The organism is Corallococcus terminator, assembly GCF_003611635.1.
Taxonomy (GTDB): Bacteria; Myxococcota; Myxococcia; order Myxococcales; family Myxococcaceae; genus Corallococcus; species Corallococcus terminator.
In genome coordinates this window covers 1-51,145 of record NZ_RAVZ01000020.1, presented here as the reverse complement: position 1 = coordinate 51,145, position 51,145 = coordinate 1, and the positions used below count along the sequence as shown (strand labels likewise).

Sequence of the window (51,145 nt, the reverse complement as noted above, 5' to 3'; positions counted from 1 at the left end):
CTGCTAAAGCCTTCGGGATGGCGCCGGCTGGAGGATTCTTGCGACCCCCCCTCGTCCACCTGCTCGTCGAGCAACACGCGGCCGAACATCCCTCCCAGGTCGCGATAAGCCAGGGGGGCGAGTCCCTCACCTACGCCGCGCTCGATGCTCAGGCGAACCGCCTGGCCCATGCGCTGCTCGCCCGGGGCGCGGGACCGGACCGCGTCATCGGCATCTGCCTTCCGCGAAGCACGCGGCTCGTGGTGTCCCTCCTGGCGGTGCTCAAGACAGGAGCAGCCTGGCTGCCGCTGGACCCGTCCTCCCCGCCCGAGCGCCTGCGTCACATGGCGACCTCCGCGGGGGCGATGGCTGTCATTGGCGAGGGAGTGGCCGCGGAGCGGCTCGCGGCGTCGGGCCTCCAGGTCCTCTTGCTTCCGGAGCGGGAACTCGCGTCGTTTCCGGACGTGAACCCGGAGGTCCGCGTCCTGCCGGACCAGCTCGCCTATGTCATCCACACCTCGGGCTCCACGGGGTTGCCCAAGGGGGTGATGATCAGCCACCGCGCGCTGGCGGCGTTCACAGCGCACCACCGCGCCACTTTCGCGCTGTCACCGGCGGACCGCGTGGGCGTGGTGGCCTCGCTGGGCTTCGACGCGCTGGTCATGTCCATCCTGCCCTCGCTGGCCTCGGGCGCGCGGCTGGAGCTGCCGGAGGACGAGGAGACCCGGCTGTCACCCCGGAAGTTGCAGGAGTGGCTGCTGGCCCGGGACATCACCTTCGCCTTCCTGCCCACCCCTCTCGCCGAACGCGTGCTCGCGCTCCCCTGGCCGGAGACCTGTGCCCTGCGCCTGCTGCTCACCGGCGGCGACCGGCTGCACGTGCGTCCCAGGCCGGGAATGCCCTTCCAGTTCGTGAATGGCTATGGCCCCGCCGAGTGCACCATCTACTGCACGTCGAATGTCGTCCCGCCGGCCAGGGCGTCGCACGAGGAGCGCCTGCCGTCCATTGGTCGTCCCATCGACGGCGCGGAGATCCACCTGCTCGACCCGGCGCTGCGGCCCGTGGCCGAGGCAGAGACAGGGGAGATCTTCATCGGAGGGACGGGCCTGGCTCGCGGGTACGTGGAGGCGCCGGGGCTCACCGCCGAGCGCTTCATCCCCCATCCCTTCTCCCCCACCGGCGGCGAGCGCCTGTACCGCACAGGAGACCTCGGTCGCAGGGCGCCAGATGGCTCGCTGGAGTTCCTGGGCCGCGTCGATTCGCAGGTGAAGGTGCGTGGCATCCGCATCGAACCCGCGGAGATCACCGCCGCGCTCCAGACCCATCCACATGTGGGGGCCGCGCACGTCATGGCGCGAAGCACCGGAGCCCTGACGCCTGACGGAGACGTCTTCTTCGTGGCGTGGTTCACGCCTCGCGACGCCCGGGCCGTCCCCGGAACGGAGCAACTGCGCGAGCACCTGCGGGCCTGGCTTCCCGAGGCCATGATGCCCCGGACGTTCGTGGTGGTGGACGCGCTGCCGCTCGGCCCCAACGGCAAGGTGGACGTCCAGGCGCTCCCCGTTCCAGCCCTCCACGCGCCCCGGAGCCGTGAGTATGTCGCGCCCCGCACGGAGCTGGAGCAGGGGCTCGCGCGGGTGTGGCAGGAGGAGCTGCGGCTGGAGCAGGTCGGTCTCCAGGACGACTTCTTCGAGCTGGGCGGCCACTCCCTGCTCGCCACGCGGATCACCTCCCGGATCGAAGACACACTGGGCCTTTGCGTTTCACTGGCGCAGCTCTTCGCCCACCCTCGCATCGCCCTGCTCGCGGAGCTGCTGGAGTCGCGAGGGGCCGCTCTCGCGAAGGACGTGCTGCCGCCCGTGGTGCGCGCCGCCGACCCTTCGCGCGCGCCGCTCTCCGTGCAACAGGAGCAGGTCTGGTTCCTCCAGAAGCTGTCGCCCGACAGCATCTCCTATCAGGCGCAGACCACCCTTCGCGTGATGGGCGGGCTGGACCTGCCAGTGCTCGAACGCGCCCTGACGGAGCTCACCCGGCGCCACGAGCTGCTGCGCACGACCTATGAAGAGGTCGATGGACGGCCGTGGCAGTGCGTCCAGCCGGTGACGCCGGTGCGGGTTCCCCTGCTCGACCTGAGCGCACTGCCCGAGGACGTACGGGAGCGTCGGCGGGAGGAGGCCATCCGGGAGGAGCTGCGCCGTCCCCTCTCCCTCTTCGCGCTGCCGCTGGCCCGCTGGAGCGCCCTCCGCCTGGCTCCGGACGAACACGAGATCGTGCTCGTCGAGCATCACGTCGTCCACGACGGGGTGTCCTTCTCCGTGCTGATGCGGGAGCTGGACGCGCTCTACAACGCCTACCTGCGGGGCGAAGACTCACCGTTGCCGGAGCCGGCGGTGCAGTACCGCGACTTCGCCGTCTGGCAGCGTGCGGCGCTCGAAGCCCCGGGCATGAAGGCCCAGCTCGCCTACTGGCGCGAGCGATTGGCGGGAGCCCCGGAGGTGCTGCCGCTGCGCACCGACCGCCCGCGCCCGCCCGTGCAGGGCTTCAACGGCGACCTCCTCCGGTTGGAGCTGCCACCGGCCCTGCCGGGCGCCTTGCGCACCTTCTGCCAGCGCGAGGGCGTCACCCTCTTCCATGCCCTCTTCTCCGCGTTCGCCACGCTGCTTCACCGCTACACCGGGGAGCAGGACCTGTGCATCGGCTCGGCGTTCGCCGCCAGGGCTGGCATCCGCAACATCGAGAACCTCATCGGCATGTTCGTCAATGCCGTGGTCCTGCGCTGCGATGTCTCCGGCGCGCCGTCGTTCCGGCAACTGGTCCACCAGGTCAAGGACATCACCTCGGCGGCGGCGGAACACCAGACGTATCCCTTCCTCAAGCTCGTCGAAGCCCTGGGCGTGAAGCGCGACCCCAGCCGCAATCCGCTCATCCAGGCCATGTTCAGCTTCCACGACTCGGCCGTGCCCAGTCCCAGGTTGGGCAGCGCCTCCTGCACCATCTTCGAGCGGGGCAATGGCTCCTCGAAGGTGGACCTGGATGTCGTCGCCATTCCCCATGCCGGACGGCACCTGGGGGATGCCTCGCGCGGAGATGACCGCATCTCGCTCATCTGGGAATACAACCGCGACCTCTTCGACCGCGCGACGATGGAGCGGATGTCCGCCCACTTCCTGCGGCTGCTCGAGGTCGCGGTGCGAAGCCCCGACACCGCGGTGTCGCGCCTGCCGATGCTCACCGACGCGGAACAACATGCCCTCCTCAGTGAGCGCAACGGCCCCGAGGTGTCCACGGCCGAGCCCCCGGTGCAGCTCCAGGTCCTGGAGCAGGCCCGGAGGACACCCGGCGCGGTGGCGGTGCGCGATGAGGCGGGCGCGCTCACCTACGCGGAGCTGATCCGCCGCGCGACGCTGCTGGCCGAACACCTGCGCCGACAGGGCACGGCTGCGTCGTCGCTCATTGGCATCTGCGCGCCCCGGGGCGCCGAGCTGGTGACGGCCGAGCTGGGCGTGCTGCTCGCCGGAGCGGCCTACCTGCCGCTGGATCCGGAGCACCCCGCCGAGCGGCTCGCGCTCCTCCTCGCCGATGGTGGCGTCCGTCAGGTGGTGACCACCGGCGCGCTCCGCGAACGGCTCCCCGCCACGCTGGAGCAGGTGTGCGTCGAGGACTTCCACGCCCCCGGCACACCGCGCGGCCAACCCTCCGCCGATGCGCGGCCGGGACAATTGGCCTACGTCATGTACACCTCAGGCTCCACGGGCACGCCCAAGGGGGTGATGGTGGAGCACGGCTCGCTGTCGAACCTCGTCGGGTGGCACCGGCGCGCCTTCGGCCTGGATGCGAACAGCCGCGCCACGCTGCTCTACTCCCCCGCGTTCGACCCCTCCGCCGCGGAAATCTGGCCGGCGCTGACGGCGGGCGCGACGCTGCATGTCCCCGGACAGGACGTGCGCCTGTCCCCTGAGCGACTCCAGGCGTGGCTTCTGTCCGAGCGCATCACCTTCACGGACCTGCCCACCACGCTCGTCGAGCGGCTGCTAGCCCTTGCCTGGCCTGACGCGTGCGAGCTGCGCACGGTGCTCGCGGGCGGAGACCGGCTCCTGTCGCGTCCCAGGCCCGGTATGCCCTGGCGTCTGTTCAACCAGTACGGCCCCACGGAGACCACCGTGACGGCCACCTCCAGCGAGGTCCTTGCCTCGGGCCCGGAGGCGTCCCTGCCCGCCATCGGTCGCCCCATCGCGGGGACCACTGCGTATGTGTTGGATGCGGAGCTGCAACCCGTTCCGCTGGGTGCGGGGGGAGCGCTGTACCTTGGCGGCGCCGGGGTGGCGCGGGGCTATCTGAACCGCCCGGACCTCACCGCTTCGAGCTTCATCCCCGACCCCTTCTCATCACGCCCGGGTGCGCGCCTGTACCGCACGGGAGACCACGTCCGCATCCGACCCGACGGTGAGCTTGAGTTCCTGGGCCGCATGGACGCGCAGCTCAAGCTTCGCGGCTTCCGCGTGGAGCCAGCGGAGATCTCCGCGCGACTGCGCACGTGTCCGGGAATCGCTGAAGCCCACGTCCGCGCCTGGAGCGCCCCGGGCGCGGAGCCGAGGCTGGTTGGTTATCTCGTCCCTCGCGCCGGGCACGCCGTGCCTTCGCCTGCGCGGCTGCGCGAACACCTGGCCCGCGAGCTGCCGGCCTACATGATCCCCTCCGCCTATGTGGAGCTGGGAGCGCTGCCGCTCACCCACGGCGGCAAGGTGGATGAACGGGCCCTGCCCGCGCCCACCGTGACGCAAGCGTCCCAGGTGCCACTCGCGAATGAGCTGGAGCGTCAGCTCGCCGGCCTCTGGTGCGAGACCTTGCGGTTGGAGCGGGTGGGCGCAGAGGACAACTTCTTCGACCTGGGCGGACACTCCCTGCTGTTGGGACAGGTGCAGCACCTGTTGAAGAGCCGCCTGGGCCATGACGTGCCCATGGTGAAGCTGTTCGAGTTCCCCACCGTTCGCGCACTCGCCGGGCACCTCCAGGGACAGGGGGATGGCGGAGCAGCAGCCGTCGCGCGCGAGCAGCGCCAGGAACAGCGACAGAGCGGACTCGCACGCATGATGGGCCGTGCGGAGACCGCTGGCGGCGGACAGCACGCCGGAGGAGCAGGAACGGGTTCCTCCGTGACTCCGTGGGAGGACCGCTCCGCGCACATCGCGGTGGTGGGGCTGGCGTGTCGGTTCCCCGGTGCCACCAACGCGGAGGCGTTCTGGGCCAACCTGGCTGGCGGCGTCGAATCCATCACCTTCTTCGGCCCGGATGGACACCCCCGCGAGCAGCCGCCCGGGGAGGCCGCCGTGGGCGAAGAGGTGCCTGCATTCGGGCTGGTGGCGGACGCCGACAGGTTCGATGCGGCGGCCTTTGGCTGCTCGCCCCAGGAAGCCCTGATGCTGGATCCACAGCAGCGGGTGTTCCTGGAGTGCGCGAGAGAGGCATTGGAAGACGCCGGGTATGATCCGGCGCGCTACCCCGGCGCCATCGGGCTGTATGCCGGAGGCAGTGAGACTTCCTACCTGTCCGCGCTCCGAGCCCGGCGGGAGCTGCTCGCGGGTGCGAGTGATTGGCAATTGCGGCTGGCGACGGGCATGGACTTCCTCACCAGCCGGGTGGCCTACAAGCTGGGGCTGCGCGGTCCCGCCGTCACCGTGCAGACGGCCTGCTCCACGTCCCTGGTCGCCATCCATCTGGCCGCCCAGGCACTGCTCGCGGGGGACTGCGACATCGCGCTGGCCGGCGGCGCGTCCGTGCATGCGCCGCCCCGGTTCGGCCACTACAGCGAGGGTGGGCCGCTGTCTCCGGATGGTCGCTGCCGTGCGTTCGACGCGAAGGCGCAGGGCACCGTGGGCAGCAATGGCGCCGGGCTGGTGGTGCTCAAGCGACTCGCGGACGCCCTGGCGGACGGAGACACCATCCGCGCGGTCCTCCGGGGCTCCGCCATCAACAACGACGCTGCTGGGAAGATTGGCTTCACCGCTCCGAGCGTGGAGGGGCAGGCCAGCGTCATCGAGACCGCGTTGCGCGTCGCCGGGGTGACGTCCGAGAGCATCACCGCCATCGAGGCCCACGGCACCGGCACGCGGCTGGGAGATCCCATCGAACTCGCCGCGCTGACGAAGGCGTTCGACACCCGCCAACGACAGTTCTGCTGGATTGGATCGGTGAAGACAAACATCGGTCACACGGACGCGGCGGCGGGCGTGGCGGGCTTCATCAAGACGGTCCTCGCGCTGGAGCACCGGAAGCTGCCCCCCAGCCTGAACTTCGAACAGCCCAACCCGGAGATCGACTTCGAACACAGCCCCTTCCGGGTGAACACCCAGCTCCGGGACTGGGACACCGGCGGCCTTCCACGGCGGGCCGGCGTCAGCTCCCTGGGCATCGGCGGGACCAATGCCCACGTCGTGCTGGAAGAAGCGCCTGCGTCGTCTGAGTCTCAACGCACGCGCACGCCGCAGTTGCTGGTGCTGTCGGCCCACGGCCCCGCCGCGCTGGCCCGGGCCGTGGACCGGCTCGGCGGCCACCTGCGCGCGCACCCGGACATTCCCCTGGGCGACGTGGCCTGGACGCTCCAGGTGGGGCGCACCGTGCTCGCGCACCGCGCCTTCGCCGTGGGCCAGGACACCGCCGATGTCCTCCGCGCGCTGGAGGAACAGCAGGGCCCCGCGAGCGACGCACGGCCGGAGCCCGGGCCACGCCCGGTGGTGTTCATGTTCCCCGGCCACGGCGGACAACACGTGGGCATGGGCCGGGAGCTGTACGCCGCACAGCCGGCCTTTCGCGAGGCCGTGGACGCGTGCCGCGCACACCTCACGCCCGTGCTGGGATTCGACCTGGGGACGGTGCTGCATCCGGACCCTTCGGACGCCGTCGCATGCGAGCGGGCCTCCGCCCGGATGGGCGAGTTCGTCACGGGCCAGCTCTGCGTCTTCGTCATCGAGTACGCGGTGGCGCGGCTGTGGGAGCGCTGGGGCGTGAAGCCCGCGGCGGTGGTGGGTCACAGCCTGGGGGCCTATGCCGCTGCCACGGTGGCCGGTGTGTTCTGCCTGGAGGATGCCCTGCGACTGGTCCTGGAGCGCTCGCGCATCCTCGCGAGCCTGCCCTCGGGCGCCATGCTGGCCGTGCCCCTGCCCGAGTCCGAGCTGCGCCCCCTGCTCCATGCCGGGCTCTCGCTGGCGGCCGTGAACGGGCCGGCGCAGTGCGTGGTGTCCGGTCCGGTGGCGGACATCGAAGCCCTCCAGGCGCGGCTGACCGCGAGCGGAGTGGAGTCACGCCTGCTGCGCATTCCGGGCGCCGGACACTCGCACCTCGTCGAACCGTCGCTGGCCGCGTTCACCGACTGCGTCCAGCGCATCGAACGGCATCCCCCCACGCTGCCGTGGATCTCCGACCTCACCGGCGCCGCCGTCACCGCCGAGCAGGCCGTGGATCCCGCGTACTGGGCCGCGCACCTGCGCCACACCGTCCGCTTTGGCGATGCGCTGGGAACGCTGCTCGCGGGCCCGGCCAGCCTCTTCCTGGAAGTGGGTCCAGGACGGACGCTGGCGACCCTGGCGCGCCAGCATCCCGACGCAGGCACGCACCTCACCGTGGCCACCCTCCCCCACCCCGCGGACAACACCTCCGACCTGGTGAGCGCGCTCACCGCGGCCGGGCGCCTGTGGACGGCGGGCGTGCCACTCTCCTGGCAGGAACTTCACGCAGGTGTTCGACCCCAGCGGGTGCCGCTGCCCACGTATCCATTCGAGCGTCAGCGCTACCTCGTCGAGGCTCCAAACCCAGCCACTCCCGTGACGAGGCTGGCCGAGGCCGAAGCGATCCCGCCCGTGCACGCTGCTTCGGCCATCACCGCCGGGCAGGAGCAGCCTGAAGCTGGGGACGATGCGACGGTGCGCCGCATCGCCACCGCCTTCGCGGAGGTCCTGGGGTTGCCCCGGGTCGGACTCCACGACAACTTCTTCGAGCTGGGAGGCGACTCGTTGATGGCGGCGCAGCTCATCGCGCGGCTGCGCCCGCATGTCTCCACGCCCCTGCGGGTGAAGGCCATCTTCCGCAGCCCTACCGTTGCCCGGTTGGCCCGCTTCCTCGAAGAGGCAGCGTCCACCGCCAGCCCGCCCACGGGTTCCTCTTCGCAATGACCTTCAATCCCTCTCCCTGGCTGGCCTGCCGGCTGCGGCGTCCAGAGGCCGGCATGCGCCTCTTCTGCTTCCCCCACAGTGGCGGCTCCGTGGGCGAATACGTGCGCTGGGCGGACCTCATCCCAGACATCGAGGTGTGGGGCGTGCAGCTCCCCGGCCGTGGCTCGCGGGCGGAAGAAGCTCCCTTCACGCGGATCCGCGAGCTGGTGGACGCCCTGGTGGCCGCGGTGGACTTCGGGACGCGCTTCGCATTCTTCGGGCACAGCCTGGGAGCGCTCGTGGCCTTCGAGACAGCCCAGCGCTTGAAGGAACTGGGCCGCGCAATGCCAGACGCGCTGTTCCTCTCCGCGGCTCCCGCCCCGCAGCTTCCTCCGCGTGCCATCCCGTCGAGCCACCTGGACGAGGCAGGATTGCTCACCGCGCTCGAACCCACCTACGGCGAGCTGATCCAGGAGCTGCGGGAAGACGCCGAGCTGCGCGAGCTGCTCCTGCCAGGCTTGCGCGCCGACCTGTCGCTCGTGGAGTCCTACCCGTACGAAGCCCGCGCCCCCCTGCCCTGCGCGATGACCGTCACGGGCGGCGCGCAGGACGACCTGACGCGCGAGGAACTGGAGGCGTGGCGCGTCCACACCACCGGGCCTTTCGAACTCCACCTGCTCCCGGGCGGCCACTTCTACCTGCGGGAGCAGAAGGCCGCGCTCCTGCGCATCCTGGGTGAGACCCTGCTTCGGAGCCGTTCCCCCACCGTTTCCACCAAGGACCTGAAGCCATGAGCGAGCCCCTGCATCCCGCCACCCGCGCCCGCGAAGGCTTCCTGGGCCAGCTCTTCGCGGGGACGCTCCGCTGGGACCTCATCCGCCAGTTCCCCGAACAGGCGCCCGAGGAACGCCAACAGGGCGATGCCGTCATCGCGGAGGTCGAACAGTTCCTGAAGGAGCACGTCGACCCGGACGAGGTGGAGCGCACGGGGCGCATCTCCCCGGAGCTGCGCGAAGCCCTGCGCGCGAGGGGCTATTACAAACTGCCGGTGGAGCGCGAGCTGGGGGGCCGAGGGCTCTCCATGCTGAACACCTTCCGCGTCATCGAAGCGGTGATGAGCCGGTGTCTCCCGGTGGGCTACACGCTGGCCATCCACAGTGGCCTGGGCGCGGGTGCCATCATCGAGGCGGTCCAGGACGGTCCGCTGAAGGACTACGTCCGCGCCCGGATGGCCGAAGGAGCCATCTCCGGCTGGGCCGACACCGAGCCCACTGGAGCCTCCGCGCGGCGAGCCTCCACGACCGCCACGCCCTCCGAAGATGGGAGGGCCTATGTCCTGAACGGGGAGAAGGTCTACATCGGGAACGGCTCCATCGCGGACGTCCTGAACGTCACCGCCACGCTCTGCGAAGGCGGCAGGGAGCAGATCAGCCTCTTCGTGGTGGAGACGACGAGCCCCGGCTTCCACGTGCGGGCCGAGCACGGCCTGATGGGCCTGCGCGGACTGCCCATCTCCGCGTTGGGTTTCGACAACGTGCGGGTGCCGAAGGGGCGGATGCTGGCGATGTCTCAGGAGCACTGGCGCAACACGCCGCTGCTGGAGCCCCTCAGCGCCCTGGGCCGCATGTACATCATCGTGGCGGCGTCCCTGGCGCTCTCCAAGAAGTGCCTCCAGTGGTCGCGCGAGTTCCTCCACCGGCGCCTCGCCCAGGGACGTGCGCTCGGCGAGTTCGACGAAATCCAGCGACAGGTCTCCACCACCGCGGCGGAGGTCTTCGCCCTGGAGAGCGTGGCCCGTTGGAGCCTCACGGGCGTGACGGCGGAGAACCTGCCCGTGCGCTGGTTCGAACAGGTGGCGGCCAAGAACATCGCCTCCCTGGCGTGCGCGCGCATCGTGGACCGGACCGTGTCGCTGCTCGCCGCCGAGGGCTACGAGACCTCCGAGAGCAAGGCGGCACGGGGCGCGGTGCCAGCGCCGGTGGAGCGCGCCCTGCGTGACGCCCGGGCCTTCCGCGTGGCGGGCGGCGTGGACTTCCTCGTGGACCACAAGGCCGCGCGCGAGGGGCTCCTGTCCCTCTACTACGCGTCACCCGAGCATGCCGCGCGGCTCGAAGCTCCTCCCGCGCCGCTCCCGGTGGAGGAGCACCTGTCCGCCCGCAACCGGGAGCACCTCCAGTTCACGGCCCGGGAGGTCCACCGGCTGGCCCGCAGGTGCGTGGAGCTGACGCGCCACCATCCGGAAGCGAGCGTGCTCCACGCGCGGCAGCGGACGCTCATCCTGTTGAACCAGCTCTGCAACGAGCTGTTCACGATGTCCGTCACGCTGGCCCACGCGTCGGCCCTGGCCTCCCGGGGCCAGCCCCACGCCGACGCGCTGGCGGACATCTTCTGCACCGCCGCGCGCCACCGCCTGGAGGACCTCTGGCGACAGAGCGACGCCGGGTTGGAACCCGACTTCGCGACGGTGAGCGCCCAATGGCTGTCCGGAAGCGAGCTCGACTTCCTGCTGTGCGACGTGCTGCTCCGACCGTGAGGCCGGATTTCAGCGCGGAGCGGGGATGGAGGGCGCCGCTTCGTTGCGGTGGATGACGCCGTCCTTCATCACGAAGAAGACCTTCTCCGTGGCGCGGATGTCCTGGAGGGGGTTGCCGGGAACGGCGACGACGTCCGCCAGCTTCCCCGGCTCCAGCGTCCCCAGCCGGTCGGACACCCCGAGCAGCTCCGCCGCGTGCACCGTGGCGGTGCGCAGCGCTTCCGCGGGCGTCATACCGAACGACACCAGCGCCGCGAACTCCTCCGCGTTGCGCCCATGGGCGAACACGCCCGCGTCCGTGCCGAAGGCGATGCGCACCCCGATGGCAATCGCCTTGCGCAGCACCTGTTCGCGCCGCACGGCCACCGTCTGGAGCTTGACGACGGTCGCCGGCGGCAGCTTGCCCTGGGCCGCCAGCTCCTGGATGCCATTGAAGGCGAACGCCGTGGGCACGTACCAGGTGCCCTTGCGCTTCATCAGCTCCAGCCCCTCGTCGTCCATCAGGGTGCCGTGCTCGATGGAGTCCACGCCCGCGCGGATGGCGCGCTTCGCCCCTTCCGCGCCATGGGCATGCGCGGCCACCTTGCGTCGACGCGAGTGGGCCTCGTCCACCACCGCCTCCAGCTCCGCCTGGGTGAACTGCGGCGCGTCGGCATCCCCGTTGAGGCTCATCACGCCCCCCGTGGCGCACACCTTGATGAGGTCGGCGCCGTACTTGAAGTTCTCGCGCACGCGGGCCCGCAGCGCATCCGGCCCGTCCGCCACGCCGGGGCTGGAGTCCTCGGCCAGCAGTCCCTTGCGCCACGAGTTGCCGTAGTCACAGTGCCCGCCGGTGGAGCTCACGCTGGAGGTCGCCGCGAGGATGCGCGGACCCACCACGGTGCCGCGCGCGATGGAGTTGCGCAGGCCCACGTCGATGAAGTGCTCCGCGCCCAGGTTGCGCACCGTGGTGAAGCCCGCCATCAGCGTCGTGCGGGCCCAGGGCAACGCGTCCAGCGTGAGTTCGGGGATGGTGCGCTGGAAGCTGTCGACGACGTCCTTGCGCCAGTCCGGCCCGGGCGCGACGGTCAGGTGCGTGTGCGCATCCATGAAGCCCGGCAGCAGCGTGGCGTCCCCCAACTCCACCACCGTCGCGCCTTCCGGCACGGGGGCCTTCGGTCCCACGCCCACCACCTTTCCCTCCGCCACCACCACCACGCCCGGGGTCACGACCTTCCCCGTCTTCGCGTCGAAGAGGCGCGCGGCCTTGAGGACCTGGGCGCGAGCGGGCTCGGCGGCAGGGACGGACTGGGACAGCAGGAGGGTGCCAAGGAGAAGGACGTGTCGCATGGTGATTCATTGAGACCGTCCCCCCCTTCGAGTCAAGGCCCCCCATGCGGTCCGTGCGTCCCCACCCCCTCATGGAGTGCTGCCTTCTGATAGCCTGGGGATTCAAGCCTCACCCCGGAATTCTCATGAAACCCCATCCCATCCTGCTCATGGCCCTGATCACAACGACCCCGGCGTGCGACGAAAAAGAGAAGCCCAAGGCGGACGGCAGCGGCAGCGCGGCGGCGTCAGCCCCGGCCGTGCCCCAGGTGGCTCCAAACGGGAAGCTCATCGCGCACAAGATGTTCGACGACAAGTTCCAGGAGATGGGGAACATGCCGCTGCCCGACAACTGGGTCCTGAACAATGGCAAGGCGGCCATGAGCGGTCCGGGCAACGTCAATGTCTACATGCTCCCGCTCAAGACGTTCATGTATTCCAATGACCCGATGATGCAGGAGTGGTCACGCAGGTCCGGCAACAAGATGCGGTTCTTCAACTCCATCGACGCCGTCATCCAGGAGGATCTGGTGCCGGTCGCGCAGCGGGATGGCGCGAAGCTGGTGAAGCAGTACGACGTTCCGCAGGTCGCCGCCGCCAACAAGGGCTTCTCCGACCTGCTCTACAAGGTCGGCCCGATGCGGCAGCTCTTCCTCGCCCGGGTCACGGAGTGGACGGACAAGAAGGGCAACCCCTACATGATTGTCATGCACCTGAACGCGACGGACATGGGCAACATGGTCAATTGGAACTATTACTGTCACGCGCTGGATGCCCCTCCGGAGCGCTACGAGGAGAGCAAGAAGGTCGTCCTCAACGCCCTGTCCAACACCCACTACAATCCCGAGTACGTCCAGGCCTACAACCAGAACGAGATGGCCCGGGAGCGCTCGAGCTGGGCGGCGCACAACCAGCGCATGCAGGCCAACAAGTCTGCCTTCGAAGCCCAGCAGCGGGCCTTCCATGAGAAGAACGACGCCATCAATGCCCAGATCGCGGCCAATTACGCGGACCGCGACGCCGCCTCGGACCGCAACCACCACCGGTTCCTGAACTACATCAAGGACGAGGAGACGGTCCGCAGCCCCGAGAGTGGCAAGCGCCATCAGGTGCAGACGGGCGCCCGCGAGTACTGGATGAATGGCAACGGGCAATACGTGCCGTCGAACGACCCGAACTACGACCCGAACCGGGATCCCGCGCTCAACGGCCAGCGGTGGCACAAGACGACGATCGAGGATTGAGGGGTGGGCGGGGCGGCCCTCGCGGCCCGTTCACACCCCACACTCGGAGTGATAGCCTCCAGGCGGAGCCCTGCCAGGAGGTTTCATGGGAGACGGACATCTCGCCGACGTCGAGCTCGAAGACCTGCACAAGCAGCATCGTCAGAAGAGCACGACCGAGGGCGGCGCGTGCCTGACAGGGCACGAGGCCTCGTTCCGGAAGAAGCAGGGCAAGAGCACCTGCAACTACCGCTATCAGGCGTACGAGCAGGCGGGGTCGGAGGCGAAGATCAAGGAGCGGCTCCATGACTACGCCAGCCGCACGACACCAGTGGGGACCTCGCACTACGAGACGAATGCCGGGGGCTGGGCGCCCTCCTACTACGCACTTGAAATACCGGCGCCCAGGCCCGGGGATTGGAACGTTGGGGGCCCGTTGACATCAATCAAGCGGGAGAACTTCAAGGGGCAGCCCATCAAGGTTCCTGCGGGGATGAACTTCACCCAGGACACCTGGCCCTATTGGAACAACGCCCACCACCTCATCCCCAAAGGCCTCCTCAACACGCTCATTTCCAAGCAGCCCGACAATGTACCAAACGTGATGCGCAAGTCGTTGATGATGGCGAAATACAACGTCAACCACAAGATCAACATGTTCATACTTCCGCAGGACAAGGAAGTCGCGCACATCCTTGGCCTCGCCAGACATATGCAACTCAAGGAGAGAGATGGCGCCCCGGAAGCTTGCACTGATCATCCCATCTACAACCGCCTTGTCCGGGATACCCTGACCGAGATCTGCAAGGAATACAAGGCGATCTGTGACGGCGCGAAGCCGGAAGGACACAAGATTCCGGACGCGAAGCTGGACAAGAAGAAGCTCGAAAACCTCTCCGAGCACCTGATGAACCAGATCATCGAATGGGGCCAGATTGGACCCGGTGCGTCGCTCGACACGCACGCGGACAGGCTTCAATCCCAGGTCAAGACCGAGTCAAGCGACTTCTAGAAACCTCCCAAGGAGTGGATGTGAAATACTATTTATTCAAGACGCTCGCACAGACCCGGCCAGAGTTCTGCGTCCTCCTCGACTTCCCCGAGGCAATGGGCGTCAAGAGCTGGAAGCTGGGCGATGGCGTCGAACTCCAGGAGGGCGAGTATCCCCAGGACGCGAAGATCTTCATGTCGGATGAAGAGCCCGGCATCGAAATCCCGGACCTTGTTCCCAATACCGTTCGCCTGCTCATTGTCAGCAAGCCCTTGAAGGACGGAATGGAAGCGGTCAACCGGGGGCCCGTGCAATACCTGCCGCTCTCCATCTACAACCACAAGAAGCGATTGGCCTCCAGCGACTACTTCATCGTCAACCCGCTGGGGACGGTGGATGTGCTCGACACCTCCGCCTCCGAGATTGAATACCTTGACGGGCAGGTCGTGCGGGTCCTGAAGCACGTCCTGGACCGGAAGAAGATCGCCCATGCACCGGACCTCTTCCGCCTCAAGGAGGCACCGGACTCATATGTCGTGAGCGAGCGCGTCCTGGATGAGTGGCGGAAGATCGCCCCGAAGCCCACGAACATCACGTTCTTCGTCCTGGACGTCCCTGCTACTTGATTTCCCGAGGCGGCTCCATGCCCCCCACGTTCGTGCCTCTTGCTGGAAAGAATGCCGCGGTGACGCTCGAGGAACTGCTCCCGCAGATCCTCCAGGCGCCACCGCGCCAGCAGCACTACTTGAGGGTTTCGACGCTGTATCGGCGGATGGCCATCGCGGGACTGCTGAGCACGGCGGATCCGAGCACCTTCTTCCCGAACCTCTTCAAGAGCGGTCGCGCGTTCCTGCACTTCCTCCAGAGCGCACCTGACTCGGAGAAGCTGACGTCCAGGTCCGAGCCCTTCTTCGATGCGATCGCCTGCCGCGATGACGCTGGCGCGGCGGAGCTGGCGAAGCACTCTCGGAGGACGCTCGCGACGGGCAAGGAGTACGAAGAGGACTTCTTCTATGTCCGCTTCCTCATGGACCGGTTCTTCGTGGAATCCTCTGAAGATTCGGCCCAGCACTGGCTGGACGCGTGGGCCGCGCTGGCTCCGGATGACTTCCGTCTCGCGGTCTGTACGGCTCTGGACGGCCGCGACCCGCGCGCATTCGAGAGCGCCCTTGCGACAGCCATCGCGGAACTCCAAGCTCGCACCGAAGCCCTCCGTGCTCGGGACGCCCTGAGCGCCGACGACGCCGCGACGTTCGCGCATGTGTCCACGGAGGTCCTGGCCTGGCTGGAGCTCGCGGAGCGCGTGGGTCTGCCCGTGGAGCGGGACTCGCCGCTGGCCCCCGGCCTCGCGAGACAATTCCGGGAGATGCGACTTCCCTCCCCCGACTCCTGGAGGACCGTCGAACCCGCCCGGGCGTTCGAGAAGCCACCGGTGCGCCCATGAGAGAGGTGATCTCCTCCCTCGGACTGGTGACCACCGTCGGGTACGACGTCATCTCCTCCGCCGCGGCGTTGCGCGCGGGCATCGTCCGGGTCCGCCCCATCGCGGGGCCTACCGTCTACGGGGACGGAGAAGAAGCTCCGCTCATGGGCTCACCGGTGTGGCCCCTCACCGAGGGGTTCATCCAGACCGCCGCATGGCTCCGGCTCGCCCAGGTCGCCGTGGAGGATGTCATCCGGTTTGGCCAGCTTCCGCCGGCCGAGGACGCGTTCTGGGGCGAGACAGGCCTCGTGTGGGCCCTTCCGGAACTCGGGGAACGGCGTTTCGGGTGGCCTGAGCCTGAGACAGCCACGGCGCTCCAGCGCTCGTGCGGAGACCTGCTTCGCAAGCTCACGGGACTTGCGCGAGGCGCGGTAGGCGACGAGTTCATCCTGGGGGGCCATGCAGCCACGGCACTGGGACTCCAGCGCGCGTCGCGACTCCTGTCGGAGCGCCGATGCGCCCGCGTGCTCCTCATCGCGGTGGATTCCTGGCTCGACGCCATCAGCCTCCAGTGGCTCTCTGATGATCGCCGGTTGCATTCGGAGGAATTCCCGACCGGGCTCCGTCCGGGTGAGGCCGCCGCATGTCTCCTGGTGGAGGAGGAGTCGGCCGCCTGGCGAAGGAACGGGACCGTGGCCGCGCGACTCGCGGGAGTCGAAGTGGCCAGGCCCTCCACGGCAATCGATCCCGACGATGCAATCCGTTGGCGGACCGGAGCCGTGCCAGAGGTGGCGGGCCACCTCGACGCCACGGTCCGCTCCGCCGTCGGACGCATGACGACAGGTGGGACGTTCTCTGGCGACCTGGTGGTCGACTTGAACGGAGAGGTGTGGCGAGCCAACACCTGGGGACATGCGCGAGTGCGACTGACACCTGTCCTGGAGTCCATTCGCGAGGTGGTTCCGGCGACCTCGCTCGGGGACGTGGGGGCCGCGAGCGGAGCACTCGGCGTCTGCATCGCGGCAAGGTCGTGGGCACGCGGCCATGCCCTGACGAATCACGCCCTGGTCTGCAGCACGTCCGACAGTGGAGTCGTGGGGACGATCGCCCTGGGCGCACCCGGGCGGTGACCGGGACGGCCCCCTCACTCGACCGGGGCGGCTTCGAAGCCCACATCCACTTCGTGGATGCGGAGCCTGCAATCAAACCAGCCCGTCTTGAGGCGCGCCTCCCAGCACACCTGATGGCCTGGGGACGAGGAGACGTCGATGATGGTCTCCTGGGTCCCGGGGGCCGTCACGGGATGCCATGTGGGCTTGGGATTGAAGGAACAGTGCGTGCCATCACAGACCTGACAGTCGGTGGCCACCGCGTAGGCGAAAGAAGCCGAGTCATCACAGCCAGGGCCCATGGAATCCACCTTGCGAAAGCGCACGCGGGAGATGGCACACGCAGGGTCAGCGACGCTCAGCACCTTCGAACGCAGGTAGCTGAACCGCCCCTCCGTGTTGACCCGGAAGACGACATCGTTGAAGTCCCGGTCACCTCCGCCATTGCTGTCCTCGAACCCCATCAACCAGCGGCCCTGGTTCGGGCCCACCGTGCGCATCATCAGGTGCGGCATGTTGCCGTTGCCCGAGGGGGCGACGCTCTCCGCGTCCTGGGGAAGGACGATGTTCCCGTACGCGGGCGTGTCGAGGCGCGCGAGCGTGACCGGGTCCAGCCACCCGCACAGCTTCTGGTTCGTCCCCGCCACGGTGCAGGCCGACGGAGACGACGGGCTCTGACACGCTTCCTGGTAGGTGCACCCGATGTTGCGGTGGGCCACGGGCGTCCGGCCCAGGGGGTCCTGGTCCAGGTTCCACTTCGCCTTGGAGAAGAACACCGACACGGGTGTCTTCAGATGCAGGGCGCACCGCCCACTGGCCTGCTTGCGCAGACAGGGATAGGCCCTGTTCGAGGCAGGGTCGTGCTCCTCCTCCTGCACGACCACCAGGAAGAAGACCAGCTCCCGCCCGCCCTGGATGACGCCCAGGTCCACGGTCCGATCCAGCGCGCTGATGCCCGGATCCGGATTGACGGCGCGTGGGGCGCCGCTGGAGTCATAGGCGGAGACGTCGTAGTCGGGAATGCCGTCGCTGGCCGCCGACACATCGGAGACAGCACCGAGCTGCTGAAAGGTGCTCCTGTCCGCGTCGTCATCCGCCAGGAGGAAGGCCAGGTGCCCCAGCCCCTGGAACCGGTTCAGCTCGTGCGCGGGCTCCAGCAGGTTGGGGATGCGGGCGAAGAGTCCCCTGTCCGAATAGCCCTGACCGGGTGTCTGGGGGGCGTTGCTGCCCACGACGTCGACGTCGATGAGCGGATGGAGCCCTGGACGCGCATCCTCCAGACGCGCGCTGGACTGGAAGGCCGGGGTGCAATTCGCGTTGAGGGCCAGCTCAGGCTGGCTGTACGTGAAGCCCCCCGACGTGAATTGCGCCGGACAGCGGGGAACCGCCCCGATGTACCGACGCGCCTGGAGCCCCGTCCTCGGCGCCAGGTTGTAGAGGTCCTCGTGCAGGTCCGCGATGCCATTGCCATTGCGGTCCGCCAACGTGTCGTCCGACGAGTCCTCGTACGTGTCATGCACGTCCAGGTAGCCGAGCCTCAGAAGGTCGTCGTAGTACAGGAACCCGAGCGCGCTGCTCGCGTGTGAGCCTTCGGACACGTAGGTGACGGAGACCCGCTGGTCGACATCCAGCCGGATGCGCTCCGCGGGAATGTGCACCCGGAGGTCCTCCGCCTCGATCATCGACGGCGAGTAGAACCCCACGCCCTCGGTCTGCTCGAAGCCCCAGGACGTGAAGGGCGGCTGGTGATCCACCGACAGGTCCCGCGCGACGCTGAAATCGAAGCTCGCCGTGGCGGACAGGCCATGGCCATTGGTGACGGTCGCCATGACGGGGGCGCTGCCCTCCGCCAGGCACGTGGGCGCGGTCCAGTACAGGCGGCTGGTGGTCGCGTTGCCCAGCGGAGAGGTCAGGCTGCCCGCGGTGGCGCTCCAGGAGAAAGTGAGCGGACTGCCCTGCGGATCCAACGCCTGGACCCCCAACCGCGAGCTGCCACCCGCCTCCAGGGACACGGCGGTCTGCGTGACGGTGGTGATGCGGGGCGGCTCGGCGGCATGAGCCGGGACGGCGAAGGACAGGGCGCTCCCGGCCAGGAAGGCCTGGAGCCAGACGGGATTCGGAGACACGGGCAGACTCCCTCGACAGGGCCACGATGGGCCTCACCCTGACGGTGCCAGAGCCCGGGCCCTGACTTCGCGACGCGATCTCCACGGGCGCCCGCTTCCCGGAGGCGCTAGGGTTGCGCCCCCTCTTTCACCCGCGAGCGAACGCATGGCCCACGACCTCTACGACATTCCCCTCACCGCCATCGACGGCACCGCGCGCAACCTTGGCCAGTTCAAGGGCAAGGTCCTGCTGGTGGTGAACGTCGCGTCCAAGTGCGGGCTCACGCCGCAGTACGAGGGCCTGGAGAAACTCTACGAGCAGAAGCACGAGCAGGGCCTGGAGGTGCTCGGCTTCCCCGCCAACGACTTCATGGGTCAGGAGCCGGGCAGCGAGAAGGAGATCCAGGAGTTCTGCACCCTGAAGTACGACGTGAAGTTCCCGCTGTTCTCGAAGATCGCCGTGGTCGGTGAGAAGAAGCACCCGCTCTACCACGAGCTCACCCGCGCCCTCCCCGACGCCACCGGTGAAGGGCCCATGCGCGAGAAGCTCAAGGGCTACGGCATCGACGCCAACCCGAAGCCGGAAGTGCAGTGGAACTTCGAGAAGTTCCTCATCGGCCGGGATGGTCGCGTCGCGGCCCGCTTCGCCCCGGACGTGACGGCGGAGGATCCGCGCCTCGTCCAGGCCATCGACGCGGCGCTCGCGAAGCCGGCCTGACGCCCAGGCTGTTTCAGGGCGCGGGGATGAACCGCAGCTCCCCGGGGCGGGGGGCGCCTCCCAGGTACTTCAACCAGTCCCCGTACTCCGGATCATACGAGGCGCGTCGGAGGTAGACGTCTCCGAACGCCCCCGAGGTGGGCGACGCGCGCAGCCACAGATCCAGCGCGCCGTCGTCCGCCATCCGTGCCACGCCGACGGCGCCCGGTGACGGCGCGCCCGGCAGTGGAGGCAGGGGTTCGACCCCATCCTCGGGTGAGGTCTGGAGGTACTGGATCTTCTCCCGCACCGAACCCAGCAGCCACGCGTCCATGTCCGGCAACGCGCGCAGCCGCGGCTCCTGCGCATCCAGCCGTCCGCTCAGCGCCGGAAGCACCTGGGTGCGGAGGGTCTCCACGGCGCGCGCGTCCCAGCCCAGGTAACGGGTGCTGCTCTGGAGCGCCAGTCGCAGCCGGCCCAGGTCTTCCATGGACGCGAGGGCCTGGGGCCGGGCCAGCCAGGTTTCATAGAACGCGCGGAGGAACCACTCCTGGTCGTGCCGGATCACCGGCACCGCCTTGCTCCACTCAAACGCGGGAGCGAGTCCGACCTCCCCGAGCTTCCAGGTCTGGAAGCCCATCTGCTCATCGAAGAACTTCGAGAACTCCGCCCAGCGGGCTTCGACCGCGGGCTGGGACTCGATGAAGTCGCGGCAGCGGCGCATGTCCTCCGCGGAGGCGCGCGGATCTTGCGCCACCAGGTCGCACACCTTGTGCCGCGCCCCACCGTCGACCTCGGCACGGAGCGCGGCCAGCGCCCCACGTGCCTCCTGCTCGCGGTGGCGCGACGTCGACGACTCTCCGCCCATGACCGCCAGGAAGGCCGCGCCCGCGCACACCACGAGCGCCACCAGGGGCAGCCCCAGGCCCAGCGGCACCGCTTCCCAGGGACGGTCCGACAGGAAGCGCCGCCAGCCGACCCAGAGCGTGATGAAGGTGGGCAGGACCGCCAGGGCGAAGGCCAGCATGTTCAACGCCTGATGGAGCGGCGTGGCGTTGTGACGGTACGCCTCGCTGCTGAAGGCCAGGGTGAAGAAGGCGCCGATCACCAGTGCCACGCCCAGGGCGAGTTCCCCCAGCAGACACACTCCCGCGAAGACAGCGCCCATCGGATGTTCCCCTCAACCCACGGACCAGGGCCCCATGCTCCCGGTCGCGTCGCCCCCGAGCCTAACCGAAGCGGGAGACACGCCCCGGGCCTGACAGGCGCCTTGTCAGCGGCGGCGGCGCTGCGCGGGCTTGGGCGGACGGAGGTCCGCCTTGCTCTTCGGCAGCTTCGGCCCGGAGGCGAGGTCGAACTCGTAGGTGGCGCCGAGCAGGAGGCGGAACTGGTAGATTTCACTCAGGCCCTCGGTGACGGCGATGCCCGCGACGGCCTCCAGCACCAGGCCGGGGAACGCCTCGTGGCGCACGACCGGGAGGATCTCCACCTGGGTGGCGTTGTCCCGCCAGACCGGGGTGATGACGTCCTCGAAGTAGAGGCGGCCCACCACCTCCAGCCCGAGCATCGTGAACTTGTCGAGGTTGTAGGTGCCCGCCAGCGCGAGCTGGACCGCGTCCGGGACATCGAATTCGGGCAGGCTGCCCCGGTCTCGCGTGCCCTGGTGGAGGTAGCTGCCGTTGAGCATGAAGCGCAGGTCCTTGGTCGCGCGCAGCTCGCCGATGAGGGTGCCCTCCCAGTCCCAGGTGCCGTCGGAGAGGCTCGGGAGGATGCCGTCCTCGTCGCTCGGTCCCGTGGGCAGCGTGACGCGCCCGTAGGCCGCCAGCGCCACCTTGCCGGACTCCAGGAACGTCCACTGGAGCCCGAGGGGAATGTCACCGAAGGCGACCTTGAAGTCCTCGTCCCCGGGGAGCCCCAGCGCCAGCAGCTCCACGTAGAGGTTGGCCTCCAGGTTGTCGACGATGCCGAAGCGCAGGCTCGGCGAGAGCTGCTGGTAGGGCTGCGACTCGTCCAGGTCGAGGGCGAAAAAGCCCTGATAGCGCAGGCCCAGCTCCAGGTTGCCGCTCTTCGTGGTGGACGCGGTGCGCGTCACCATGGCGCGGTAGGGCCGGGCCCCCGCGCTGGATGCGCAAAGCAAGCTGGCGAGGATGACGAGCGGCAGACGGGTGTTCATGGAGCGTGAAGCTAGTCGACACACCCGTGACGGCGCACGCACGTCCGCTCAGGGTGTGGAAGTGCGCTGCTGCGCGAGGAGCCAGTCCCAGAACGCGTAGTTGTTGTACTGCTGGGTCCAGCAGTCGTGGTGGGTGCCGGGCAGCACGGTGAAGCGCGCCCTCGCGTTTCCGGAGGCCACCACGCCGGGCTGCGACGTCCACGCGGGGCTGCTGCCCGTCGGGAACAGGTACGTCACCGTCGACGAGGGCGCCGGCACCACGAGCTGCTGGCTCACCCCGTAGTTCTTCGTCACGCCCGTCAGCCAGGAGCGGTCCGCCAGATAGGTGATGCTGTCCCCGTGCGAATGCACCGCCCAGACGGGCACGTTCAACAACTGGGTGATGGTGGGCCCCGGCGCGCCGATGTTGCTGGCCATGGGCGCCAGCGCCGCCAACCGGCTGCCATATGTGTACGCGTACTTCCAACTGCCGTAGCCCCCGAAGCTGAGGCCCGTCATGTAGATGCGCGTCGTGTCCACGCGGTAGTTCGCCACGAGGAAGCTGACGAACGCGTCAAGCTCCGCCGGCTGCCAGCTCGTCGCCGCGCGAGGCGTGAAGACCATCACCCCGCGCTGTCCGAAGTACGTCTTGCCCTGGCTCGTGTAGCGGATGTTCTTCAGCGCGCCACTGCGCGTCACCACGTTCAGCAGGTCCGCCTCCGTGGTGGAAGTGCCGAACTCACCCGCTCCGTTCAGGTGGATGACGACCGGGTAGCGCGTGGTGGAGGTCAGGTAGCCCGGGGGAAGGTACTCGCCGTAGCCGTAGCCCGCCCCCGTCGTCGCGGGCAGCCGCGCCACCACCACGTCCTCCGTGGTGGGGGTGACAAGGGCGGCCGCGTGGGTTCCCCATTCCTCCGGGGCCCCTTCCTCGAAGCCGCCTCCGCAGGCCACCGCGCACAACGAGATGAACAAGGCGACGACCTGCCTTCGCATGGAGCACTCCCGGATCGAGGGGCGCGGAAGGCTAGCGGCCTTCCAGTTTCAATTCAATCAAGTCCAGAAATAGAAGAATTTACTGACTATCTTGTCCCTGGTGAAACGCCTTGGCGGAACGCGCGCGGTGACTCTCAATCCCGGGGCGGTGGCGGTTTCACTGTCACCGGGAAGACGATCTTCTGGGTGTCCGAACGGTTGCCGGGACATCTGGGGCATTCGCGGGCACACCTGCGGCTCCAGGAAGGGAGCGAACACCATGGCTGGGATTACACATCGCACCGTCGAGACAAACGGCATCCACCTGCATCTGGCCGAGGCGGGCGAAGGCCCCCTCGTCCTGCTGCTCCACGGCTGGCCGGAGTCCTGGTACTCGTGGCGCCACCAACTGCTGGCGCTCGCCGCTGCGGGCTACCACGCGGTCGCGCCCGACGTTCGCGGCTACGGGCAGAGTGACAAGCCTCGGGAGATCGAGGCCTACAGCATGAAGCACCTGATGGCGGACTTCGTCGGCCTGCTCGACGCGCTGGGGGAGAAGACCGCGGTCGTGGTCGGTCACGACTGGGGCTCCGCGATGGCGTGGAGCCTCGCCGCGCTCCATCCCGATCGCTTTCGCGCGGTGGTTGGCATGAGCGTCCCGCACATGGGCCGCACGCCGCTGCCGCCCACGCAGCTCTTCAAGAAGGTCTTCGGCGAGAAGTGGTTCTACATCCTGTACTTCCAGGAGCCCGGTGTCGCCGAGGCGGAGCTCGAAGCGGACATCCCGAGGTCGGTGCGGACGATCCTCGCTGGCGCGCCCGGCTTCGATGCGAAGTTCACTGGCGCCAATGACAGGAAGCCGGGCGAAGGGTTCCTCACGGGACTGACCCCGCCGGAAACGCTGCCGGACTGGCTCACGGAGGAAGACGTCGCGTACTTCGCGAAGCAGCTTGAGGGCAGCGGCCTCCGTGGCGGCCTCAATCGCTACCGCAACATGGACCGCGACTGGGCGGAGCTGCCCGAGCTCGCCACGGCGAAGATTGAACAGCCGGCCCTCTTCCTCATCGGAGAGAAGGACCCTGGGCGCACCTTCGCTCCCGTCGACCCCATGAAGGCGCTGGCTCCCAACCTCAAGGACATCGTCGTCGTGCCAGGCGCGGGCCATTGGATCCAGCAGGAAAGCGCCGCGGAGGTGAACGCCGCGCTGCTTGCCTTCCTGAAGGCCCTGCCCGCCTGAAGTCCATGCTGGAGGGGCTCGAACACATCCGCTGGGACCAGGAGGTCCAACCCTCCTGGAACACACCGGACGAAGTCCCCCAGGCGCTGCGCGCACTGGCGGCCGCGACCCCGGAAACGGGCGACGCGGTCTACTCGCGCGTCCTCTACGCGCTCGGGAACAACCACGCCGGGACCTACTTTCCCGTGGTCCTGGCGGTCGTGCCGTTCCTGGGAGAACTCTTGCGCGAGGGCAGCGCAACGACACGCATCCAGACGCTCGAAATCCTGATCGACCTCATTGCATCGTTCGACCCGGACCCGGATTTCGAGTTCATTGGCACACCCACAGGACCCCAGCCGCTGAAACTGCTGCTGTGGAATCATGTCGCCAGACTGGAGGCGGACGTGGAGCGGTGTCTCGCGAAGGCCGCGTCCCCGGAGGAAGCACGGCCCGCCGGGGAAGTCCTGTCACGGCTGCGTGAAGAGAACGTCCGATAATACCTTCGTGTCGACCGCTCCGCGTTGGAATGGCTGTGATTGCCACTCAGCCAGCGGGGCCCGCATGAATCCGCCGCGACGCCCAGGTGAAAGACAGCCACCCAGGCACGGACGTCAGGCCACGGCCTGGAGGGCTGCTTCGCGCGGCACCTTCGCGGCGGCGGCGAGCACCACCTCCGGACCGGCTCCATCCTGGTGGGCGTTCTCACTCAGGTGCCGGCGCCACGCGCGCGCGCCCGGCAGGCCCTGGAAGAGGCCCAGCATGTGCCGGGTGATGGCGCCCAGCGGCGCGCCCTGGCTTCGCTGCGCTTCGATGTACGGCATCATCGCGTCCACCACTTCGTGCCGCGTGGGGGGCGCCTGCGTGCCGCCGAAGAAGCGGCGGTCCGCTTCCGCCAACACGTAGGGCGACTCGTAGGGGGCCCGGCCCATCATCACGCCGTCCACGCGGGGCAGGTGTTCGGCCGCAGCGTCCAGCGTCTTCACGCCGCCGTTGAGGCTGATGTCCAGGTGCGGGAACTCCTGCTTCAGCCGGTACACCAGGTCGTAACGCAGGGGCGGCACGTCCCGGTTCTCCTTGGGACTCAGGCCCTTCAGCCACGCCTTGCGCGCATGCACGATGAAGCGCGTACAGCCCGCCTGGGACACGCGCCGCACGAAGTCCTCCAGCGTCGTCCACTCCTCCAGGTCGTCGATGGCGATGCGCGACTTCACCGTCACCGGGATGCGCACCGCCTCCCGCATCGCCGCCACGCCCCGCGCCACCAGGTCCGGCTCCGCCATCAGGCACGCGCCAAAACGGCCGGACTGAACGCGGTCGCTGGGGCAGCCCACGTTGAGGTTGATCTCGTCGTAGCCCCACTCCTCGCCAATGCGCGCGGAGGCCGCCAGGTCCTCTGGCTCCGAACCTCCCAGTTGGAGGGCGACGGGGTGCTCGGCCGGCGTGAAGCCCAGCAGGCGGTCGCGCTTGCCGTGCAGCACCGCGCCCGTGGTCACCATCTCCGTGTAGAGCAGGGTGTGGCGCGTGATTTGACGGAAGAAGTACCGGCAGTGCCGGTCCGTCCAGTCCATCATCGGCGCGACACACAGCGGCATGGGATAGGCCAGGGCAGTCATCCCCCCTTCCCTATCCGGAAACCCGCCGTCCGCCCAGAGGCCTCCCGGAGGGCCCCCCCAACCCCTCCGGAAGCAGGCAGCCACGCGGGCCACCCGGGTCACTCAAGCCGCGGCGCTGAGCACCACGCCCTGCTCCGCCAGCCACGCGTCCACCAGTCGCTGGCCCGCGTCCGTCAACGTGAAGCCCAGCCCGGCCCACTGCTGGCCGTTGAGCATCACCACCTGCCCCAGCGCCCGCCCGAACGCGGACTCCGGCGCCACCCGCTTGAGCAGCGCGCCCGCGTAGTGGTGCAGGAACAGGTCGAAGTTCTTCGCGAAGTCCGGGTGCCCCGGAATCGAATCACTGCGCGTGTCCGCCGCCACGTCGTAGCCCTGGATGAAACCGCCAAAGCCCAGCACCTCCACCAGGAACGCGTGCATCCGCGCCTGCCCCCGCACCCGGCCAGGCAACCACCGCTCCGGCCCCGTCGCCGTCTGGAACGTCCACAGCCCGCGCTGACGCGTGGCGGCGAAGGGCAGCCCCCCCGACTCCAGGCCCTCCCGCGCCACCCGCAGCACACGGCGCTGCACCCGGGCGGGCGCCGCGTCCGTACGCGCGGGGAAATAGACGATGACCGCCGGGGACGAGCGGGCGCAGTTCATGGGGGACGCACTCCAGAGGGGGAAACACCAGCATTGGAATTATCCGATGCAGGCGCCTGGAAGTTGCGGCCTTCCCAACGCTTTTCAGGGGCTGCCGGGCACGGGGCCGGCGAGCGCTTCCACGGACTCGGGGAGCATGCCCCGGTCCAGCGAGGCCTGGAGCGCGTCCATCTGGGCGTGCACCACGGCGCGCGACACCCTGGCGCCCGCGCCGTCGCGGATCAGCAATTCCAGCGTGGCCTGCGCCAGCAACAGGGGCAGCGTGGTGAAGGCGAGCACGTCCCGGGGGGCGCCCGCGCCGTAGAGGGCCCTCACGTAGCGGGCCGCCGCGATCAGGTCCTCGCCCGCCAGCCGCTCCACGTCCTGGAGTTCCACGTTCGCGGGCAGCAGCGCGCGGCCTTCCTGCCGGTCCTGCCGCACGTCCTTGAGGATGTTGACCAGTTGCAGCCCTTCTCCGAACAGCGGGGCCAGCGCGCGCAGGTTCGGCGAGTAGGGCGCGAGGCGCGGATCCAGGACGAACAGGTCCGTGAGCAGCTCGCCCACCAGTCCCGCCACGATGTAGCAATAGTCACGCAGCGACTGGAGCGAGTGCAGCGTCAGCAGGCCCTCGGTGGTGGCGCCCGCGAGCACCTCCCGCATGCCCCGCACCGTCTTCAGCACGAAGTGGCGCAGGATGGCGCCGGCCTCCGTGCGCAGCGCGTCCAGGCTCGCCAGCAGCGCGGGGGTGCGCTCCAGCAGCTCCAGGTAGCCCGCGTTCTCCGTCGGACGGCGCGACAGCCAGCCGCGCACCAGAGCCCCCACGTCCGCCGCCGGGTCCTCCTGGAGCAGCGATTCGAAGCCGGCCAGGGCCTCGCGCCGCTCCTCGCGCGACCAGGGGGCGGCGTCCTCCAGCGTGTCGGCGACGCGCAAGAGCAGGTAGCCCAGGCCCACCTCGCGGCGCAGGGGCTCCTCCAGCAACGGGATGGCGAGCGCGAACGTACGGCTGGTGCGCACGAGGAAGTCCGCCAGCTCGTCGTCCCGAAGCGGAGGGGCTGTCACCAGGGAAGCGTCACTCAAGGAACCGTCCTTCGCGAAGGGGCGCGCTTCCGCCCGGGCCCGTGACTGCCACAAGCCACGCGTGGACACACGCGTGAACGTGAAGGACCCGCGCGGCTTCGCACCACGCGGGTCGGGGGCGGACGCCGCGTCACCGCCGCGACCGCGGACCGGAGCGGGACACCGGGTGGGGGCTCCCGGTGTGCCTCGCCCCGGGGGGCAACCTCAGGGGGCCGGCCCCCGGCAGGGACTCGCCCCGGAGGAAGCTCAGGGCGCCGGAGCGACGGTGGGCTTCGGGGTCGCCGGAGCCGCGGCAGGTGCCGGCGTCGGAGCCGCGGGGGCCGCGGGCTTCGGCTCGGGCTTCTCGCGCGACTCCAGGCGGGGGCCGTTGTCCGCGGCGATGCGGCGGTACCACGCATCCTGGTAGCGGGGGTGGTTCACCTTGCCCGTCGCGTCGCGCACGTTGCCGTCGATGTACTTCACGAGCAACTGCTCGCCCAGCTTGCGCCAGCGCGCGTGCACCTTGTCGCCCTGCTGGAGCGAGTACTCGGTGAGGTACTGGCGGGCCTGCTCGGGCGTGCGCTTGTAGAGCGTCTGCGCGATGCTCTCGATGTTGGCCTGATCCGCGAGGAACTGGCCTTCCAGTTCGCCCTGGGCCTTCTGCACGTCCACGATCATGTCGCTCCAGCGCCCGTAGGCCTGGTTCGACACCCAGTTGAAGACCCAGAAGGACGAATCCCAGGAGAAGTCTCCGCGGCTGGCCACGCCCTGGGAGAAGTTCTTCGGCACCTGCCGGATGCCCGCGTACATGGGCGTGTAGACGGTGGTGAACGTGTCATCCACGCCGAACCAGAGCACGCCGCCGATGGCGTCCGGCAGCGAGCCGCGCATCTGCGCGACGAAGGAGAAGCCCGTCTGCTGCGTGGAGATGGCGCGCTCGTGGACGTAGTTCTTGCCGTCCACGTCCCACGTCATCGGGCGCCAGCGGTAGGGCGCCGCGTAGGGGCCCGCGCCCACGTCCTTGGACATGTCCAGCGCGGTGCCTTCGAAGTGGTCGCGCATGAGCGCCATCGCGTCCTGCACGGACACCTTCTTGTCCGGCTTCACCCACAGGGGCAGGCGCTTGTTCAGGTCCGCGCCATCCGCGTACTCCAGGCCCAGCTTCATGGACGGGGCCGCGCGGCGGAAGATGCTCCACACGCGCCCCTCGGCGAAACGCTGCCCGCCGAAGTCCAGCGGGTGGTACGTGTCCGCGAAGCTGAAGTCCTTGTCCGCGCCCGTGTACCAGCCCTTCGCGCGCGCGAAGGTGATGACGTCCGGCGAGTACAGCGTGGTGGAGGACTCATTCAGCGGGAACTGGCGGATGCGCGCCTGGTTGGCGTGCGCGGAGATGACGCCGTCGGGAAGCTTCCGGGCCACCCACACCGCGCCCTTCTGGCCCGCTCCCTTGCCAATCATCTCCAGCATCCACGCCTCCTTCGGGTCGGCGATGGAGAACGTCTCACCCGTGGAGGCGTAGCCGTATTCGGCGACCAGGTCCGTCATCACCTGGATGGCCTCGCGCGCCGTCTTCGCGCGCTCCAGCGCCACGTAGATGAGCGAGCCGTAGTCGATGATGCCCGAGGGCCCCTCCAACTCCTTGCGGCCCGTGAAGGTGGACTCGCTGATGGAGAGCTGGTGCTCGTTCATGTTGCCCACCACGGAGTACGTGGCGGGCAGTTCCTTGATGCGCCCCAGGAACTTGCCGGTGTCCCATTCAACGATGTCGCGCTGCGCCCCGGCCGCATGGCGGCGCGCGGGCGTGTAGTACAGCTCACCGTACAGTTCGTGCGAGTCCGCCGAATAGGTGATGAACGTGGAGCCGTCCGTCGTGGCGCCCTTGGTCACCAGCATGCTGGTGCAGGCATCCGCGACAGGGGCGACCAGCACCGCCGTCAGGGGCAGCGCGGTGAACAGGGTCGAGGAGAATCGGTTCATGGGGGCGCAATCTAGCAGGACTGCCGCCCGCTGCCCGCCCAGGCAGGTTGCCCGACCGCGAAGCACCCGGGCCCTCGGCGCTCGTGGGGGCCGCCCGGACTCGTGGAGGGTCGCCCGGACATGGTTTCCCGGAGGCCTGGAGGCGCGGCTCGCCGCCCTGCGGCATGCACGGGGGCAATGGGCGCGGCGCTTCAGGCTACTGCCCGGTGGGTCCCCGCGCATGGCACCCACGGGATGGGGACGCTAGGGTTGCCTTTTCGCGGTCCCAGCGCGCTCCTGCCTTGGACCCCTGGAGGAAGCCGTGACGGAGATCGTGGTGGGCCTGGTCGTGTTCTTCGTCCTCACGGTCGTCCTGGGCCCCGCCCTGTGGAGCTCCCGCGTCTGGTGGAGCAAGGAAGACCGGGAGAACGTGAAGGACAAGCACGGCCGCCCCCGCAAGGGCGCGGAGGACGGCCGTCCCTGAGCAACGCGCGCGGGCCTACTCGTCGTTCTGACTGAGGGCGGCCAGCACGTTGAGGTCCTCCAGCGTGGTGGTGTCCTGCGTGGACTTCTTGCCCGCGGCCACGTCGCGCAACAGCCGGCGCATGATCTTCCCCGAGCGCGTCTTGGGGAGCCCTTCGGCGAAGCGGATGTCATCCGGACGGGCGATGGCGCCAATCTCCTTGCCCACGTGCGTGGCCAGTTCCTTCTTGAGCGCGTCCGACGGGGCGTTGCCCTGCTTGAGCGTCACGAAGGCGACCAGCGCGGTGCCCTTCAGGTCGTCCGGGCGTCCCACCACGGCGGCCTCGGACACCTTCGGGTGCGACACGAGCGCGCTCTCCACCTCCGCGGTGCCCAGACGGTGGCCGGCCACGTTCACCACGTCGTCCACGCGGCCCATCAGCCAGAGGTAGCCGTCCGGATCCGTGCGCGCGCCGTCGCCGGTGAAGTACATGCCGGGCAGTTCGCTGAAGTACGTGCTCACGTACCGCTCCGGGTCCCCGTAGACGGTGCGCAGCATGGACGGCCAGGGCTTCGTCACGAACAGCAGGCCGCCCTGCCCCTTCGGCACCCGATTGCCGTCGCGGTCCAATATCTCCGCGTGGATGCCGGGCAGCGGGAAGGTCGCGGAGCCGGGCTTCGTGGGCGTGGCGCCGGGAAGGGGGGAGATCATGATGCTGCCCGTCTCCGTCTGCCACCACGTGTCCACGATGGGGCAGCGGCCACCGCCGATGACGTCGCGGTACCACATCCACGCTTCGGGATTGATGGGCTCGCCCACGCTGCCCAGGAGGCGCAGCGAGGACAGGTCGTGCTGCTTCACCGGCCCGTCCCCCAGGCGCATGAAGGCGCGGATGGCGGTGGGCGCGGTGTAGAGGATGGTGGCCTTGTAGCGCTCGATGATGTCCCAGAAGCGGTCCGGCCCCGGCTGCGTGGGCGCCCCTTCGTAGAGCACCGTGGTGATGCCGTTCATCAGCGGGCCGTAGACGACGTACGTGTGGCCCGTCACCCAGCCCACGTCCGCGGTGCACCAGTAGATGTCGTCCTCGCGCAGGTCGAACACCCATCGCGTGGTGAGCGACGCGTTCATCGCGTAGCCCGCCGTGGTGTGCAGCACGCCCTTGGGCTTCCCGGTGGAGCCGGACGTGTAGAGGATGAACAGCGGGTGTTCACTCTCCACCCACTCCGGCTCGCAGGTGTCGGACTGGGCCTTCACCAGCGCGTCCCAGGCCAGGAACTTCGGGCCTTCGGGCAGCTTGCCGTCGCCGGTGCGCGTGAGGACGACGACCTTCTCGATGCTGGGGGCGTTGGGGAGCGCGGCCTCCACGTTCTTCATCAGCGGCACCACGGCGCCCTTGCGCCAGCCGCCGTCCGCGGTGAGCAGCACCTTCGCGCCCATGTCCTTCATGCGCTCCTGGAGCGCTTCGGAGGAGAAGCCGCCGAACACCACGGAGTGCACCGCGCCCACGCGCGCGCACGCCAGCATCGCGACGGCCGCCTCCGGCACCATGGGCAGGTAGATGCCCACGCGGTCGCCCTTCTTCACGCCCAGGGACTTGAGGCCGTTGGCCAGCCGGTTCACCTGCTTCGACAGCTCACCGTAGGTGATGCTCCGGCGGTCGCCGGGCTCCCCCTCGAAGAGGATGGCGGGCTTGTCCGAAAGCTTCGGCAGGTGCCGGTCCAGACAGTTGTAGGAGAGGTTGGTCCGCCCCTCGATGAACCAGCGCGCGTGGGGCGGCTTCCACTCCAGCACCGTCTGGAAGGGCTCCTTCCAGTAGAGCTCCTCGCGGGCACGGTCCCCCCAGTACTTCTGGGGGTCCTTGTCGGCCTCGTCCCACAGCCGCTGATAGTCCTGCATGCTCCGGATGTGGGCCCGTCGGGAGAAGTCCTCGGGCGGGGGGAAGACGCGGGACTCGGTGAGGACCGAATCGATTGCCTGCGGGTCAGCCATGGGCGTCCCTCCAATGCGCGTGGGAACAGCCCTCCTGTTGTAGGGGCCCGGCCCCCGAGTCTCAAGGCGACTCTTCGCAGCGGGTGTTGCCCTGAACGCCTTCGAAGCGGACCCACAGCTCGCAGGTGCAACTGGTGACGCCGTTGGAGTCGTAGGCGAGCCGCAGTTGACCATTGAACTGCGTCGGGCACTGCGTCGTGGCGTCCAGGTGCACGCGGACCTGATCGAGCAGGCACTCCTGGCCGTTGGTCGTGGTGCTCACGTTGGCCACGCTGCCGTCGGCGGTGAACGCCTCCCCTTCCTCCAGGAAGTAGCCGAGCAACTGCATGTTCTCCACGCCGAAGTCCGCGCGCACCACGCGGCCGGAGATCTGGAGGGCGAGCTGGAAGTTGCCCGCCACCTGCGGCAGCAGGCCGCAGTCGTCCCGCAGCACCTCCACGGGGGTCAGTTCGTATTCGCCCTCGTTCTGGCTGTACGGCAGGCAGCCCGCCAGCGAAGGGGCCGCGAGCGCGAGGACAGCGAAGCAGAGGCGTCGGAGGGTAGACACGGCACGCACCATCGCCCACGGGAGGCATCCGAAGCGGGCGCTCGGGTGGGGGCGAGGGTAGAGTGCGACGCCATGCCTGAATACCGCAACCCCAAACCCACCGTGGACTGCATCATCGAGTTGTCTGGCGAGCGCATCGTGCTCATCCGTCGCGCGAATCCGCCCGTGGGCTGGGCGCTGCCCGGCGGCTTCGTGGACGAGGGCGAGCCGCTGGACAAGGCGGCCATCCGCGAGGCGAAGGAGGAGACGGGGCTGGACGTGACGCTGGAGGAGCAGTTCTTCAGCTATTCGGATCCGAAGCGCGACCCTCGGCTGCACACCATCTCCACGGTGTTCATCGCGCAGGCGAAGGGTGAGCCGGTGGGCGCGGACGACGCGGCGGAGGCGAAGACCTTCACGCTGGACGCGCTGCCGAAGGACCTCTGCTTCGACCACGGCACCATCCTGTCCGACTACGTGACGTACAAGCGCACCGGGAAGCGCCGCAAGCTGTAGGCGCGGACGGCACCGGATGCACTACCTGTTCGTCCTGCTCGCCCTCGGGGCGCTGCTCATCGTGCATGAGCTGGGGCACCTGGTGGCCGCGCGCCTGCTGGGCGTGCGGGTGCCGCGCTTCACCGTGGGCTTCGGGCCGCCGCTCCTGTCGTTCCGGCTGGGCGGCACGCAGTTCGTGCTGGGCGCGATTCCATTGGGTGCGTCCGCGAACCTGCAGGGCATGAACCCGCACCGCTCCGCGGAAGAGGACACGACGGGGTTCGGCACGCTGGGGCCGCTCAAGCGGATGGCCATCATCCTGGCCGGGCCGGTGGCCAACTACGCGGTGGCGCTGGGCCTGCTGTTCGCCCTGTATTCGTCGGGCACGCACGTGGTGGTGCCGCTGACGGTGGGCACGGTGCTGCCCGGTTCGGAGGCGGCGCGCGCGCAGTTGCTGCCGGGGGACCGGCTGGTGCGCGTGGACGGCAAGCCGCTGGAGAACTGGTCGGACTTCGTCACGCGGGTGGCGGACGGCGTGGGTCGCGAGCTGGACCTGGCGGTGGAGCGCCACGGTGAGCCGCGCACGGTGAAGGTGCGGCCCCGGGCGGATGAGCGGGGCACGGGGCGCATCGGCGTGAGCCAGCAGTACGTGTTCCGCACGCATGCGCCCGGCGAGGCCTTCAGGCAGGCCCTCGTCCACACGGGGCGCGTGGCGTCCGAGGCGCTGTCCACGCTGGTCACGCTGGTGCGGGGGCCGGGCGTCACGGGCCGGGGCGGGCCGGGCGCGCTGATGCGCCAGGAGTCCTCCGACGTCGCATCATCCACCGCGTCGGGATTGGATGCCCTGGTGCGCGCGATGGTGGCGGCGTCGGTGGCGCTGGCGCTGCTGACGATGGTGCCCGTGCCGGGGCTGGATGGAGGCCGGGTGCTGCTGCTCGTTGTCGAAGCGGTGAGTGGCCGGCGCATTCCGCCGCGCGTGGAGACGGTGGCGCAGACGGCCGGGTTCCTCTTCCTGTCGATTGGCATCGTGGCCACCGCGGGCGCGGAGATCCGTCGCGCGTTGCCTTCGCCCGCGCCCGTGGCTCCGCGTGCCGCGATGGGCGGCGCGGCGACCGCGCATGCCGTGCCACCAGCGGCTTCGGCGGGAGGCACGACACCGACGATGGACGGAGGAACGACAGGGATTGCAGCAGCGGCTCCTTCCACGGTGCAGAAGGCCGCGACGCCGCCTGCCACCGTCGGATCAGTGGCCGCCACTCCCGCCCCTCAGGCAGTGCCGGCCCCGACCGCCACGGTTGGCGCCGCGGCCGCCACGGTGGCCCCGACCGCCATGGTCGGATCAGCGGCCTCCACGCCCGCCCCGCAGGCGGTGACGCCCGCTTCTCCTTCCACTGGCAAGCCCGCGCCCACGGTGGCCCCGCTGTCCGTGACGCCCCCGCTGGCTTCCGGTGGCAAGCCCGCGCCCACGGTCCCCGCGACGCCCCTTGCGCCTTCCGGTGGCACGTCCGCATCCGCAGTGGCCCCGATGGCGGCGACGCCCTCTCCGGCTTCCGGTGGCAAGCCCGCGCTCGCGACGCCCGCGACGCCCGCGACCGCCACCTCCGGGCTGGCACAGGACGCGGGCTCCCCCTCCCCAGCGCGGGAGCCGCAGCGCGTCGTCACCCCGACGCCTCTCTGAGGCCACGGGCCCAAGCCGCCTGCCTGCTCCTCCGCCCTGCATCCAGCGCACGGAGCCCCTGGGGGAATGGCCGTCGCATCATGCCCGCCGGCCTCCGCGTCGATTGCAGAGGCCCGTGCTCACCCCTTAGAAGCCGGGGCACTGTTTTCTCCCCCGCTCCGCGCGTTCCAAGAGGCTCGCATGCCCCTGCCCTTGCCCCTGTCCCCCACTCCTTCCGAAGACCGCCATTTCGCGGGGGGCGGCGAAATGGGGGCGTTGGTGCGCTCGCTGGACTGGTCCCAGACGCCGCTCGGTCCATCGCGCGACTGGCCCATCAGCTTGAAGACGATGGTGGGCGTGGTGCTCAACAACCGGTTCCCCATGCTCATGTGGTGGGGCCCGGAGATGATCCAGATCTACAACGACGCCTACCGGCCGGTGCTCGGACACAAGCACCCGGGCTCCCTCGGCGCTCCCGGCGGCGAGGTGTGGAAGGAGATCTGGGACGTCGTCGGTCCCATGGCCCGGGGCGTGCTCGAAGGCGCGTCCGCCACCTGGAACGAGAACCTGCCCCTGTTCATCAACAGCCGCGGGCTCATGGAGGAGACGTTCCACACGTTCTCGTACAGCCCCATCCCCGATGAAGGGGGAGGCGTGGGCGGCGTGCTCAACACCGTGCGCGAAACGACCGAGGAGGTGCAGCACGACCGGCAGTTGCGGATGCTCCGGGACCTGGCCGCCCGGACCGCCGACGCCAAGTCCTCCGAACAGGCCTGCCGCATCGCGATGGACGTGCTCGCGGGCAATGACCGGGACCTGCCCTTCACCCTGCTCTACCTGGTGGACGGTGACGGCATCACCGTCCGCCGCGTGGGCAGCGCCCTGCTGGCGGACCCCACGCTGGCCACGGTCCCGCTCCAGCAGTCGCTGACCCACGAAGAGGTCACCGACTGGCCCTTCGCCCAGGCCGCCCGCACCGGCGAAGCGGTCGTCGTGGAGGACCTGCCACGGCGCATGGGGGAGCTGCCCGGAGGTCGCTGGAACAGCCCTCCCCCCAGGGCGGTGGTGCGCGCCCTGGCGCGACCGGGCCAGACGCGGCCCTACGGCTTCCTCGTCGGTGGGGTGAGCCCCCGGCGCCTGCTCGACGCGCGCTACCACACGTTCTTCCAGCTCACCGCCGAACAGGTCGCCTCCACGCTCTCCAACGCGCGCGCCTACGAGGAGGAGCGCCAGCGCGCGGAGTCGCTCGCCGCGCTCGACCGCGCGAAGACGGCCTTCTTCAGCAACATCAGCCATGAGCTGCGCACCCCGCTCACGCTCCTGCTGGGCCCCACCGAGGACGCGCTCGCCACCCCCGAGCGCGCGCTCCAGGGCGATTCGCTGGACACGGTGCACCGCAACGCCGTGCGCCTGCGCAAGCTGGTCAACATGCTGCTGGACTTCGCGCGCATCGAAGCCGGCCGCGTGCAGGCCGCGTATGAGCCCACCGACCTTTCGACCCTGACCGCGGGCCTCGCCAGCGCCTTCCGCTCCGCCGTCGAGCGCGCGGGGCTGGTGCTCGACGTCGACTGTCCTCCCCTGCCGGAGCCGGCCTGGGTGGACCACGAGATGTGGGAGAAGATCGTCCTCAACCTGCTGTCCAACGCGCTGAAGTTCACCTTCACGGGCAGCATCCGCGTGGCGCAAGGCTGGCACGACGGGCACGCCGAGCTGCGCGTCACCGACACCGGCACCGGCATCCCCGAGCACGAGCTGCCCCGCGTCTTCGAGCGCTTCCACCGCATCCAGAACGCCCGCGCGCGCTCCCACGAAGGCTCCGGCATCGGGCTGGCGCTGGTGCACGAGTTGGTGCGCCTGCACGGGGGCACCCTCTCCGTGCAGAGCGAGGTGGACCGGGGCACGACGTTCACCGTGCGAATCCCCGCGGGCTTCGCGCACCTGCCGAAGGAGCAGGTGATGTCCGCCCGGCACCGCCGCGCCCCGTTGGCCGGCGCGGACCCCTACGTGCGCGACGCCCTGGGATGGATGCCCGGAAGTCCCCCCGCGCTCGCGGAGGATGGCGCGCCCGCGACGCGCGTCGACACCTCCGTGCTGGGGCCGGTGGAGCGCGCCCGCATCCTGCTCGCGGACGACAACGCCGACATGCGCGACTACGTGGGCCGGCTGCTCGGCGCCAGTTGGACGGTGGAGGCGGTGGCGGATGGAGAGGCCGCGCTCCAGGCCGCGCGGGCCCGTCCCCCGGACCTGGTCCTCACCGACGTGATGATGCCGCGCCTGGACGGCTTCGGACTCATCCAGGCCCTGCGCGCCGACGAGCGCACCCGTCACGTGCCCATCATCCTGCTGTCCGCGCGCGCGGGCGAGGAGGCGCAGGAAGAGGGCCTGAGCGCGGGCGCGGACGACTACCTGGTGAAGCCGTTCTCCACCCGCGAGCTGCTCGCGCGCGTCACCGCCCAGCTCACGCGTTCGCGCCTGCGCGCGCTGGAGGCCGCGCACGGGGAGCGGCTGGCGCGCATCTTCCAGCACGCCCCCGTGGGCATCGCCATCCTGCGCGGACCGACGCACATCTACGAGTTCGCCAACCAGAACTACCTGCGGCTCATCGCCCACCGCGACGTGATGGGCAAGGGCATCCGCGAGGCCCTGCCGGACCTGGCCCACCAGGGCATCTACGAGCTGCTGGACGGCGTCTACACGACGGGAGAGCCCTTCATCGGCCGCTCCGTGCGCCTCGTCTTCAACCACGTCCCGGATCAGGCGCAGGAGATCTTCTTCGACTTCGTCTACCAGCCGATGACGGACGCCCAGGGGCGGGTGGAGGCCATCATCGTCGTGGTCTTCGACGTGACGGAGCTGGCCACCGCGCGGCGCGAGGCGGAGTCCGCCAACCGCGCCAAGGACGAGTTCCTGGCGATGCTGGGCCACGAGCTGCGAAACCCCCTGGCCCCCATCCTCACCGCGCTCCAGCTCATGCGCCTGAGGGGCGACACCGTCGCGGAGCGCGAGCGCACGCTCATCGAGCGGCAGGTGACGCACCTGGTGCGGATGGTGGATGACCTGCTGGACGTCAGCCGCGTCACCCGGGGCAAGGTCACCCTCAAGCGCGAGCGCACCACGCTCACCGATGTGGTGGCCAAGGCGATTGAACAGACGAGCCCCCTCATCGGAGAGCGCCAGCACACGCTGGAGGTGGACCTGCCGGAGCACGGCACGGTCCTGGACGGAGACACCACGCGGCTGGCGCAGGTGTTCGCCAACCTGCTCACCAACGCCGCGAAGTACACCGAACCGGGCGGCTTCATCGCGGTGACGGGCTCGCGCGAGGGCAAGGAGCTGATCATCAGCGTGCGCGACACCGGCGCGGGCATCGCGCCGGAGATGATGCCGCGCGTGTTCGACCTCTTCGTGCAGGAGCACCAGGCCTTGGATCGCTCCCAGGGCGGGCTCGGCCTGGGGCTCGCCATCGCGAAGAGCCTCGTGTCACTGCACGAAGGCACCATCAGCGCGCACAGCGCGGGCCGGGGGCGCGGCAGCACCTTCACCGTGCGACTGCCCGCGCTGGAGGCGGAGGTGCCCGCCGCCCTGCCCGTGCCGCAGCCCGGTGCCCTGGTGCCCACGGAGCCCATCCCCGTGAACGCGCGCGTGCTCATCGTGGACGACAACAAGGACGCGGCGGACGTGCTCTCCGAATCCCTGGCGTTCCTCGGCTGCGACACGCGCGTGGCCTACGACGGCCCCAGTGGCCTGGAGGCGGCGAAGGGCTTCCTGCCGGAGATCGCCCTGCTGGACATCGGCCTGCCGGTGATGGACGGCTATGAGCTGGCGCGGCTGCTGCGGCAGCAGGAGGAGCCCCGCGTGATGAAGCTGGTGGCGGTGACGGGCTATGGCCAGGAGTCGGACCGCCAGCGCTCCAAGGCCGCGGGCTTCGACGCGCACCTGGTGAAGCCGCTGCACTTCGAGACGCTGGAGACGCTGCTCAAGGACCTGACGGGGGCCTGAGCCAGGGCCGTCCCCCTGGCGGGCGACCGGGCTCGGGTGGCGTCCGCCAGGGGACGCCCCCAGCAGGAAGCCGGGCCCGGAGGGAGCGAAGGCCTTATGCTCCGGCCCGACATGGCCACCGTTCCCGCGCCCTCCGCCAACGTGGCGGACGGCGGACTCTTCTGCGAGCTGTATTGGGGTACCTCCCTGGCGGAGGCCTGGAGCTATGGCCCCGAGCTGCGCCAGGTCCACGCCGCGCAAGACGAGACGGCCCCCCTGCCCCTCTACGGCTTCACCCTGCCCGAAGAGCCCTTCCTCTTCGCCGAGCGCACCCCGAAGGGCTGGCGCATCCACGTGCCACCGTCGGCCCGCGTGGAGAGGAGCCTCAAGGGCGACGTCTTCCACGACGTGGCCCCGGAGGAGTTCACGGGCGCGCCCGGCCGCGTGTCCCTGGAGCTGCGCGAGGGCATGACGCTGCGGCTCGTGGAGGGTGAGCTGCGGCTGCTCGTGCAGCCCTCGGTGGTGAAGGAGCGCGCGGACCGCTTCCGCGTGCGCGACGTGGCGTGGATCATCATCGCGGCCCTCCTCTTCCTGAGCGCGCCCCTCGCCTTCCTCACCATGGGGCCGGATCCGCAGCGCATCGCCGCGAGCAACGCGCGAGCGCTCCAGAACGCCCACGACAAGGAGGAGGCGCGGCGCAAGGCGCTCGGGTTGGATCAACCGATGAAGCCGCTGTCCGCCGAGGAGAAGGCCTCGCGCCAGCAGGACGGCGGCGCGCGCCTCACCGTCCCCGCGAGCCTGGGCGTGCGGTAGGGCTGTTCGTGGAACGACTCCGGGGCCGCGTCAGGGCCCCAGTCCGACCCACACTTCGCCGTCCTCGAAGAACTCCTTCTTCCAGATGGGCACGTCCTGCTTGAGCCGCTCGATGGCGTGCTCGCAGCCCCGGAAGGCCTCCTTGCGGTGCGCGGACGCCGCGGCGATGACGACGGCCAGCTCACCCGGCACCAGCGTGCCCACGCGGTGCACGATGGCCAGCCGCGTGCCCGGCCACTGGTGCGCGACCTCCTGGCCAATCTCCGCGAGCTTCGCCTCCGCCATGGGCGCGTACGCTTCGTACTCCAGCCGCAGCACGCGCCGACCCTTCGTCTGGTTGCGCACCGCCCCGGAGAACGTCACCAGCCCGCCGACGGACTCCCCCGCCACCGCGTCCACGACCTCCGACAGGACGAGCGGCCGGTCCACCACGGAGAAGAGACCCGGAGAGCCTCCGGCCACGGGCGGAATCAGCGCCAGCTCCGCGTCCGGGGGCACGGGAGCGTCCGCGCCCACGAACTGCTGCTGCACCGCCACGCGCAGGTGCGGCAGCAGCGGCGTCAGCGCCGGGTGCCGCGCGGCCAGCAGCGCCAGCACGTCCGACACGCGCGCGCCGTCGGGCACGTCCAGGGACTCCCGCGATACGCCCGCGCGCTCGCGGGCCGCGGCGAAGTACAGCACCGTGACGGACATGGCCTGAAGGCCCTCCTCGAGCTCCCCGTCGGGGAGCCATGCGTTCCAACGCGAAGACAGGGGCGGTCGCCGGTGCCTTCGCTCCACCCTGACGAAACCCGCGCTAGCGCTCGCGCAACACGACGCGGCCCTGGAGCCGGCCTCCCCCCTCGGCGGGGGCGAAGTCGAGGAACCCGTACTCCAGCGGGGTGAGCCGCTCCAGCAGCGCGCCGACGAACACCTGGCTCGCGAGCAACTGTCCCTGCCCCACGCCCGGCACCGAGCGCGCGCCCGCGAGGTCCGCGCGAAGCCGGCCCAGGTCCACCATCAGCGACAGGTGGCCCGGACCGAACGCGTCCGCGCCGAAGCGCGTGCGCAGCGTGGCGCCCACGTCCCCCGTCTCGCGGCCGGAGAGCACCTCGCCCGCCTCCAGCGTCGCGCGCTCGGGGCTGAGCGTGAGCGACACCGGCTGCTCCTGGAGCCGCGTGCGAAAGCGCGTGGTGTTCCCCTGCGTGTCCTTCTGGAAGACGAGCTTGTTGTCCTGGAGCTGCTTCTGCACGAGCTGAAGCACCGGCGGCAGCGACGTGAGCCCCGCCTCCATCACCACCGTCCCCTTGGGGGCCGGGCGCTGGTCGCGGATGAAGCCCTGGAAGAAGGCCGCCGCGTCGAAATAGACGAGCATCGCCACGTCCCCGCGCAGCGACTTCAGGAGCGCCTCCGCGTCCAGCCCCTGCGTGCGCCAGCGCTCCAGCGTCCGCTGCCGCCGGGGAGAACCGGGCGAGCCGAACACCAGCCGCGCCAGCTCCTCCGGAGGCACCGACAACTGCGCCGCCGCCACCGGCCCCGCCGCCGCGCGCCCGAGCAGCGCCGAAGCCGGGCCCGGCGTCGTGCCCAGCAGGGGCCGGGACGATGACAGGAACCCATCCAGCTCCACCTGATCGGCCTGCACAGCCAGCGCGCCGAAGAAGCCGCGCACCGGCATGTCCTCCTTCTCCGCCTCCGGCACCGGCGGCGCCGAGAAGAGGAACACGCTGCCGTCGCGCACCTTGCCGCGCAGCTCGCCCAGGAGCGCGTTCTCCGACACGCCCGGCCCCGACAGCGCCTGCACGCGGCGGCGCACGACGTTCACGTCCGGCGAATCCTCCACCACGGCGAGCGCCTTCACCGTCTCCCCGGGCTCGGGCGCGTCCGGGGAGTCCGGCACCGCCAGGTACACGTAGCCCCGGTCCGCGAACAGCAGCATGGAGCGCCCGCCGTCCACCGGATCCACGCGCGCGCTGCCGTCCTCCTGGGGCAGCACCCGGTGGCCCGCGCCGCGCAGCTCGCGCGACACCGCCTCCAGCGCCGCGCGCATGTCCGTCACGCCCAGCAGCGCCACCACGCCGTCGAAGCCCGGCATCAGGAAGAAGCCGAAGCCCTCCTCGGGATCCACCTCCGTGGGGCCGCCCGAAAGGCTGCGCAGCAGGAGCGGCACCAGCGGCGCCTCCTCCAGCGAGCTGCGCGCGTTGCGCGAGCCAACGAGCCGCTCGTAGAAGTCCACCAGCCCCTCCACGTTGCCGCGGAGGCGGGGCACCCAGAGCACCGTCTGCGCATCCTCGGGCACCGCGCGCAGCACCGGGCGCGGCACCACGGTGAGCACGACGCGGGCCAGCTCCTTCTCCCCGTCCAGCGCGCGCACCGTGTAGCGGCCCGCCGCGTCCCACGCGTGGCGTAACCCTGGCGCCGTCTGGGGCGGCGTTCCGTCCCCGAAGTCCCAGGTGACGGAGGGCGCCTTCGCGTTGGGCGAACCGAAGGACTCCGGCACGCCCGCCTCCAGCGTCCGCTCCGGGCCCAGGTCGGGCCTCACACTCCGGCAGCCGGGGGCTACAAGCCCCACGGCGACCGTCAACAGGAGGAGCGGCAGGGACGACGGGAGCGCGCGGGGACGGGACGCCATGGGCGTTCCGTTAGTAATCCAACGCCAACCCGAACATCCAGCGCCGGCTGCCCAGGTTCAGCCCGTCGCCGCCGAAGTTGTTCACTTCCGCGTAGGTGTACTCGGCGAAGAGGTACGAGTGGTTCACGCCCAGGTCGGAGTCGAAGTCGCGCGCGAAGCGCGGCTCCAGCACGTCCAGGAGGAACGACACGCCCAGGGTCGCCGCGTAGCCCCACTTGCCGCCCTTGGCCGTGATGCCGTCCACCACCTCGGTGGAGCTGCCCTTGGTCATCCACCACGGCGAATAGACGAGCCCCAGCTTGCCGTACGGCACCAGCGGCACGCCCCATTTGAAGGCGGCGTAGTCGAACTTGTAGAAGGCGTTGAGCTGCAGGGGCACCACCTTGAGGGCCGCCTTGTCCGCCGCCACGCCGCCACCGTCCGCGAGCACCGCGTTGGCGTACTTCTCCCCGTAGCCCGCCGACAGGCCCAGGCCCGCCGTGCCGATGCCCTGGTAGAAGAAGCGCTGCAGCTCCAGTTCGACGAGCAGCAGCGATGCATCCCCGAAGGTGTCCTTGTAGGGCGTGCCCTTGAGGTCCTTCTCGTAGTCGATGCGCGGCTTGTAGCCGCCACCGCGGAAGATGATCGCGCCGGTGCGCGGTGAGCGCGTGGGGATCGTCACCTCCTGCGCCACCGCCGGAACCGCCAAGAGAAGCGCCGCGACACCCAGGCCCACTGCCGTGCTGCTCATGACACCTTCCTCCGAGACGAAAGCCAGATGCCCAGCACGGCCAGCAGCGCGCCGCCCGCGAGGCCTCCGCCGGTGGTGGTGGTAGCACAACCGCCCGTTTCCTTGCCCTCGGCGTTCTTGTACGCGTCGAACAAGCCATTGCTCTTCACGGGCGTGCCTTCCGCCGCGGCGGACTGGTCGCTCACGTTGCCTGCCTCGTCCTGGACCCTGGCCCGAACCCGGTACGTCACGCCGTTGATCAGCCCGTCCGCCACCACGTTCCCCTCGCCAGAGGCCTTGCGGAAGCTGAGCGTGGGCCCTTCCGTCACTTCGCCCGTGCCCGCGTCATCCGTGCCCGCCGTCAAGAGCGCGTTGAGCTCCACGATGACGGTGGAGTCGGCCTCCACGCCGTCCACCTGGACCGACAGCGCCGAGTCCCGGGCGATGATGCCGCCAACCGAGGGCGCATCGGGCGCCTCGGGATCGTAGTTCACCTGATAGGCGGGGGCTCCAACGCTGGAGTACGTCGACGAGCAGGTCAGGTTGATGGAGTCCGAGATGGTCGGCGTGGAGGCGCACAGCTTGAAGGTGACCTCCGTCGTCTGCGAGTCACACGTCGTCGGCGTCGCCAGCTTGGCGAGCACGTTGGCCACGGTGAAGTTCAGGACGCCCGTCGTCGTGGTGTTGCCCGTGATGGCATCCAGTTGGAGGTCCGTCGCCGCGGGCTGCGACCCGCAGGTCCCCGTGGTGACATAGAAGAAGAGGGTTCCTCCGTTGCAGAGGTTCCCGGTCCGGCTCCAGTTGAAGCGCAGCGTCGAGGCGCAGTCATCCCGGGCCGCAACCACTGTGTTGTTGGGCGCGGTGGCTGTCGTGGTGAACGTCACCGCCGTTCCCGTCTGGGCCACGGCCGGGAGGGCGAAGAGCAGGAAGGCGACAACAAGAGGGAGGCGCATGGATGGGGCGGAAGCTAGCAAGCGCGGGGCCACCGACAACACCCGTCCGGATGGCCCATTCAGCGGCAAAAGCCCCCGGTCCGCGCGCCAAACAGACACGCGGTCTCCAGGGGCCGTGCCAAATTGTCAGGAGGGGCGTTCGGTGAGCTTGAGGCCGGCTTCCACCAACTGGGCGGCGGCCCGGCCGGCGTTGTCCACCGACGCGAAGAGGGTCACCCACTCCGGGGCCTGGGGAAAGGCGCGCACCCGTCCCACATGGATGGCGGGGTCGGCCATCACCAGCATGGGCATGGGGTAGATGCGCTCGCCCGGGGCGTCCAGCACCTTGAGGGACGGGGACGTCTTCAGCGCGGCGCGCACCTGCTCCACCGGGCCGGGCTTCTTGAGCTGCACGTTCACGGTGAGCCCGTGGCCGTGGAAGGTGGGCACCTGCACGGCGGTGCCGGCCAGGACGGGTACTTCGCCCAGGGCGGCGAACAGGCGCGCGGCCTCCAGCGTCCAGCCGCCCTCCTCCTCCGTCCAGGGGGAGTTCACCATGAAGCCGCCCACCTGGGGCACCAGGTTGAAGCCCACCCGGTGGGGGAAGGCCTGGGGCTCCGGCTCCCGGCCGGACAGCAGATCCGCGGTCTGCTTCTCCAGTTCGGAGATGCCACGCACGCCCGCGCTGGAGGCGCCCATCAGCGCCGTCACCTGCGCGCGCACCACGCCGAACGCCCGGCGCAGGGGCTCCACCAGGTGCACGGTGGTGCTGGTGATGATGCCCGGCAGGCACACCACCCGGCCCTTGAAGGTGAAGCCGGGCCCCAGGGCCTCGGTGTTGAAGCCCGGGAGCACCAGCGGCACGTTGCCGTCGCTCCGGAAGGCGTTGCTTGCGTCCACGACCCAGGCGCCCGCGGCCTGGGCGGCCGGGGCCAGCGTGCGGGAGGCCTCCGCCGGCGTGGCGAGCAGCACCAGGTGGATGCCCTTGAAGGCATCCGGCGTGGCCAGCTCCACCTCCAGCGTGTCCTCGCCGTACTCCACCTCCAGGCCCTTGGAGCGCTCCGAGCCGAAGGCCCTCACCTGCTCCATGGGCACGTCGCGCGCGTACAGCGCGGCCAGCGCCTCGCGGCCCACCACGCCCGTGGCACCCACCACCGCGATTTGAAGGTTCTCTTTCATGAGGGCTCCTTTACGCCACCGCCCCCAGGGGCGCGAGCACGACGCGCGGGCCCTTCTGAAAAGCGGTCAGTCTTCCTTGAACCGCGACGTGGGCGCGGGGCCCGGCAGCGGCGGGAACTTGGGGTTGCGCTCCGGCTCCGACGCCCGGACGTAGTGCGGCTCCATCGCGAACAGGGCCTGCATCGAATACGCGTCCGGCAGCCGCGCCAGCCGTCCCACCTCCACCGCGGACGGGAAGGCGGGCCCGGACAAGAGCCGGTGGGGCGCGACCCCGTGCTTCTCCAGGGCCTGCCGGTAGTCCGTCAGCGCCGGCCCCAGCGCCACCGCGGCGGGTTCGGCGGCCATGCGCTGGGCCACCTCCTCCGGCGACATCGCGGTCTCCGGCTCCAGCGCCTCCACGGTGAGGCCCGTGCGGCGGTAGGCCCCCAGGTAGAGGTCGTCCCGGCGCGCGACGGCGAGGCAGTACAGCGGCACGCCCTCCGGCCCCTCCAGCGCCACCGCCGCCAGCGACGACGCGCCGGCCACCTTGAGGCCCGTGGCGTACGCGAGCGACTTCACCGTGGCGAGCCCGATCCTCAAGCCCGTGAAGGACCCCGGCCCCAGGCCCACCGCCAGCCCCTCCAGGTCCGTCAGCTTCAGGCCGTGGCGCGCGAGCAGCTCACCGACGACGCCGGGCAGCGCTTCGCTCTGCTTCTCCGGAGGAAGCACCACCACGTGCTCCACCGTGCGCACGTCGTTGCCCTGGCGTTCCACCAGGGCGAGCGACAGCGTCAGCGTGGAGGTGTCCAGCGCGAGCAACACGGGCAACGTCCCTTCCTTCGGCGCTCAGGCCGGAATGGCCCACAGGTCCAGCGGCACTTCTGACACGCGGACGCCACACCGGTACAGCCGCACGCGCGCCAGGCCCTTGTCCAGCATGTCCAGCGACTTCGCGGCGGCCTTCGACAGGTCGATGATGCGACCGTCCACGAAGGGGCCGCGGTCGTTGACGCGCACCTCCACCTGGCGGCCGTTCTCCATGTTCATCACCTTCACGCAGGAGCCGAAGCGCGCCGTGCGGTGCGCCGCGGTCATCGCGTTCTGGTTGAACTTCTCCCCGCTGGCGGTGGGCCGGCCGTGGAGGCCGGGGCCGTAGAAGGAAGCGAGGCCTTCACCCAGGTACGTGCCCGGCATCTTCTCCCGGCGGGTCACCTTCGGGTCGTCCTTGCCCGAGCCCGAATCCGTCTCCGGGGGCTGGGGCTTCGTCGCGCGGGTCGCGCAGCCAGCAAGCAGTCCCATGCCCATCAACAGGAGCGCGGTGCGTCCTCGCATCATCACCTCGTGGTTAGCGGGTCACATCGTTGGTCACTGCCAGGAGCATCAGCAAGACCAGCAGCGCCAGGCCCACCATGTTCGCCACCTCGCGCACGCGCACGGGGATGGGGCGGCGGCGGATGCCCTCCCAGATGGCGGACAGGAGCGCGAAGCCATCCAGCACCGGGATGGGCAACAGGTTCATCACGCCCAGGTTGATGGAGATGACGGCCATCAGGTTGAGGTAGCTGTCCATGCCCTGCTCGGCGCTCTTCGCGGCGAGCTGGTACATCATGATGGGGCCGCCAATCGTGCTGGGGGACACCTTGCCCACCACCAGCCCTCCCAGCACCTGCACCATCTGCCCGATGATCTTCGGGACGATGAGCGCGGCCTCCTTGAAGGCGGCGACCGGCCCCAGGTCGATGGTCACCTTCTCCACCGGCGGCAGGTCCGCGCTGCTGTAGTTCCACGGGCGCACGCCGAACACCAGCGGCGCGCTCGTCTGCCCGTAGTCGTCGCGCGTCTTGAGCGGCGCCTGCGCCAGCTTCTCCGTGCGCTCGCCCTGCTCCCCGCGCCACGTGAGCGTGAAGGGCTGCGCCTGCAGGCCGTTGAGCACCGTGGCCAGCTTGTTGAAGGACTTCAGCGGCGTGCCGTTGATGGCCACGATGCGGTCCCCGGGCTGGATGCCCGCGCCTTCCGCCACGCTGCCGGACGCCACCGTCGCGACGTAGAGGTCCACCGCTTCGGCGCCCAGCGCCGCGGGGCCCTCTCCGGCCTGACGCGGCAGGGACACCTGCTTCACCTCCGGCACCCGGCCGGAGACGGCGCCCACCGCGACGGGCTCAAGGCGCGCCACGCTCAACGCCAGCGGGGAGCCTTCCGGCACCTTGGCGACCTCACGGTAGAGGGCCGCTTCGTCCTGTACGTGCACGCCGTTGACGGACAGCACCCGGTCGAAGCTCTTGAGGCCCGCGTTCGCCGCGGCCGAGCCCGCGAGCACGCCGACTACCGGCGGCTGCGGATAGGGGCTCACGCCAATCATCCCGCGCTCGACCGTGTCCACCGGGGACACCTCCGAGCTGCGCTCCGGCGTCACCTGCACCACGCGCTCCTGGCCATCGCGCTCCAGGGTGATGGGCACGGGGCGCTCGAACTTGCCGACGAACGCGTCACGCATGTCGTCGAAGGTGCGGACGGCTTCGCCCTCCACCTTGAGGATGCGGTCTCCAGGGCGGATGCCCGCGGCGGCGGCGGCCATGTCCGGAGACACCATGCCCACGCGGGTGGACAGCGTCTCCTGGGGGCCCAGGAAGACGAAAAAGTAGACGAAGACGGGGAACACCAGGCTGAAGGCCGGCCCCGCGAACACGATGAGGGCGCGCTTCCAGGGGGGGGCCGCCAGGAAGCCCCGGGAGGCCTCTTCCGGCGACAGCTCCTCATGGGGCAGATCGCCCGCCATCTTCACGAAGCCGCCCAGGGGCAGCAGGGCCACCTGGTATTCCGTCTCACCCTTGGTGAAGCCGAGGATCTTCGGCCCGAACCCGATGGAGAACTTGAGGACCTTCACCCCACAAGCCTTGGCCACCAGGAAGTGGCCGAGCTCGTGCACCGTGACGAGCACGCCCAGCAGAAGGATGAAGAACCCGAGGTTCTGGAGCATGGGCCCAACAGTAATCGCGCCCCCCGACCTGGACAACGCGCAACGACGGGCGCGAGGCAGACGGGCAGGCGCGAAAACGGGCACTTACGGCAACAGGTGCCTCACGAACTGCACATAGACGAACACCAGCGGCGCGTTGAACACGAGCGCGTCGATGCGATCCAACACACCGCCATGTCCGGGAATGAGCTTTCCGGAGTCCTTCACGCCGTAGGCGCGCTTGAGCATGGACTCGCACAGGTCGCCCACGGGGCCCAGGAGTCCACCAAAGAAGCCCAGCAGCACACAGTCCCACACGGTGAACACGGGGAAAAAGAAGCCCCGGGCGATGAACATGCCCAGCACCGAGCCGACCATGCCGCCGAAGAAGCCCTCCCACGTCTTGTTCGGGCTGACCGCGGGGTAGAGCTTGTGCTTCCCGAGGAAGCGGCCCGCGAAGTACGCCAGCGTGTCGTTGGCCCACGTGATGGTGAGCGCGCAGATGACCCACGCGAGGCCGTGTTCGGGGAGCAGCCGCAGCGCGGACAGCGCGGTGAGGCCGATGGCGCCGTAGAGAAAGCCCGTGACGAGGTGCGCGGCGCGGGTGGGAGCCTCCGCGAGCGCGCCCCGGAACAGGTTGTAGATCCACGCGAAGAAGAAGAAGACGGACGTGACCCAGAAGGCCGTCTCGCCCGTGCGGGCGGCGTCCTTCAGGGGGAGCAGCGGCATGAGGAAGGCGGCGGCCATGCCCACCCAGGCGGCGGCGCCCAGTCGCTTCTGGGTGATGAGGTAGTACTCACCCGTGCACACGGCCGCGGCGGCGCCGAGCAGCACCGCGCTGTACCACCCGCCCAGGAACAGCAGCAGGAGCACCAGCGGCAGGAGGGTGATGCCCGTGAGGATCCGGATGAGGAGGTTCTTGTTCTTCTCGTTCACGCCTTGGCCCGCTGGGGTGTTTCGTCCCGGTTCAACTGGGCGGACGTCAGCCCGAAGCGCCGCTCGCGGCCCTGGTACTGCGACAGGCAGCGCAGGAACTCTTCGGTGCGGAAGTCAGGCCAGAGGGCGTCGGTGAAGCACAGCTCGGCGTACGCCACTTGCCAGAGCAGGAAGTTGGAGATGCGCTGTTCGCCGCTGGTGCGCACCACGAGATCCACGGGAGGCAGCCCGGAGGTCCACAACCGCGACTCCAGGTCGTCCGCGCCCAGGTGCGCGGGGTCCAGCTCGCCGCGGGCCACGGATTCGGCCAGGGAGCGCGCGGCGCGCAGCAGCTCCTCGCGGCCACCGTAGGAGAGCGCCAGCGTGAGGACCATGCCGGTGTTGTGGGCGGAGTCGGCCATCAGCCGCTCCAGCGGTTCCTTCACGTACCGGGGCAGCTTCTCCACCTCGCCAATGGCGTTGAGGCGGATGCCGTTGTCGAGGATCTCCGCGCGCTCGGACTCCAGGTACTCGCGCAGCAGCTCCATCAGCCCGGCGACCTCTTCGGCGGGGCGGGCCCAGTTCTGGGAGGAGAAGGCGTAGAGGGTGAGGGCCTGCACGCCTACGCGGCGGGCGGCGCGCGTGACTTCGCGCACACTCACACTGCCCTCGCGGTGGCCTTCCAGGCGAGGCTGGCCCCGAAGCTCCGCCCAGCGCCCGTTGCCGTCCATGATGATGCCCACATGGCGCGGGAGAGGCCGGGCCTTGACCTGGACCTCGAGAGGGGTGGGCAACACGGTGGGGCGATCCATGAAGCCGCGCACCCTAGCGGCGGCTTGCCGTCGCGTCCACGGGCGCGTGGCCGGCCGGTTCCCCACCCCTGTTGGCCGGTCGCCTGCCGGGGTTGAACGGTTCATGACGGGACACGCGGGCCAGTTAGAGTGGTCTTCCATGAAAACTCCTCATGTCCTGCCCCCATTCCGGCTGCTCGGCGGCCTGCTGGGCCTGTGCCTGTTTGGAGCGGGTCCAGCCTTCGGACAGGCGGGCGGTGCTCCGGCTCCAGTGGCCTCTAGGGACTACTTCACGGCGGCGATGGCGGAGACCGCCCGCCTCCATGACGACCTGGAGTACGAGGGTGCGCTGGCAGCGGTAGCCCGGGCGAAGCGGCTGGCCCGGTCCGAGGCGGAGCGGGCGTCGGCGGCCATCTATGAGGGCGTCGTGTTGGCGGACTTGGGCCAGCGTGATGCGGCGATGGCGGCGTTCCGGGCGGGTCTGTTGTTGATGCCGGAGGCGAAACTTCCGGTGAGGGTGTCTCCGAAGGTGGAGGGGGACTTCGAGTCGGTGCGCAAGGAGGTCTTGCGTGACCGACCGGTGGTGGCGTCCCCGGTGCCGGTGCCTTCGCCGGAGGTTCCGTCCCGTCCCGCGGATGCGCCGATGCAGCCGACGGTCGAAGCTCCTCCGACTTTGCCCTCGCGGCCGGTGGCTTCCGCGCCCGTGGCTTCGCCCGGTGTGGACCTGACGGTGGATGCGAAGCGGACCTCCGTGCGGAAGGTGCCGACGGTGTCGTGGGTGTTGCTGGGGACGAGCGTGGCGGCGGGTGGCGCGGGGACCTACTTCGGGCTCCAGTCGCGCGGCAACGTGAGTTCCGCGCGGGACGCGGAGCTGGACACGTCCGTGGAGGGACGTCTGGATGATGCTCGCGGGCAGGCGGTGGTGGCCAACGTCCTGTTCGGGACAGCGCTCGCGGCGGCGGCGGGCGCGGTCACGGCGTACTTCCTGAGCGAGCCCACGGTTTCAGAGGCCACGCCGTGAGGACGTGGGTCGCCGTGGCGTTCGGTCTCTGGATCGGCCTGGGCTGCGCCGTGCCGACCGCGACCTGAAGGTGGAGCGGCTGTGCGCGGGACGAGGGACGCGGCCCTGAGATGGCGTGCGGTGCACGGATCCGAAGACGTGTGATCGAGGGATGGATCTCACGGTCCATCCCATCGGGTTCAAGCCGGGCGAATCACTCCGCCAGCAGGTTGAGCTTGAAGAGGTTGTCCTGACCGGCCTTCACCTCGAAGGTCCGCGTCACGTCCTTCTTCAAGTCACTGTTCACGAGCCGCACCCGATGCATCCCCTCCGGGACCTCGACGACACCGAACGGGGTCTGCCCCAGGTTCTTGCCGTCCAGGTACACCGTCGCGTACGGACGGATCCGGAACTCCACTCTTCCCTTGGCCACCGGGCGAGTCGGCTTCGACTGCTTCACGGAGCGGCCTGCATCTGGCGGCCTGGGCGCCACGCCCGCGTCGGCGACACCGTCAGTCGACCCCGCATCCGCTTCCTCAGCGCCCGCGTCCGTTTCGCCAGCGCCCGCGTCCTCGCTCCCCGCGTCCGCCACGACCAGCGGGACCACTGGCGAAGCAAAAGGCTCCTTCGGCGCCCCATTCGTAAGCGTCGGGTCCTTCGGAGGCGCATCGGCCTTCACCACCGGCGCCGCCGGCTTCGAACTCGGGCCGAGCACGACCCATCCACCCACCGACACCAGCGCGCCCAGGGCCACGACCGAGGCCACCACCACCCCACGACGCGAAGTGGGCTTCCCCACCGGCTTCGCCGCCCCCTCCTCCGGCCTGGCGACATCGACAGGTGAGGACCACGCGGGCGCGACCACGGGCTCCGCGGACGGCGCCTCTCGAGGCAGGAGATTGCCCGCGGACGGCGTCGCGGGATCGGTCGCCCCTTCGACGAAATCCGACAACTCCAGCGCCTGATGCGACGTCACCGCGGGTGCTTCCATGGAGTTCCGGCCAACGCGATCGTCCAATCCCGCCCCGGCCTTCTGCCCCGCCGTCCTCTCCCG

General features: G+C 69.8%; 39 protein-coding genes. 17 read left to right on the top strand and 22 right to left on the bottom strand.

What is annotated here, in order from left to right; all coding sequences use genetic code 11:
• Window positions 1-38: 38 nt before the first annotated feature.
• Genes D7V88_RS05165 through D7V88_RS05155 form a run of 3 tightly spaced genes read left to right on the top strand, consistent with a single transcriptional unit; the run spans window position 39 to window position 10,656 of the window.
• Window positions 39-8,144 (top strand): non-ribosomal peptide synthetase/type I polyketide synthase, encoded by an 8,106-nt coding sequence (locus tag D7V88_RS05165; protein WP_158625004.1) that lies wholly within the window; start codon window positions 39-41, stop codon window positions 8,142-8,144.
• 53 nt (window positions 8,145-8,197) lie between these two features.
• Window positions 8,198-8,917, top strand: coding sequence for a thioesterase II family protein (locus tag D7V88_RS05160; protein WP_158625003.1), 720 nt, complete (start codon window positions 8,198-8,200; stop codon window positions 8,915-8,917).
• Window positions 8,914-10,656, top strand: a complete 1,743-nt coding sequence (locus tag D7V88_RS05155; RefSeq protein WP_120539472.1) for an acyl-CoA dehydrogenase family protein — start codon at window positions 8,914-8,916, stop codon at window positions 10,654-10,656. Before D7V88_RS05160 ends, D7V88_RS05155 begins: the two co-directional genes overlap by 4 nt.
• A gap of 9 nt (window positions 10,657-10,665) precedes the next feature.
• On the opposite strand, the gene D7V88_RS05150 is transcribed toward D7V88_RS05155, so the two are convergent.
• Window positions 10,666-11,985 carry a metal-dependent hydrolase family protein gene (locus D7V88_RS05150; RefSeq protein ID WP_120539471.1) on the bottom strand — a complete coding sequence of 440 codons (1,320 nt, stop codon included), beginning with the start codon at window positions 11,983-11,985 and terminating at the stop codon, window positions 10,666-10,668.
• Between the two features lie 125 nt (window positions 11,986-12,110).
• On the opposite strand from D7V88_RS05150, the gene D7V88_RS05145 reads away from it, so the two are divergent.
• The 5 genes from D7V88_RS05145 to D7V88_RS05125 all read left to right on the top strand — a co-directional run bounded on the left by D7V88_RS05145 (window position 12,111) and on the right by D7V88_RS05125 (window position 16,731).
• On the top strand, window positions 12,111-13,208 hold the full coding sequence (locus tag D7V88_RS05145) for a hypothetical protein (RefSeq protein WP_120539470.1): 1,098 nt from the start codon (window positions 12,111-12,113) through the stop codon (window positions 13,206-13,208).
• Window positions 13,209-13,293: 85 nt separating this feature from the next.
• Entirely contained in the window at window positions 13,294-14,199 is a 906-nt protein-coding gene (locus tag D7V88_RS05140) for an AHH domain-containing protein (RefSeq protein ID WP_120539469.1), read from the top strand.
• Window positions 14,200-14,219: 20 nt separating this feature from the next.
• Entirely contained in the window at window positions 14,220-14,804 is a 585-nt protein-coding gene (locus D7V88_RS05135; RefSeq protein WP_120539468.1) for an imm11 family protein, read from the top strand.
• A 17-nt stretch (window positions 14,805-14,821) separates the two neighbouring features.
• On the top strand, window positions 14,822-15,622 hold the full coding sequence (locus tag D7V88_RS05130) for an Imm49 family immunity protein (RefSeq protein ID WP_120539467.1): 801 nt from the start codon (window positions 14,822-14,824) through the stop codon (window positions 15,620-15,622).
• 5 nt (window positions 15,623-15,627) lie between these two features.
• Window positions 15,628-16,731: a hypothetical protein gene (locus tag D7V88_RS05125; RefSeq protein ID WP_147448624.1), complete on the top strand. Its 1,104-nt coding sequence runs from the start codon at window positions 15,628-15,630 to the stop codon at window positions 16,729-16,731.
• A gap of 14 nt (window positions 16,732-16,745) precedes the next feature.
• On the opposite strand, the gene D7V88_RS05120 is transcribed toward D7V88_RS05125, so the two are convergent.
• Entirely contained in the window at window positions 16,746-18,836 is a 2,091-nt protein-coding gene (locus tag D7V88_RS05120; RefSeq protein WP_120539465.1) for a DUF4114 domain-containing protein, read from the bottom strand.
• Between the two features lie 145 nt (window positions 18,837-18,981).
• Between D7V88_RS05120 and D7V88_RS05115 the strand changes: the two genes are divergently transcribed.
• On the top strand, window positions 18,982-19,533 hold the full coding sequence (locus D7V88_RS05115; protein ID WP_120539464.1) for a glutathione peroxidase: 552 nt from the start codon (window positions 18,982-18,984) through the stop codon (window positions 19,531-19,533).
• Window positions 19,534-19,546: 13 nt separating this feature from the next.
• Here the strand turns inward: D7V88_RS05115 and D7V88_RS42900 are convergent, their stop codons facing one another.
• From D7V88_RS42900 to D7V88_RS05105, 3 genes are all read right to left on the bottom strand, one after another.
• On the bottom strand, window positions 19,547-20,680 hold the full coding sequence (locus tag D7V88_RS42900) for a hypothetical protein (RefSeq protein WP_158625002.1): 1,134 nt from the start codon (window positions 20,678-20,680) through the stop codon (window positions 19,547-19,549).
• Between the two features lie 105 nt (window positions 20,681-20,785).
• Entirely contained in the window at window positions 20,786-21,685 is a 900-nt protein-coding gene (locus D7V88_RS05110; RefSeq protein WP_120539463.1) for a hypothetical protein, read from the bottom strand.
• 48 nt (window positions 21,686-21,733) lie between these two features.
• Window positions 21,734-22,657, bottom strand: a complete 924-nt coding sequence (locus D7V88_RS05105) for a carboxylesterase family protein (RefSeq protein WP_120539462.1) — start codon at window positions 22,655-22,657, stop codon at window positions 21,734-21,736.
• Window positions 22,658-22,916: 259 nt separating this feature from the next.
• On the opposite strand from D7V88_RS05105, the gene D7V88_RS05100 reads away from it, so the two are divergent.
• Together D7V88_RS05100 and D7V88_RS05095 are read left to right on the top strand one after the other, a co-directional pair.
• Window positions 22,917-23,873 (top strand): alpha/beta fold hydrolase, encoded by a 957-nt coding sequence (locus D7V88_RS05100; protein ID WP_120539461.1) that lies wholly within the window; start codon window positions 22,917-22,919, stop codon window positions 23,871-23,873.
• A gap of 5 nt (window positions 23,874-23,878) precedes the next feature.
• Entirely contained in the window at window positions 23,879-24,352 is a 474-nt protein-coding gene (locus D7V88_RS05095) for a hypothetical protein (protein WP_120539460.1), read from the top strand.
• Window positions 24,353-24,466: 114 nt separating this feature from the next.
• Here D7V88_RS05095 and dusA read toward each other — a convergent pair whose 3' ends face one another.
• The 4 genes from dusA to D7V88_RS05075 form a co-directional block, all read right to left on the bottom strand.
• Window positions 24,467-25,468, bottom strand: a complete 1,002-nt coding sequence (gene dusA / locus D7V88_RS05090) for a tRNA dihydrouridine(20/20a) synthase DusA (protein ID WP_120539459.1) — start codon at window positions 25,466-25,468, stop codon at window positions 24,467-24,469.
• 102 nt (window positions 25,469-25,570) lie between these two features.
• Complete coding sequence (locus tag D7V88_RS05085; protein WP_120539458.1) at window positions 25,571-26,110, bottom strand: hypothetical protein; 540 nt, start codon at window positions 26,108-26,110, stop codon at window positions 25,571-25,573.
• Window positions 26,111-26,194: 84 nt separating this feature from the next.
• Window positions 26,195-27,166: a squalene/phytoene synthase family protein gene (locus D7V88_RS05080; protein ID WP_158625001.1), complete on the bottom strand. Its 972-nt coding sequence runs from the start codon at window positions 27,164-27,166 to the stop codon at window positions 26,195-26,197.
• Window positions 27,167-27,412: 246 nt separating this feature from the next.
• Window positions 27,413-29,122 carry a dipeptidase gene (locus tag D7V88_RS05075; RefSeq protein WP_120539456.1) on the bottom strand — a complete coding sequence of 570 codons (1,710 nt, stop codon included), beginning with the start codon at window positions 29,120-29,122 and terminating at the stop codon, window positions 27,413-27,415.
• A gap of 301 nt (window positions 29,123-29,423) precedes the next feature.
• On the opposite strand from D7V88_RS05075, the gene D7V88_RS42895 reads away from it, so the two are divergent.
• Window positions 29,424-29,585 carry a hypothetical protein gene (locus D7V88_RS42895; RefSeq protein ID WP_158625000.1) on the top strand — a complete coding sequence of 54 codons (162 nt, stop codon included), beginning with the start codon at window positions 29,424-29,426 and terminating at the stop codon, window positions 29,583-29,585.
• 15 nt (window positions 29,586-29,600) lie between these two features.
• Here the strand turns inward: D7V88_RS42895 and acs are convergent, their stop codons facing one another.
• Window positions 29,601-31,553 carry an acetate--CoA ligase gene (gene acs / locus D7V88_RS05070; protein ID WP_120539455.1) on the bottom strand — a complete coding sequence of 651 codons (1,953 nt, stop codon included), beginning with the start codon at window positions 31,551-31,553 and terminating at the stop codon, window positions 29,601-29,603.
• Window positions 31,554-31,614: 61 nt separating this feature from the next.
• Window positions 31,615-32,100, bottom strand: coding sequence for a hypothetical protein (locus D7V88_RS05065; protein ID WP_244237988.1), 486 nt, complete (start codon window positions 32,098-32,100; stop codon window positions 31,615-31,617).
• 72 nt (window positions 32,101-32,172) lie between these two features.
• Between D7V88_RS05065 and D7V88_RS05060 the strand changes: the two genes are divergently transcribed.
• From D7V88_RS05060 to D7V88_RS05045, 4 genes are all read left to right on the top strand, one after another.
• Window positions 32,173-32,595, top strand: a complete 423-nt coding sequence (locus D7V88_RS05060; RefSeq protein ID WP_120539453.1) for an NUDIX domain-containing protein — start codon at window positions 32,173-32,175, stop codon at window positions 32,593-32,595.
• Between the two features lie 16 nt (window positions 32,596-32,611).
• Complete coding sequence (locus D7V88_RS05055) at window positions 32,612-34,252, top strand: M50 family metallopeptidase (RefSeq protein ID WP_120539452.1); 1,641 nt, start codon at window positions 32,612-32,614, stop codon at window positions 34,250-34,252.
• A 180-nt stretch (window positions 34,253-34,432) separates the two neighbouring features.
• Window positions 34,433-38,230: an ATP-binding protein gene (locus D7V88_RS05050; RefSeq protein ID WP_120539451.1), complete on the top strand. Its 3,798-nt coding sequence runs from the start codon at window positions 34,433-34,435 to the stop codon at window positions 38,228-38,230.
• A 96-nt stretch (window positions 38,231-38,326) separates the two neighbouring features.
• Entirely contained in the window at window positions 38,327-39,022 is a 696-nt protein-coding gene (locus D7V88_RS05045) for a hypothetical protein (RefSeq protein ID WP_244237987.1), read from the top strand.
• 30 nt (window positions 39,023-39,052) lie between these two features.
• Here the strand turns inward: D7V88_RS05045 and D7V88_RS05040 are convergent, their stop codons facing one another.
• From D7V88_RS05040 to uppS, 10 genes are all read right to left on the bottom strand, one after another.
• A complete protein-coding gene (locus D7V88_RS05040) occupies window positions 39,053-39,715 on the bottom strand; it encodes a molybdenum cofactor biosynthesis protein (RefSeq protein WP_120539450.1) in 663 nt (220 codons plus the stop codon).
• Between the two features lie 103 nt (window positions 39,716-39,818).
• Window positions 39,819-41,630 (bottom strand): PKD domain-containing protein, encoded by a 1,812-nt coding sequence (locus D7V88_RS05035; RefSeq protein WP_120539449.1) that lies wholly within the window; start codon window positions 41,628-41,630, stop codon window positions 39,819-39,821.
• A gap of 10 nt (window positions 41,631-41,640) precedes the next feature.
• A complete protein-coding gene (locus D7V88_RS05030) occupies window positions 41,641-42,360 on the bottom strand; it encodes an MXAN_2562 family outer membrane beta-barrel protein (RefSeq protein WP_120539448.1) in 720 nt (239 codons plus the stop codon).
• Complete coding sequence (locus tag D7V88_RS05025) at window positions 42,357-43,292, bottom strand: MXAN_2561 family MXYO-CTERM-anchored protein (RefSeq protein WP_147448623.1); 936 nt, start codon at window positions 43,290-43,292, stop codon at window positions 42,357-42,359. Before D7V88_RS05025 ends, D7V88_RS05030 begins: the two co-directional genes overlap by 4 nt.
• 126 nt (window positions 43,293-43,418) lie before the next feature.
• The gene (locus D7V88_RS05020) at window positions 43,419-44,450 is read right to left on the bottom strand and encodes an aspartate-semialdehyde dehydrogenase (RefSeq protein WP_120539446.1); all 1,032 of its coding nucleotides are present in this window, start codon (window positions 44,448-44,450) and stop codon (window positions 43,419-43,421) included.
• Window positions 44,451-44,516: 66 nt separating this feature from the next.
• Window positions 44,517-45,251, bottom strand: a complete 735-nt coding sequence (gene tsaB, locus D7V88_RS05015; protein WP_120539445.1) for a tRNA (adenosine(37)-N6)-threonylcarbamoyltransferase complex dimerization subunit type 1 TsaB — start codon at window positions 45,249-45,251, stop codon at window positions 44,517-44,519.
• A gap of 24 nt (window positions 45,252-45,275) precedes the next feature.
• Window positions 45,276-45,761: a septal ring lytic transglycosylase RlpA family protein gene (locus D7V88_RS05010; protein WP_120539477.1), complete on the bottom strand. Its 486-nt coding sequence runs from the start codon at window positions 45,759-45,761 to the stop codon at window positions 45,276-45,278.
• 13 nt (window positions 45,762-45,774) lie between these two features.
• Window positions 45,775-47,406 carry an RIP metalloprotease RseP gene (gene rseP / locus D7V88_RS05005; RefSeq protein ID WP_120539444.1) on the bottom strand — a complete coding sequence of 544 codons (1,632 nt, stop codon included), beginning with the start codon at window positions 47,404-47,406 and terminating at the stop codon, window positions 45,775-45,777.
• 84 nt (window positions 47,407-47,490) lie between these two features.
• The gene (locus D7V88_RS05000; RefSeq protein ID WP_120534519.1) at window positions 47,491-48,321 is read right to left on the bottom strand and encodes a phosphatidate cytidylyltransferase; all 831 of its coding nucleotides are present in this window, start codon (window positions 48,319-48,321) and stop codon (window positions 47,491-47,493) included.
• Complete coding sequence (uppS, locus tag D7V88_RS04995) at window positions 48,318-49,112, bottom strand: polyprenyl diphosphate synthase (protein ID WP_120539476.1); 795 nt, start codon at window positions 49,110-49,112, stop codon at window positions 48,318-48,320. Before uppS ends, D7V88_RS05000 begins: the two co-directional genes overlap by 4 nt.
• 139 nt (window positions 49,113-49,251) lie before the next feature.
• On the opposite strand from uppS, the gene D7V88_RS04990 reads away from it, so the two are divergent.
• A complete protein-coding gene (locus D7V88_RS04990; protein WP_120539443.1) occupies window positions 49,252-50,112 on the top strand; it encodes a tetratricopeptide repeat protein in 861 nt (286 codons plus the stop codon).
• Between the two features lie 193 nt (window positions 50,113-50,305).
• On the opposite strand, the gene D7V88_RS43800 is transcribed toward D7V88_RS04990, so the two are convergent.
• The coding region (locus D7V88_RS43800; RefSeq protein ID WP_208726119.1) for a PEGA domain-containing protein at window positions 50,306-51,145 on the bottom strand (840 nt) is incomplete at its 5' end.

Coding starts and splice junctions, on each gene's coding strand:
- D7V88_RS05160 (WP_158625003.1), top strand. CDS start 8,198: ATGCGCCTCTTCTGCTTCCCCCACAGTGGCGGCTCCGTGGGCGAATAC.
- D7V88_RS05155 (WP_120539472.1), top strand. CDS start 8,914: ATGAGCGAGCCCCTGCATCCCGCCACCCGCGCCCGCGAAGGCTTCCTG.
- D7V88_RS05150 (WP_120539471.1), bottom strand. CDS start 11,985: ATGCGACACGTCCTTCTCCTTGGCACCCTCCTGCTGTCCCAGTCCGTC.
- D7V88_RS05145 (WP_120539470.1), top strand. CDS start 12,111: ATGAAACCCCATCCCATCCTGCTCATGGCCCTGATCACAACGACCCCG.
- D7V88_RS05140 (WP_120539469.1), top strand. CDS start 13,294: ATGGGAGACGGACATCTCGCCGACGTCGAGCTCGAAGACCTGCACAAG.
- D7V88_RS05130 (WP_120539467.1), top strand. CDS start 14,822: ATGCCCCCCACGTTCGTGCCTCTTGCTGGAAAGAATGCCGCGGTGACG.
- D7V88_RS05115 (WP_120539464.1), top strand. CDS start 18,982: ATGGCCCACGACCTCTACGACATTCCCCTCACCGCCATCGACGGCACC.
- D7V88_RS42900 (WP_158625002.1), bottom strand. CDS start 20,680: ATGGGCGCTGTCTTCGCGGGAGTGTGTCTGCTGGGGGAACTCGCCCTG.
- D7V88_RS05110 (WP_120539463.1), bottom strand. CDS start 21,685: ATGAACACCCGTCTGCCGCTCGTCATCCTCGCCAGCTTGCTTTGCGCA.
- D7V88_RS05105 (WP_120539462.1), bottom strand. CDS start 22,657: ATGCGAAGGCAGGTCGTCGCCTTGTTCATCTCGTTGTGCGCGGTGGCC.
- D7V88_RS05100 (WP_120539461.1), top strand. CDS start 22,917: ATGGCTGGGATTACACATCGCACCGTCGAGACAAACGGCATCCACCTG.
- D7V88_RS05095 (WP_120539460.1), top strand. CDS start 23,879: ATGCTGGAGGGGCTCGAACACATCCGCTGGGACCAGGAGGTCCAACCC.
- dusA (WP_120539459.1), bottom strand. CDS start 25,468: ATGACTGCCCTGGCCTATCCCATGCCGCTGTGTGTCGCGCCGATGATG.
- D7V88_RS05085 (WP_120539458.1), bottom strand. CDS start 26,110: ATGAACTGCGCCCGCTCGTCCCCGGCGGTCATCGTCTATTTCCCCGCG.
- D7V88_RS05075 (WP_120539456.1), bottom strand. CDS start 29,122: ATGAACCGATTCTCCTCGACCCTGTTCACCGCGCTGCCCCTGACGGCG.
- acs (WP_120539455.1), bottom strand. CDS start 31,553: ATGGCTGACCCGCAGGCAATCGATTCGGTCCTCACCGAGTCCCGCGTC.
- D7V88_RS05060 (WP_120539453.1), top strand. CDS start 32,173: ATGCCTGAATACCGCAACCCCAAACCCACCGTGGACTGCATCATCGAG.
- D7V88_RS05055 (WP_120539452.1), top strand. CDS start 32,612: ATGCACTACCTGTTCGTCCTGCTCGCCCTCGGGGCGCTGCTCATCGTG.
- D7V88_RS05050 (WP_120539451.1), top strand. CDS start 34,433: ATGCCCCTGCCCTTGCCCCTGTCCCCCACTCCTTCCGAAGACCGCCAT.
- D7V88_RS05045 (WP_244237987.1), top strand. CDS start 38,327: ATGCTCCGGCCCGACATGGCCACCGTTCCCGCGCCCTCCGCCAACGTG.
- D7V88_RS05040 (WP_120539450.1), bottom strand. CDS start 39,715: ATGTCCGTCACGGTGCTGTACTTCGCCGCGGCCCGCGAGCGCGCGGGC.
- D7V88_RS05035 (WP_120539449.1), bottom strand. CDS start 41,630: ATGGCGTCCCGTCCCCGCGCGCTCCCGTCGTCCCTGCCGCTCCTCCTG.
- D7V88_RS05030 (WP_120539448.1), bottom strand. CDS start 42,360: ATGAGCAGCACGGCAGTGGGCCTGGGTGTCGCGGCGCTTCTCTTGGCG.
- D7V88_RS05025 (WP_147448623.1), bottom strand. CDS start 43,292: ATGCGCCTCCCTCTTGTTGTCGCCTTCCTGCTCTTCGCCCTCCCGGCC.
- D7V88_RS05020 (WP_120539446.1), bottom strand. CDS start 44,450: ATGAAAGAGAACCTTCAAATCGCGGTGGTGGGTGCCACGGGCGTGGTG.
- D7V88_RS05010 (WP_120539477.1), bottom strand. CDS start 45,761: ATGCGAGGACGCACCGCGCTCCTGTTGATGGGCATGGGACTGCTTGCT.
- rseP (WP_120539444.1), bottom strand. CDS start 47,406: ATGCTCCAGAACCTCGGGTTCTTCATCCTTCTGCTGGGCGTGCTCGTC.
- uppS (WP_120539476.1), bottom strand. CDS start 49,112: ATGGATCGCCCCACCGTGTTGCCCACCCCTCTCGAGGTCCAGGTCAAG.
- D7V88_RS04990 (WP_120539443.1), top strand. CDS start 49,252: ATGAAAACTCCTCATGTCCTGCCCCCATTCCGGCTGCTCGGCGGCCTG.